Consider the following 53,404-nt stretch of genomic DNA (forward strand, 5'->3'; position numbering starts at 1 on the left):
GGCCAGGGCCAGGTCGCAGTCGCCTTCGCGGAGCAGTTCGACGGACCGCGGGGGCTCGGCCTCCTCCAGAGAGACCCGGGTGCCGGGGTGGGCGGCGCGCAGGGCGGCCAGGGCGGTGGGGACCAGGGTGGAGCTGCCGCTGGGGAAGGACACCAGCCGGACCCGGCCCGCGCGCAGCCCGGCGATGGCGGCGACCTCCTCCTCGGCGGCGGTGAGCCCCGCGAGGATGCCCGAGGCGTGCCGGACGAGGGCCTCGCCGGCCTGGGTGAGGCGCATCTCGCGCCCGGTGCGGACCAGCAGCGGGGTGCCGACCGAGGCCTCCAGGGCCTTCATCTGCTGGCTGACGGCCGGCTGGGTGCAGCCCAGCTGGCGCCCCGCGGCGGAGAAGGAGCCGGTGGTGGCGACGGCGCGCAGGACGCGGAGATGACGGGCCTCGATCACCTCTTGAGCATAAGGCAGCCTTGGGTGCGGCGCCCGATAATGCGTCGACACTTTGGGCCCGATCACTTACCGTGCGGGCATGAAGCTTCTTTCCGTCAATCTGGGCAGCCCCCGGCAGGTCTCCTACACCAGCCAGCCGCAGGGTCTGACCGGCATCGACAAGCACCCGGCCGACGGGCCCGTGCGAGTGGCGGCGCCGGGGCCCAAGGGGATCGGCGCGAGCGGGCTGGCCGGGGACGCGGTGTGCCACACGCGCCACCACGGCGGGAACGACCAGGCGGTGTACGCGTACGCCCGCGAGGACCTCGACGTGTGGGAGCGCGAACTCGGCCGGTCGTTGGCCAATGGTTGCTTCGGCGAGAACCTGACGACGGACGGTCTCGACGTCTCCGGGGCGCTGATCGGCGAACGCTGGCGGATCGGTGCCGAGGTGGTGCTGGAGGTGACCGCGGGCCGCATCCCGTGCCACACGTTCCAGGGCCATCTGGGCGAACGCGGCTGGGTCAGGAGGTTCACACGGAAGGGCGCAACGGGTGCCTACCTCCGGGTGATCCAGGCGGGCGAGATCCGGGCCGGAGACCCGGTCGAGATCGTGCACCGGCCGGACCACGGGGTGACGGCGACGATGCAGTTCCGCGCGGTCACCACCGAGCGCGAGCTGCTGCCCCGGCTGCTCGCGGCGGGCGAGGCGCTGCACACCGAGACGCTGGCGCAGGCCCGGGCGTACGTGGCGGAGCACGGGGCCTGAACTGCCGTCAGGAGGTCGGCCGGCATGGGCGAGGCGGGCAACGGAGGCCGCCGCTCCCGGTCACTACCCTTGGGCCATGACAACGTCTCTGATTACGGGATCGACCGCGGGGATCGGTGCCGCGTTCGCGCGCCGGCTGGCGGCGGACGGGCACGACCTCGTCCTGGTGGCCCGGGACACCAAGCGGCTGCGCGAGCAGGCGACGGAACTGCACGACCGGCACGGCATCGAGGTGGAGGTGCTGACCGCCGACCTGTCCGAGGACAAGGGGATCGAGGCGGTCGCCGACCGGCTCGGCGACCGGAAGAACCCGGTCGACCTGCTGATCAACAATGCCGGCTTCGGCAACAAGGGCCGCTACCTGGACGTGGCGATGGCGGACGAGCTGCGGATGCTCAAGGTGCACTGCGAGGCGGTGCTCCGGCTGACGTCGGCGGCGGCCGAGGCGATGCGCGAACGCGGCCGGGGCGGGGTGGTGAACGTCGCCTCGGTGGCCGCGTTCGTCCCGCGCGGCACGTACGGCGCGTCCAAGGCCTGGGTCGTGCAGTTCACCCAGGGCGCGGCGAAGGACCTGGCCGGCAGCGGGGTCCGGCTGATGGCGCTGTGCCCGGGATTCGTGCGCACCGAGTTCCACCAGCGGGCCGGGATGGGCACGGACAACATCCCGGGCTGGATGTGGCTGGACGCCGACAAGCTGGTCGCGGCGGCCCTGGCCGATCTCGCGCGCGGCAGGACGCTGTCCATCCCGGATCCCCGGTACAAGGCGCTGATGGGGCTGGTGAAGGTGACCCCGCGCGGGCTGCTGGGCGGGATCAGTTCCCGGACGGGGCGCAAGTACGGGCCGCAGTAGCGGCGGTGGCGCTGCCGTCCCGGTGGGAAAATGGGCGGGACGGTACCGGACCAGGGGGGCCGGAGGCGGCGCCATGACCTTCGTACAGCTCATCGAGTGCAGGACGAGCCGGCTGGACGAGATGAACCGGCTCATCGACGACTGGGTCGAGCAGACCAAGGGGAAGCGGACGGCGACGCACGCGGTGGTCGGCACGGACCGCTCCGACGCGTCGCACATCGTGGAAGTGGTGGAGTTCCCGTCCTACGAGGACGCGATGCGGAACTCGAACCTCCCGGAGACCGACCGGATCTTCCGGGAGATGGTCGCGCTGTGCGACGAGATGCCGACGTTCGTCGATCTGGACGTCGTACGGGACGAGTACCTGATGGTGCACACCGTGCGGCGGTTCTTCGAGGCGCTCGCGACCGCGGGCGAGCTGCCGCCGCTCAACGACCTGCTGGACGAGGACGTCCACGGCCACGACCCGGTGAACCCGCAGGACACCATCGGGCTGGACAACGCCCGCGCCGAGTTCCGGATGTGGCGCGGCGCCTTCGACTTCGCGTTCACGGTCGAGGACGTGATCGCCCAGGGTGAGCGGGCCTGCGCGCGGTGGACGTGGAACGCGACGCACAAGGGCGACTTCCTGGGGGTCGGGCCCACCGGCAGGCAGGTCACCATGACGGGGATGACGCTGTTCCGGTTCGCCGACAACGGCAAGATCGCCGAGATCTGGTGGCAGCACGACCAGCTGGGGCTGATGCAGCAGCTCGGCGCGCTGGACGCGTTGGAGCAGTAGACAGGGCGAAGGCCCGGCTCCCCGTCCGGGGTGCCGGGCCTTCGTTTTCAGGCGCGGGTCGCTCAGTGGGCGTGACCGTGGCTGTGGCCGTGGCCCGCGGCCTCCGGCTCCTCTTCCTTCTTCTCGACGACCAGGGTCTCGGTCGTGAGCAGCAGGGAGGCGATGGAGGCGGCGTTCTCCAGGGCGGAGCGGGTGACCTTGACCGGGTCGATGACGCCGGCCTTGACCAGGTCTCCGTACTCGCCGGTGGCGGCGTTGTAGCCCTGCCCCTTGTCCAGGTCCTTGACCTTGGACACGATGACGTAGCCCTCCTGGCCGGCGTTCTCGCCGATCCAGCGCAGCGGCTCGACCACGGCGTTGCGGACGACCGCGACACCGGTGGCCTCGTCGCCGGTCTTGTCGAGGTTGCCCTCGAGGACCTTGGAGGAGTGGACCAGGGCGGAGCCACCACCGGAGACGATGCCCTCCTCGACCGCGGCGCGGGTCGCGGAGATGGCGTCCTCCAGACGGTGCTTCTTCTCCTTCAGCTCCACCTCGGTGGCGGCGCCGACCTTGATCACGCACACGCCGCCGGCCAGCTTCGCGAGGCGCTCCTGGAGCTTCTCGCGGTCCCAGTCGGAGTCGGTGTTCTCGATCTCGGCCTTGATCTGGGCGACGCGGCCCTGCACGTCCTCGGACTTGCCGGCGCCGTCGACGATCGTGGTGTCGTCCTTGGTGACGGTGACGCGGCGGGCGGAGCCGAGCACGTCGATGCCGACCTGGTCGAGCTTGAGGCCGACCTCCTCGGAGATGACGGTGGCGCCGGTGAGGACGGCCATGTCCTGCAGCATCGCCTTGCGGCGGTCGCCGAAGCCGGGGGCCTTCACCGCGACGGCGTTGAAGGTGCCGCGGATCTTGTTGACGACCAGGGTCGACAGGGCCTCGCCCTCGAGGTCCTCGGCGATGATCAGCAGCGGCTTGGAGGAGCCGGCCTGGATGACCTTCTCCAGCAGCGGCAGCAGCTCCGTGATGGCGGAGATCTTGCCCTGGTGGATGAGGATGTACGGGTCCTCCAGGACGGCCTCCATGCGCTCCTGGTCCGTCACGAAGTACGGCGACAGGTAGCCCTTGTCGAAGGCCATGCCCTCGGTGAAGTCCAGCTCCAGACCGAAGGTGTTGGACTCCTCGACGGTGATGACACCGTCCTTGCCGACCTTGTCCATCGCCTCGGCGATCAGCTCGCCGACCTGCTGGTCCTGGGCGGACAGCGCGGCGACGGCGGCGATGTCGGACTTCTCGTCGATCGGGCGGGCCGAGGCCAGCAGGTCGTCGGAGATGGCCTTGACCGCGGCGTCGATGCCCTTCTTCAGGGCGGCCGGGGAGGCACCGGCGGCGACGTTCTTCAGACCCTCGCGGACCAGCGCCTGGGCGAGGACGGTGGCGGTGGTGGTGCCGTCACCAGCGATGTCGTTGGTCTTGGTCGCCACCTCCTTCACCAGCTGCGCGCCGAGGTTCTCGTACGGGTCCTCGATCTCCACCTCACGGGCGATCGTGACACCGTCGTTGGTGATGGTGGGGGCGCCGAACTTCTTGTCGATGACGACGTTGCGGCCCTTGGGGCCGATCGTCACCTTGACGGTGTCGGCAAGCTTGTTGACGCCGCGCTCAAGGGCGCGACGGGCGTCCTCGTCGAACTTCAGGATCTTCGCCATGGCAGCGGGAGCCCTCTCGGAAATCTGTGGGTGAAAAACGCCGCGCCCCGGGCGCCCGGCTTCTTATCGATCGCGGGGGCCAGGGGCGCAGCTTCAAGCAGAGAGTCGCTTGAGGTGATTACTTCTCGATGATCGCGAGGACGTCGCGAGCCGAGAGGACGAGGTACTCGTCGCCGTTGTACTTCACCTCGGTGCCGCCGTACTTGCTGTAGAGGACGACGTCGCCGACCTTGACGTCGAGCGGCAGACGCTCGCCGTTCTCGAACCGGCCCGGGCCCACGGCGAGGACGGCGCCCTCCTGGGGCTTCTCCTTCGCGGTGTCCGGGATGACCAGGCCAGAGGCCGTGGTCTGCTCGGCGTCCAGCGGCTGGACCACGATGCGGTCCTCGAGCGGCTTGATGGCAACCTTGGAGCTGGCGGTCGTCACGATCCGACCTCCCCCTTCGGAGATCTCACGGGGTTAACTGTCTGAGGTGGCGACCAGGTCGATCCGTCGTCGCGGGTGCCGGACCTGCCCGTCGCGTTTATCTGGCACTCTCCAGGGGGGAGTGCCAGACCTGAGACTATGACCGGGATTAGCACTCGGTCAAGCGGAGTGCCAATTGCGGTGCGGCGCGTCGGCCGCGAACGGGCGCGCGAGTGCTCCGGGCGCCCCCCGTGCCGGACCGGCCTTCAGAGGTAGTCCTCCAGGCGCCCCACCGTGAGGCCCCTCTCCTGGGCCTCCCTCAGCACCCGGACCGTGCGTTCCCGCAGGGAGGGACCCGTGGACTCGTCCGGGCCGACCAGGACGATGTCGCCGGGGCGCAGGTGGTGGGGGCCGTGGGTGTAGGTGAGGCCGGCGGGTGTGAGGGCGGCGCGCCACAGGACGAGGGCGGAGATGCCGCAGCCGGCCGCCGCGCGCCGGGTGGTGCGGTCGTAGGAGCCGTAGGGCGGGCGGAAGAGGCGCGGGGTGACGCCGAGGCGGGTGCGGAGGCGGTTCTGCTGGCCGCAGATCTCGGCGCGCTGGCCGGCGTACGGCAGTCCGGCCGGCGCCCGGTGGTCGACGGTGTGGTTCTGGATGCCGGCGCCGAGCGCGTGCAGGCGGGCGAAGTGGCCGTAGCCGGGGGCGGCGACGCTGTCGGTGAGGAACAGGGTGACCGGGAGCCGCAGGTCGCGGACCATGTCGACGAAGCGGGGGTCGCGTTCGGCGCCGTCGTCGTAGGTGAGGAAGACGACCGGGTCGCGGGTGCGGACGTGGTCGACCACCGGGGACAGGGCGGCGGCCCCCGGGTGCTCGGCGAGCGGGCGGGCCGGGTGCACCGGGGCGCGGGCGAGCGGCCGGGTCAGGCCCCAGTACCGGTAGCCGGGACCGGGCGCGGTGGCGTGCGGGTGCACCCCTTCGGCGGCCTTCTTGCCCAGGCGTTCGATGGGGTCGACGGACTGGGCGCAGCCCGCGAGGAGCAGGGCCGGGGCGAGGACCGCGGCCGGGCCCCGCAGGCGCCTCACAGGTAGTCCTCCAGGCGGGCCACGGCGTAGCCCTCGCGCGTGACCTTGTTCAGGAAGCGGCGCATGTCGTCCACCATCGTGCCGTCCCAGTCGTCCCGGCCGCGGAAGTGGGTGAGGACGATGTCGCCGGGGTGCAGGCTGCGGTCCCAGTCGCGGTACTCCCAGTGGTCGACGAAGACCTCCTCGTCCCAGATGGGCGCGTACTTGATCCCGCAGGACTTGGCGGCGCGCAGGGTGTCGCCGTTGTAGTTGCCGTACGGCGGCCGGAACACGGTGGGCGCCTTGCCGAACTGCCTCTTCATGACGGCCTGCATGCCGCAGATCTCGTCCTTCTGCTCCTCGTAGGTCAGGCCGGGCAGGTAGGGGTGGGTGAGGGTGTGGTTGTTGAGGGTCACGCCCTGGGCCTGCATCCGGCGGAAGTAGCCGTAGTCGTCCTTGACGAGGTAGTTGCTGAGGAAGGCCGAGTACGGCACCTTCAGCTCGCTCATCATGCGCAGGAAGGCCGGGTCCTTCTCGGCGCCGTCGTCGATGGTGAGGAAGACGACCCGCTGCTTGGTGGGGATCGTGGTGAAGACCGGCGGGAGGTCGTCCTCCTCCTGGCCGTCCACCTCGAAGCCGTCCCGTGGGGTGATCTCCGGCTTCTTCGCCGGCGGTGCGGGGGGCGTGAGCGGGGCGTGGTCCAGGCCCCAGCGCCGGGCGGCGGCGGCCAGCCGGGCGTGTTCGGCGGCCGCCCGGGCCCGGGGGTCCACGGCGCGGGCGGGCCCGCCGTGGCCGGTGGCGGGTTCGGGGCCGCCGGCGCAGCCGGAGAGGAGGGCGGCGGCGGCCAGGGTGAGGGCCGCGGAGCCCACGGCCGTCTTCCGGGAGGTGCTCACGGCGAGCCGCGCCCGCTTTTTGTCATTTTGTACTACTGCTCGCATGGTGCCGGATCCTCCCAGGCCCCGGCCCGCGATCCCGGTCGACACCGCCGCGTCGGGCGCACCATCCACCGACTGGCCCACAATGACCCGGTGAACGACCTCGCTCTGCTCCTCAGCCCCGAAGGCCGCGCCCTCCTCGACGAGGTGCGGGACACCGAGCCCGCGCAGGAACTGGCCGTGGCCACCCGGCTGCGCCGCGACCACCCGGCCGAGCTGGTCTCGGCCGCGCTCGGCCAGGCCCGGCTGCGGCAGCGGGCGGTGGCGAAGTTCGGGGCCGAGGACGCCGGGCGGATGTTCTTCACGCCGAACGGGGTCGAGCAGTCGACTCGGGCGAGCGTGGCGGCGTACCGGGCCGGCCGGCTGCGGGAGCTGGGCGTGACCTCCGTCGCCGACCTGTGCTGCGGGATCGGCGGGGACGCGATCGCGCTAGCGCGGGCCGGGATCCGGGTGCTGGCCGTGGACCGGGACCCGGTCACGGCGGCGGTCGCCCGGGCGAACGCCGAGGCGCTGGGGCTGGCCGGGCTGATCGAGGTACGGGAAGCCGACGTCACGGAGGTGGACACCGCCGGGTACGACGCGGTGTTCGTGGACCCGGCGCGCCGGGGCGGGCGCGGCCGGGTGTTCGACCCGGAGGCGTACTCACCGCCGCTGTCCTGGGCGGTCGGGGCGGCGCTCGCGGCACCCCGGGCCGCGCTGAAGATCGCGCCGGGCATTCCGCACGAGGTGGTCCCGGCGGCGGCCGAGGCCGAGTGGATCTCCGACGGCGGGGACGTGAAGGAGGCGGTGCTGTGGTTCGGGACCGGCGCGCCGGGCGCCGTGCGGGCCACGCTGCTGCCCGGCCCGCGCAGCCTGCTCGGCCGCGGGCTGCCCGATCCCGCGGTGCGGCCGGTGGGGCGCTACCTGTACGAGCCGGACGGTGCCGTGATCCGCGCCCACCTGGTCGCCGAGGTGGCCGAGGAGGTCGGCGGCGGGCTGCTGGACCCGACCATCGCCTACGTCACGGCCGACGAGCCGCGGCCCACGCCGTACGCCACCGGCTACGAGATCACCGACCGGCTCCCGTTCAACGTCAAGAAGCTGAAGGCCCTGCTGCGGGAGCGCGAGGTCGGCACGCTGACCGTGAAGAAGCGCGGCTCGGCGGTGGAGCCGGAGGAGCTGCGCCGCAAGGTACGGCCGCAGGGGCCGAACGCGGCCACCGTGTTCCTCACCCGGGTCGCCGGGGCGCCGACGATGCTGATCGGCCGTCCGCTGCGCTGACGCGGGCGCACTCCCCCGCCCTGCGCAGCAGCAGCTGCCGTTCCCGCTCGTTGTGGGTCAGGCCGGCCGCGCGGAGGAACTCCTCACGGGCCTCGGCGGTGCGGCCGAGGCGGGACAGCAGGTCGCCGCGGACGCTGGGCAGCAGGTGGTAGCCGCGCAACGCGGGGGCGGCGGCCAGGGCGTCCACCAGTTCCAGGCCCGCCGCGGGGCCGTCGGCCATCGACACGGCGACCGCGCGGTTCAGCTCGACCACCGGGGACGGCGCGCGGACGGCCAGCAGCCGGTACAGGGTGGCGATGGCGCGCCAGTCGGTCTCCTCGTACGTGTACGCGTGCGCGTGGCAGGCGGCGATGGCGGCCTGGAGGGTGTACGGCCCCGGCGGGCCGCTCGCGGTGGCCTCGGCGCGGTCGAGGGCACGGACCCCGCGCGCGATGAGCATGCGGTTCCAGCGGCGGCGGTTCTGGTCCTTCAGCAGCACCGGCGTGCCGTCGGGGCCGGTGCGGGCGGCGGCGCGGGAGGCCTGGAACTCCAGCAGCGCGGTCAGGCCGTGCACCTCGGGCTCCTCGGGCATCAGCGCCGACAGCACCCGGGCCAGCCGCAGCGCGTCCTCGCACAGGCCGGGGCGCAGCCAGTCGTCGCCGGCGGTGGCCGCGTACCCCTCGTTGAAGATCAGGTAGATGACGTCCAGGACGGAGCCGAGGCGGGCCTCGCGCTCCGGCCCGTACGGCACCTCGAAGGCGACGTTCTTGGCGGCCAGGGTGCGCTTGGCGCGGACGATCCTCTGGGCGACCGTCGGCTCCGGCACCAGGTAGGCACGGGCGATCTCGGCCGTGGTCAGGCCGCCGAGCAGGCGCAGGGTGAGTGCGGTGCGGGCCTGCGGCGACAGCACCGGGTGGCAGGCGGTGAAGACCAGCCGGAGCAGGTCGTCGTCGATGTCGTCCGGGTCGGCGGGTTCGTCGTACGACGGCGGGGCCGTCTCCAGGTCCCGGCCGATCTCGGCGAGTTTGCGGGCGTAGGTCTCGCGGCGCCGGATCAGGTCGACGGCCCGGTGCCGGGCCGTGGCCATCAGCCAGGCGCCGGGGTTGTCCGGCACCCCCTCCCGGGGCCACCGCTCCAGGGCGGCGACCAGGGCGTCCTGCGCCAGCTCCTCGGCGATGCCGACGTCCCGGACGATCCGGGCGACGCCGGCGATCACGCGGGGCGACTCCAGGCGGAAGACGGTCTCGATCGCGCGTGCCGCGGTGGGCTGTGATTCCACAGCCCACCATGCAACACCCTGGGCGACGGTCGGCCAAACGGGCTCAGCCCTCGGCGAGCTCCCGCAGCTCGCAGGCGAGCTGCCACTCCGGGCCGTGGATCTTCAGGAAGCGCTGGGTCCACTCCAGCGCCTCGGCCCGGTCCTTGCACTGCATGAGCGCGTAGCCGCCGACGACCTCCTTGGACTCGGTGAACGGCCCGTCGGTGACGGAGACCTGCGCGCCGTCCCAGTCCAGCCGGACGGCCTCGGCGGACGGGGTGAGCCCGGCGGTGTCGAGCAGCACACCGGCCTTGGTCATCTCCTCGATCAGCTCGCCCATCCGCTGCATCAGCTCCTCGCCGGGGCCCCCGGCGGGGCCGGCGGACTCGTCGATGCGCACGAGCGACAGGTAGCGGGGCATGGTGACTCCTTCGGTCGGGGCGGCGGGTCCGTTCCCCGCCGCTCACCCCTTGCGTCGAACGGGTAGGACCCGGATCGACACGCTCAGGGAAAAATCTCCGGGATTTTTTCCGACCCGCCGTCACCTCAGGCCGAAGCCGAACGACGCCTTCTTGTACGGCGCCCCGAGCGCCTTCCCGCCGAAGACCGCGGCCGCGTCCGTGACCAGGCCGGACGGGCGTCCGCGCAGCACCCACACCGCCCCGTTGCTGCCGTCTTCGCCGGGGGCGGCGGCGACCAGGTCGGCGTGGCCGTTGTGGTTGACGTCGAGCAACCGGACCACGTACCCGAAGGCGTCGGACGGCTCGGCGGTGCCGGGCACGCCCTTGGTGTCCTGGCCGAACGCCTGGGCGCCGGCGCCGGTGAGCCCGGAGCGGCTGCCGCGCAGCACGTCGACCACGCCCTCGTCGTTCTCGCCGGGCGCGCCGACCGCCAGGTCGTCGATGCCGTCGCCGGTGATGTCGCCGACGGCGACCGTCTGGCCGAACATGTCGGTCGTCTCCCGGCTGCCGGGGACGCCGGGCGTGTCCTGTGTGATGCGCTTCCAGGTGTCCTGGCCGCGCAGGCCGGCGGCGCCGCCGTACATCACCCAGACCGAGTTGTCGTTCTGGAACCCGGTGACGACGTCGTCGTAGCCGTCGCCGTCGAGGTCGCCGATGGCCGCCGCGCCGTCGCCGCTGCGGTAGGGGTAGGTGACGCGGGAAAGGCCGCCGGGGCCGCTCAGGTACAGCTCACTGCAGTTGTTGCCGTCGCCGCAGTAGCCGGTCAGCACCAGGTCGGCGCGGCCGTCGCCGTTGATGTCGCCGGTGTCGCCGTCGTGGACGTCGACGTACTGGAGGTGGTCGGGGTCGAGCGGGGTGCGGCCGACCGGGGTGCCGTTGCGCTTGAGCGGGCCCTTCCAGATCGCGGCGGTGCTGCCGGCCGGGTCGTCGCCCATGCCGTGGCCGCCGTGGATCACGGCGAGGTCGAGCCGTCCGTCGCCGTCGAAGTCCCCGGTCTGGTGGTTGTTGCCGCCGATCTCCGTGCCCCCGGACAGTCCGCGCGGCCCGCCCCAGACGACGACCCCGCCGGCCACGAGGTCGGCGTACCCGTCACCGTCCAGGTCGCCCTTGGCGATCTGCAGCCCGAAGTGCATTCCCTGGACGGGGTCGCCGGGGATGCCGGGGGTGGCCCGGCTGATGACCGTGCGGTGGCCGGCGGACAGGCCGTGCGGGCCGCCGTAGAGCACGGCGACGTAACCGGCCCGGGCCTGGCCGCCGACGGTGGCGTTCGGCGCGCCGACGGCCAGGTCGGCGTAGCCGTCGCCGTTGAAGTCGTCACGGACCTGGGTGGCGCTCCTGGCCGGGGCGGCGGACACGGCCGGGCCGGCGAGGCCGAGGGCGGTCAGGCCCAGGGTCAGCGGCAGTGCCCAACGGGCGTGCGAACGCGAGCGGAACAACGGAAAACCCCCTGGTGTACAGCTGTTCGGTCATCGCAGCAGACCCGTGGGTCATCCGGAAGGTTGTACGACTCAGCGCAGGGACGCCCAGAGCCGGCCCGCCTGCGGCTCGTCGGCGACGACCCGGTTGGGGTCGGAGGGTGCCGTGACGACCGGCATGGTCACCGTCCGCACCCGGTCGGCGGTCAGGCCCCGCAGGCTCCGGCCGAGGCTCGTCAGCTCGTTCAGGGAGTCCAGGCCGGTGTCGGTGGTGAGGCCGGCGGTGACGGCGTCGGCGACCTGGTACAGCTTGGCCGGGTCGGTGAGCAGGCCGGCGCCGGAGAGCCGCTCCAGCAGGTCCTTGACCAGCATCTGCTGCAGCCCTATGCGGCCCAGGTCGCTGCCGTCGCCTATGCCGTGCCGGGTGCGGGCGAGGGCCAGGGCCTGCTTGCCGTCGAGGTGGTGGGTGCCGGCCTCGAGGTGCAGGTGGCTCTGGTCGTCGTCGATGTCCTCGGTGGTGGTGACGTCGACCCCGCCGAGCGCGTCGACCAGCTTCGCGAAGCCGGAGAAGTCGATCTCCAGGTAGTGGTCCATGCGGACGCCGGTGAGCGACTCGGCCGTCTTCACCGCGCACACCGGACCGCCCACCGCGTAGGCGCTGTTGAACATGGCGCCGGACGCCGGTGCCGTGCTGCCGCCGGAGGGCAGCGGGCAGGACGGGCGGGTGACGAGGGTGTCGCGGGGGATGCTGACGACGGTGGCGTGCGTGCGGCCCGTGTCGAGGTGTACGACCATCGCGGTGTCGGACCGGGCGCCGTCGCTGTCCCCGCCGCCCAGCTCCTGGTTGGCCTTGCCGCTGCGCGAGTCCGAGCCGAGGACCAGGATGTTCAGGGAGCCGGCGGGCAGCGGGGAGGCGCTGGTGGAGGGGGTGGCCACGGCCCTGGCCGGACGGTCGTCGCCGAGTGCGCTGTTGATGTCGACGCTTCGGATGTTGCGGTTGAGATGCCAGTAGGCCCAGCCGGCCGCCGCAGCGCCCAGCACCAGGGTGCCCGCCAGGGTGAGGCCGGCGACCCGCAGGGCTGTCGGTCGCCGGCCCACTCGTCTGCCCGTGTCGTCCTGCTCCTCGTGTCGCGTCACGGCAGGAACGTAAGTCCGAATTATGAGGGGAGCGTTAGCGGAAGCCGTCCGAGTCGTTTTTCTTCGGAACTTCTCATCTCACGGCTCATCCCAGCGTGACGGCGGGTACCGGATTGCTGCCGCTCCAGGACCCGTTGAAGCCGAACGTCACCGAACCGCCGTCCGGCACCGAGCCGTTGTACGAGGCGTTGGTGCAGGAGACGGCGGCGCCGGACTGGGTGCAGGTGGCGTTCCAGGCCTGGGTGATCTGCTGGCCCGCGCCGTAGCTCCAGTCCGCCCTCCACGAGGAGAGCGAGGCACCGGAGCAGGAGATCTTCACCTGTCCGGTGAAGCCGGTGTTCCACTGGCTGGTGACGGTGTAGGCGGCGGTGCAGCCGCCGCTGCCCGGCGGCGGGGTGGTGGGGGACCCGCCCAGTGCCTCGGCGATGCCGTGGTACGCCGGTTTCGGCTGGTAGTTCTCGTCGTACGGTGTCGCGGCCCCGTAGCCCGGGAAGGTGCCCGGCACCCAGGAGTCGGAGTCGGTGAAGCCCCACACGGTGATGTTGACGCATCGGGTCACGGCCGCGCAGGCGGCCACCACGGACTTGAAGTCGGCCGCCTGCTGGGCGAGTTCGGCGCTGTCGGCCGGCAGCTGCATCCGGACGTCCAGCTCGGTGATCGCCACGTCCACGCCGAGGTCGGCGAAGCGCTGGATGTTCTGCTGGAGCGTCGAGGGCACCTGGCCGAGGATGAGATGGGCCTGGAGGCCGACGCCGTCGATCGGGACGCCCTGCTGCTTCAGGGACCTGACGAGGTTGTACAGGGCGGTGGACTTCGCGTTGACACCCTCCACGTTGTAGTCGTTGATGTACAGCTTGGCGTCCGGGTCGGCCGCGTGCGCCCAGGTCAGCGCGTTGGCGATGTAACCGGAGCCGAGGCCGTCGTACCAGAGGGTGGAGCGGTAGGTGCCGTCCTCGTTGAAGGGTTCGTTGACGACGTCCCAGGCGGCGATCTTCCCCTTGTAGCGGCCGACCTCGGTGTCGATGTGGTTCTGCAGCAGGCCGCTCAGCTGGGCGGGGGTCCGGCTGCCGTTCGTCAGCCAGCTCGGGTTCTGGCTGTGCCAGACCAGGGTGTGGCCGCGTACCTGCTGGTGGTGGGCCTGGGCGAAGGCCACGATCTGGTCGGCCTCGGTCCAGTTGAAGCTGCCCTGGGCCGGCTCGACGCTCTCCCACTTCATGGCGTTGCCGGGGGTGACGGCGCTGAACTGGGTGCCGGTGATGTCGCCGTAGCTGCCGGTGAGCCTGGAGCCGGTGACGGCGGTGCCGACGACCTTGCCCTTCGCCGCCCCGAGGTCGCGCAGCGGGGTGTCGGCGGCGTGGGCCGTACCGGCGGAGAGGGCGACGGCGGCGACGAGCGCGGCCACCACGGCGCCTGAGGAGGATCTCATGACAGGGGCCTCCGAAAGTTTCGGTTGGGAAACCGATTGACTTCGGAGCAGTGTGGGGTGACCCCCCGCCCCCGTCAATACACGAACCGCTCAAGCCGCCGCAGGCGCGTCCGTGCTGGACCGCACCACCAGACTCGTCGCCAGCTCCACCCGGGTCGCCGCCCGCTCCTCCTGCGCCCGCCCCAGCTCCAGCACCAGCCGGGCCGCGGCCTCGGCCATCTCGGTGAGCGGCTGCCGCACGGTCGTCAGCGGCGGGCCCACCCAGCGGGCCACCGGCAGGTCGTCGAAGCCGACCACGCTCAGGTCCTCCGGGATGCGCAGGCCCAGTTCGCGGGCGGCCTCGTACAGGCCGAGCGCCTGCAGGTCGTTGCCCGCGAAGACGGCGGTGGGCCGGTCCGGGCGGCGCAGCAGCTCCAGCCCCAGGCGGTAGCCGGCGTCGTGGTGGAAGTCGCCGGCCACGACGAGCGAGGGGTCGACCGGCAGTCCGGCCGTCTCCAGGGCGGCCCGGTAGCCGTCGACGCGGGCCCGGCTGCACATCATCCGGGACGGGCCGCTGATGGCGCCGATCCGGGTGTGTCCGAGTTCCACCAGGTGGCGGGTGGCGGCGAGCCCGCCCTGCCAGTTGGTGGCGCCGATGGACGGCACGTCCGGGCCCGGGTCGCCGGCCGGGTCCATCACCACGAACGGGATGGACCGGCTGGTCAGCAGCGCCCGCTGGGACTCGTCCAGCCCGGACAGCACCAGCACGACGCCGTGCGGGCGGCGGGCGGCGACCTGGTCGGCCCAGGTCCGGCCGGGGGTGAGCCGGCCGGCCGACTCCGACAGGACCACGCTCAGCCCGGCGTCCCGGGCGACGTTCTCCACGCCCCGGATGACCTCCAGCGCCCAGGCGCTCTCCAGCTCGTGGAAGACCAGGTCGATCAGGGGCGAGCGGGAGGCCTCGGCGCGCCGGCGCCGGTAGCCGTAGGCGCGCAGCAGCTCCTCGACGCGGGTGCGGGTCGCGGGAGCGACGTCGGCGCGGCCGTTGAGGACCTTCGAAACAGTCGGAGCGGAGACCCCGGCCTCCCGGGCGATCTCGGCGAGGGTCGCCGTCTGCGGTTCTGCGGGCTTCGAAGGCTTCATGCCCGCGATCGTATCCCCGCCGCACCTCTTGACGAAGGGCTTGGCTCGCCATAGGTTCCCGGAACATTCGATGTATTACTCGAAACATTCGTACCGCAACACGCGTAACCGAGCTTGCGAAGCAGAGTCGAGACGGGAGTTCCATGACCACCGCTCCTTGGCGCGACCCCGCCCTGCCCGTCGACACCCGGGTGGCCGACCTGCTGTCCCGGATGACCCTGGAGGAGAAGGCCGCCCAGCTGTACGGCGTGTGGGTGGGCGCCGCCACGGACGGCGACGGAGTCGCCCCGCTGCAGCGCGAGATGACCGCCGAGTACGACTGGGACGAGCTGATCACCCGCGGCCTCGGCCAGCTCACCCGCTCCTTCGGCACCGCCCCCGTCGACCCGGACGTGGGAGCGCGGGCGCTGGCCCGGGCGCAGCGCCGGATCGCCGCCGCGAACCGTTTCGGCATCCCGGCGGTCGCGCACGAGGAGTGCCTGGCCGGTTTCACCGCCTGGCGGGCCACCGCCTACCCGGTCCCGCTCGCCTGGGGCGCCTCCTTCGACCCGGAGCTGGTCGAGCAGGTGGGCCGGCGCATCGGCCGGGACCTGCGCGCGGCCGGGGTGCACCAGGGCCTGGCCCCCGTCCTGGACGTGGTCCGCGACCCGCGCTGGGGACGGGTCGAGGAGACGATCGGCGAGGACCCGTACCTGGTCGGCACCATCGGCACGGCCTACGTGCGGGGCCTGGAGTCGGCCGGTGTGGTCGCCACGCTCAAGCACTTCGCCGGGTACGCGTCCTCGGCGGGCGCCCGGAACCTGGCCCCGGTGCGGGCGGGGGTACGGGAGTTCGCGGACGTCACCCTGCCGCCGTTCGAGATGGCGCTGCGCGAGGGCGGCGCCCGCTCGGTGATGGCGGCCTACACGGAGACCGACGGCGTGCCGGCCTCCGCCGACCCGGGGCTGCTGACCGGGCTGCTGCGCGAGGAGTGGGGGTTCACCGGCACGGTGGTCGCCGACTACTTCGGCATCGCCTTCCTGCAGAGCCTGCACCGGGTCGCGGCGGACGAGGCGGAGGCGGCCCACCGGGCGCTGGCCGCCGGCATCGACGTGGAGCTGCCGACCGTCAAGTGCTACGGCAAGCCCCTGGTGGCGGCCGTACGGGAGGGCCGCGTCCCTCAGGCGCTGGTGGACCGCGCCGCCCGCCGCGTCCTGCTCCAGAAGTGCGAGCTGGGCCTGCTGGACGAGGACTGGCGGCCGGAGCCGGAGGGCCCGCTCGACCTTGACTCGGCGGCGAACCGGGCCCTGGCCGGGCGCCTGGCACAGGAGTCGGTGGTGCTGCTGGACAACCCCGACGGGCTGCTCCCGCTGGCCCCGGACACCCGGATCGCGGTCGTCGGCCCGCGCGCGGCCGACGCCCTCGCCATGCTCGGCTGCTACTCCTTCCCCTCCCATGTCCTCACCCACCACCCGGACACACCGCTCGGCATCGAGATCCCCACCGTGCTGGACGCCCTGCGCTCCGAACTCCCGGACGCCAAGGTCACGTTCGCGGAGGGCTGCGGGGTCGCGGACCCGGACACCGCCGGCTTCGCGGAGGCGGTGGCCCGGGCGGCCGAGGCGGACGTGTGCGTGGCGGTGCTCGGCGACCGCGCGGGCCTGTTCGGGCGCGGCACCTCGGGCGAGGGCTGCGACGCGACGGACCTGCGGCTGCCGGGCGTCCAGGCCGAGTTGCTGGACGCGCTGGTGGCCACGGGCGTCCCGGTGGTCCTGGTCCTGCTCACCGGCCGCCCCTACGCCCTGGGCCGCTGGCACGGCCGGCTGGGTGCGGTGGTGCAGGCCTTCTTCCCCGGCGAGGAGGGCGGCCCGGCGGTCGCCGGGGTGCTGTCCGGCCGGGTGAACCCCTCCGGCCGGCTCCCGGTGAGCGTCCCGCGGCTGCCCGGCGGCCAGCCCTGGACCTACCTCCAGCCGCCGCTGGGCCTGGCCGGCGAGGTCAGCAGCCTGGACCCGACCCCGCTGTACCCGTTCGGGCACGGCCGCTCGTACACCGAGTTCGCCTGGGAGGACTTCGCGGGCTCCGCGGCCGACATCGGCACGGACGGCTCGTACGACCTCTCCCTCACCGTCCGCAACACCGGCGACCGGGCGGGTACCGAGGTCGTCCAGCTCTATCTGCACGACCCGGTGGCCTCGGTGACCCGCCCGGACGTGCGCCTGATCGGCTACCAGCGCCTGGACCTGGCCCCCGGCGCCGCCCGCCGCCTCACCTTCCGCTTCCACGCCGACCTGTCGTCCTTCACGGACCGCACGGGAGCCCGGGTGGTGGAGCCCGGCGAGCTGGAACTGCGCCTCGGCGCGTCGAGCACGGAGGTACGGCACCGGGCGCGGCTGCGGCTGACCGGGCCGACGCGGGTGGTCGGGGCCGAACGGCGGCTGCGCTGCGAGGTGGTGGCGTAGAACGCCGACACCCCGCCGCCGGGAACCCGGGGGCGGGGTGTCGAGTGGAGCGCCGGGCAGGCCTTGCACCTGCATCTCCCCGCAGGAAGCGGGGCGTCTTTCCTTGGACCACCAACGCACTGCGTCCGGGTCGGTTCCCGTTTACCGGGTTCCGGCCGTTCGCTGTGTGATGATCATAGCCCAGGTGGGGGGTGCTCGCGCAACCTCAGTGGTCCGCCAGCGCCTCGAACCGCCACCGGTGCACGGCCCGGGTCACCAACTCGGGCCCGGGTTCGGGCAGTTCGGGCAGCAAGGCGTCGTACGGGGCGTCCCACCACGTGATGACCAGTACCCGGTCCTGCGGCGCGCGGAAGGTCTCGCGGCGCAACGGCTCGCCGGTGAGCGGCTGTTCCCGCACCCAGGCGAGCAGGTCCGCCCCCCGCCCCTCGGCGGCCCGGGCCTCCCACATCAGCGCGACCGTCACGAGTACAGGTTCTCCTTGCTGACCTCGTGCACATGGTCGTGGTCGGTGCCCGGGACGTGCGGGTCGGTGACCGGCAGGGAGGAGTCGGCCGACAGGTCCCAGCCGGACGCGGCCCGGCCCCGGGCGACCATCTCGGCGCCGAGCGCGGCCACCATCGCGCCGTTGTCCGTGCACAGCTTGGGGCGCGGCACGCGCAGCCGGATGCCGGCCGCCTCGCAGCGTTCCTGGGCGAGCGCGCGCAGCCGGGAGTTGGCCGCCACACCGCCGCCGATCATCAGGTGGTCCACGCCCTCGTCCTTGCAGGCGCGGACGGCCTTGCGCGTCAGCACGTCGACCACGGCCTCCTGGAAGGAGGCGGCCACATCGCGCACCGGGACCTCCTCGCCGGCCGCCCGCCTGGCCTCGATCCAGCGGGCCACCGCGGTCTTCAGGCCCGAGAAGGAGAAGTCGTACGCCGGGTCGCGCGGGCCGGTCAGGCCGCGCGGGAACGCGATCGCCTCCGGGTCGCCCTCCTTGGCGTACCGGTCGATGACCGGGCCGCCGGGGAAGCCCAGGTTCAGCACCCGGGCGATCTTGTCGAAGGCCTCGCCGGCCGCGTCGTCGATGGTCGAGCCCATCGGGCGGACGTCGGAGGTGATGTCCGACGACAGCAGCAGCGAGGAGTGGCCGCCGCTCACCAGCAGGGCCATGGTCGGCTCCGGCAGCGGGCCGTGCTCCAGCTGGTCCACGCAGATGTGGGAGGCGAGGTGGTTGACGCCGTACAGGGGCTTGCCGAGGGCGTAGGCGTACGCCTTGGCCGCCGAGACGCCGACGAGCAGGGCGCCGGCGAGGCCGGGACCGGCGGTGACCGCGATGCCGTCCAGGTCCCTGGCGCTGATCCCCGCCTCTTTCAGCGCGCGGTCGATCGTCGGGACCATCGCCTCCAGGTGCGCCCGGGAGGCCACCTCCGGTACGACACCGCCGAAGCGGGCGTGCTCGTCGACGCTGGAGGCGACGGCGTCCGCCAGCAGGGTGGTGCCGCGGACGATCCCGACGCCGGTCTCGTCGCAGGAGGTCTCGATGCCGAGGACGAGAGGTTCGTCAGTCATTGATATCGGTTCCTTGTACTGAGGCGGAGCCCGCGGCGGAGCCGCTGCCGGGTTCCGTGGTCAGGCGCATCACCAGGGCGTCCACGTTGCCCGGCTGGTAGTAGCCGCGCCGGAAGCCGATGGGGACGAAGCCGAAGCGCTCGTAGAGCTTCTGGGCGGGGAGGTTGTCGACCCGGCACTCGAGCATCACCTCGTGGCACTCGAACGCGGTCGCCGCCCGCAGCAGCTCGGTCAGCAGCCGCGCGCCGAGGCCGGTGCCCTGGTGGTCGCGGGCGACGGCGATGGTCTGGACGTCGGCCGGCTCACCGGCGGCGGCCAGGCCCGCGTACCCGACGATCCGGCCGTCGGCGGACTCGGCGACGAGGTAGCAGCGGGTGGCGCCGGTGCCCCGGGCGTGGGCCAGCTCGGACCAGAACATGCCCCGGGACCAGGCGTCCTCGGGGAACAGGTCCCGTTCCAGCTCCAGGACCGGGTCGATGTCCCACCAGCGCATCTCGCGCAGTCGGGGGGGTGCCGGCTGTGTCACTTGGGGGTGACCACCTTGTAGTTCTTGGGGACCTGGGCGTCCGGCCGGCGCAGGTACTGCGGCCGGGGCGCCGGGAGCTCCTCGCCCGCGGCCAGCTTCTGCGCGGCGAGCGAGGCGAGGGCGGCGGCGGACACGTGCTCGGGCTCGTGGGCGCTCGGGAACGTGTCCGGGTAGAGCAGCGCGCCCGCGCCGACCGCGGGCAGGCCCGCGACCTGCTCGGCGATGTCCGCCGGACGGTCGACGGCCGGGCCGGTCAGCCGGGTCCGGGAGTCGGCGTACGTGGCCCAGTAGACCTCCTTGCGGCGGGCGTCGGTCGCCACCACGAAGGGGCCCTTCTCGATGTCGGCGGCGTAGGCGAGGCCGTCCAGCGTGCACAGGCCGTACACCGGGACGCCGAGCGCGAGGCCGAAGGTGTCGGCGGTCATCAGGCCGACACGCAGGCCGGTGTAGGGGCCGGGGCCGGTGCCGACGACGATGCCGGTGACGGCGTCGAGTTTCAGCCCGGCCTCGGCGAGGACGCGGTCGACGGCCGGCAGCAGCAGCTCTCCGTGCCGGCGCGCGTCCACCTGGCTCGACGAGGCGATGACGCCGGTGCCGTCGTGCAGCGCGACGGTGACAGCGGGTGTTGCGGTATCCAGAGCGAGCAAGAGCACGCGAACAGCCTACGGCGCCCGCGGCTCGCGCATCGCCGTCCCGGACGGACGGTCACCGGCTGCTACGGTCAGTACGAAGTACGACATATGGCGCGAGTCAGACGAGGCAGAGGTGGGCGCAGGTGGCAGGGACCAGCTCGGCGATCGTGGCCGCCCTCACCGCGGCGGCTCTGGGAACCGTCGGCTTCCTCGCCTACCGGGCCCAGGCGACCGTCCCGGCGCACCCCGGCGCGGGGCCGACGGCGCACGCGACGATCGCCTCCAAGGCACCCCGGGACCGGCACCACCCGACCGCCCTGCCGAGCGGCTCCGGAACGGGTGAGCGGGTCGTGTACTCGGTGGACGACGACCGGGTCTGGCTGGTGGCCCCCGAGAACCGGGTGCAGCGCACCTTCCCGGTGCGCCCGGGCAGCGTCGACCCGCCGGCCGGCACGTACTGGGTCACCTCCCGCTCCAACGCGGCCACCGGCACCGACGGCGTGCCCATCGAGCACGTGGTGCGGTTCACCAGCGTGGACGGGGTGGCCATCGGGTTCAGCGCGGCGGTGGACGACGGCTCGGGCATGACGGCCGACGCGAGCGTGAAGACGGGCGGCATCCGGGAGAGCCGGCCGGACGGGGACGCGATGTGGAGGTTCGCGACGATCGGGGTGCGGGTCGTCGTGATCCGCTAGTCGTCGGGCGGCTGCTGCGCCGTCGTGGCCGGTCGCGCAGGGAAGACCACGGGGTGGCTCAGCCGGACAGCGTCTCCAGGCCGGCCTCGGACCAGCGTTCCCCCAGCCCGGTGACGGTCACGTGCCGTACCTCGTCCGTGGTGTCGCCGACCGCGCGGTGGATGACGACCTGGAGCCGGTCCTCGGTCAGCTCCTCGACCTTGCCCTCGCCCCACTCCACGACGATCACCGAGTCGGGCAGCGAGACGTCGAGGTCCAGGTCCTCCATCTCGTCCAGGCCGCCGGAGAGCCGGTAGGCGTCGACGTGCACCAGGGGCGGGCCGTCGCCGAGGGACGGGTGGACCCGGGCGATCACGAAGGTCGGCGAGGTGACCGCGCCGCGTACGCCGAGGCCCTCGCCGAGCCCGCGGGTCAGCGTGGTCTTGCCCGCGCCCAGCTCCCCGGAGAGCATGACCAGGTCGCCCGCGCGCAGCAGTTTGGCCAGGCGGCGGCCCAGCTCCCGCATCTGTTCCGGGGAGGTGACGGTCAGCTGGGTCTCAGCGGGGTTGTGCGGTGCTGCTGGTGCTTCCATAGCCACTTACCGTAGCTCCTGCCGGCACCGCACCCGCGCGGGTGAGCAGGTCGGCGAGGCGGTCGGTGACCGCTTCCGGGTGCTCCAGCATCACCAGGTGCCCGGCGTCCGGCACGAGGACCAGCTCGGCGTCGGGCAGCAGGTCGGCGATGGCCTCGCTGTGCTCGCTGGGCGTGACCAGATCCTGCACGCCGGCCAGCACGAGCACCGGCATGTCCCGGAAGCAGGCGAGCGCCTCGGTCTTGTCGTGGTCGGTGAAGGCCGGGTAGAACTCGGCGACCACGTCGATCGGGGTGGACTCGATCATCCGCTCGGCGAACCGCTCGACGGCCGGGTCCACGTCCCGCCCGCCGAACGAGTACCGCTTGATGATCCCGGCGAACAGGTCGGCGGTGGCCCGGCGCCCCTTCTCCACCAGCTCAGCCTGCTGTCCGAGGGCCTTCAGCACCCCGGGGAGGATCCGGCGCACCGCGTTGACGCCGGCCACCGGGAGCCCGAAGTTGACCTCGCCGAGCCGCCCGGACGACGTGCCCACGAGGGCGGTGGCGACGACCCGGTCCCGGATCAGCTCCGGGAACTCGGAGGCGAGGGCCATCACGGTCATGCCGCCCATGGAGTGGCCGACCAGGACGAGCGGCCCCTCCGGTGCGGCGGCGTCGAGGACGGCTTTGAGATCGCGGCCGAGCTGGTCGATGGTGACGGGCTCCCGGTCCCGGGTCTGGGCCACGCCCCGCCCGGACCGGCCGTGGCTGCGCTGGTCCCAGTGCACGGTCCGCACCACCCCGCGCAGGGCCGCCCGCTGGAAGTGCCAGGAGTCCTGGCTGAGGCAGTAGCCGTGGCAGAAGACGACGGTGACCGGGGCGGGCGCCTTGCGGCCGAAAAGCCTGCGCCGGCGCGGGGAGACGTTCGGTCCGGGGTCGGGCTCGACCTCGTCGACCTCGTAGTACAGCTCGGTGCCGTCGTCGGCGTACGCCTTGCCGGGAGTGCCGCGCAGGGTGCCGTAGGGGCCCGCCGAGTCCAGCGCCAGCCGTGCCTTCCTGCGCATCCCGCGGCCCACCGTCATCCGCTCGATGGCGACACCGGCCGCCGCGCCCGCGGCGAGCACGCCTATCGCGGCACCGGCGATGCCGGTCGCCCTGCGCCAGCTCCCGGCCGCCCCCGCGGCGGAGGCGGCGGCCGCCGAGGCGACGACGTCCGCCACGGCCTCCGCGCTGCTCTCGCTCACGTACCGCTCCTCTTCGCCGTACTGCAGTTCGCCTGGACGGGTGTCGCTGCGGAACGGCTACCCGACTTCTTTCCCGTTCACATGGACGCGTTCACATGGACACGCCACCACAAGGCGCTCACCCGGACGCGTTCACACGGACCCGTTCACGGATCCGTTCACACCGAACCGTTCACACCGACCTGTTCACATAGACGCGGGGAACGCGCGATCCGATGCGTGTGACGATCTCGTACGCGATCGTGCCGCAGGCCTGGGCCCAGTCCTCGGCGGTGGGCTCGCCCCGGTCACCGGGTCCGAACAGCACCGCCTCGCTGCCCGCCGGGGGCTCGTCGCCGCCCAGGTCCACCACGAACTGGTCCATGGCGACCCGCCCGGCGATCGTCCGCCACTTGCCGTCGACCAGCACCGGGCCGGTGCCCGAGGCGTGCCGCGGGACACCGTCCGCGTAACCGACCGGCACCAGGCCGAGGGTGGTCTCGCCGGGGGTGACGTAGTGGTGGCCGTAGCTGACGCCGTGGCCGCCCGGGGTGCGCTTGACGAGGGCCAGCGAGGCGCTGAGCGTCATCACCGGGCGCAGCCCGAAGTCCGCGGGGGTGCCCAGCTCCGGGCTGGGCGAGACGCCGTACACGGCGATGCCCGTGCGGACCAGGTCGAAGTGGGACTCGGGCAGGGTGAGGGTGGCCGGCGAGTTGGCGATGTGCCGCACCTCGGGCCGTACGCCCCGCTCCTCGGCGTACGCCGTCATCTCCCGGAACCGGGCGAGCTGGGCGGCGATGGACGGGTGGCCCGGCTCGTCGGCGCACGCGAAGTGCGACCACAGGCCGGTGATCCGGACCAGGCCCTCCGCCTCCGCGCGCAGGGCCGCGGCGACCAGCTCCGACCAGTCCTCCCCCGGCTGGCAGCCGTTGCGTCCGAGTCCGGTGTCGGCCTTGAGCTGCACCCGCGCGGGGCGCCCCGCCGCGCGGGCGGCCTCGACGACCTCCCGCAGGGCCCACATGCCGCTCAGCGAGACGTCGATGTCGGCCTCGATCGCCTGCCGCCAGGGGCCGCCCGGCACCCACAGCCAGCACAGGATGCGACCGGGCAGCCCGGCCGCACGCAGCGCGAGGGCCTCCTCGGCCGTGGCCGTGCCGAGCCAGGTCGCGCCCGCGGCGAGGGCCTCGCGGGCGCATGGCAGCGCGCCGTGGCCGTACGCGTCGGACTTGACGACGGCCATCACGGCGGCGCCCTGCGCCCGGGCGCGCAGGGCCCGCACATTGGCGCGCAGGGCGCCCAGATCGATCTCGGCCCGGGCGCGCAGGGCGGCGGTCGGCTCAGCTGCTGTCTCACTCATCGCGCCCCCAGTGTCTCAGAGGCCGCCGACAGCCCCCGGGCACCGCCCCATCAAGCCCGCCGGCCGCTTCGCCGGCCGGGTGGGTCAGGGCCGTACGGTGCGCCACGCGGCCGGGATGTGTGACGCGACGTCATGGGCACCCGCCGGTGCGCCGGCGGCGGCGAGGCGGCCTGCCAGCCCGTGCAGGTACGCGGCCACACTCCCCGCATCCAGCGCGCTCAGCCCCGCCGCCAGCAGGGACCCGGCGAGCCCCGACAGCACGTCCCCGCTCCCGGCCGTGGCCGCTTCGCCGGGCGGTGGGATCAGGGCCGTACGGTGCGCCACGCGGCCGGGATGTGTGACGCGACGTCATGGGCACCCGCCGGTGCGCCGGCGGCGGCGAGGCGGCCTGCCAGCCCGTGCAGGTACGCGGCCACACTCCCCGCATCCAGCGCGCTCAGCCCCGCCGCCAGCAGGGACCCGGCGAGCCCCGACAGCACGTCCCCGCTCCCGGCGGTGGCCAGCCACGGCGTTCCCGTGGCGTTGACCCGCACCGCCCCGCCCCCCGCCTCGGCGACCAGCGTCGTCGACCCCTTCAGCAGCACCGTCGCCCGGTACACCGCCGCCAGCTCCCGTACCGCCGCCAGCCGGGCGCCCTCGACCTCCTCGCGCCGCACCCCGAGCAGCGCGGCGGCCTCCCCGGCGTGCGGAGTCATGAGCGTCGGCGCCGTACGCCGCCGTACCGCGTCCCGCTCGGCCAGCCGCAGCCCGTCCGCGTCCAGCAGCACCGGCACGTCCGCCTCCAGCACCTCGGCCACGCTCCCCGCGTCGTCCCCGGCACCCGGCCCGGCCACCCAGGCCTGCACCCGCCCGGCCTTGGCGGGCCCGGCGTCGGACACGAGGATCTCCGGGAAGCGCGCGATGACCGCCGCCCCGGCCGGCCCGACGTACCGTACGGCCCCGGCCCCGCCCCGCAGCGCCCCGGACACCGCCAGCACGGCCGCCCCCGGATACCGCGCCGAACCCGCGGCGATCCCGACGACCCCCCGCCGGTACTTGTCGCTCTCCGCCGCCGGCGCCGGCAGCAGCCGCGCCACGTCGGCGTGTTGCAGCGCCTCCAGCTCGGCGTCGGCGGGCGGCGGTTCCAGCCCGATGTCGACGAGCCGCACCACCCCGGCGTACTCCCGCGCGGGATCCACCAGCAGTCCGGGCTTGTACGTGCCGAAGGTGACGGTCAGGTCGGCCCGGAGCGCGGCTCCCCGCACTTCCCCGGTGTCCGCGTCCACGCCACTGGGCAGGTCCACGGCCACCACCGCGGCCCCGGACCGTGCCACCACCCCGGCGAGCCGCTCCGCGTCCGGCCGCAGCCCGCCCTTGCCGCCGATCCCGACGATCCCGTCCACGACCAGGTCGGCGCGCAGGACCAGTTCGTCCGAGGAGTCCGCGGTGGCGACCGTGCCGCCCGCCCGCCGCAAGGCCGCAAGCCCTCCGCCGTGGGCCCGTTCGGGCGTCAGCAGCACGGCCGTCACGCCGGCGCCGCGCCGGGCCAGCCGGGCCCCCGCGTACAGGGCGTCCCCGCCGTTGTCCCCGCTGCCGACAAGCAGCACCACCCGGCTGCCGTACACCCGCCCGAGCAGTTCGGCGCAGGCGGCGGCCAGCCCGGCGGCGGCCCGCTGCATCAGCGCACCCTCCGGCAGCCGTGCCATCAACGCCCGCTCGGCCGCCCTTACCGTCTCCACGCTGTACGCAGTACGCATGGCACCGAGTCTGCCCCGGAACCCCCACCGCCCACACCCGGGCCCCGGCCCGGTCAGCCCTCGGCGATCACCACGGCCGAGGCCACGCCCGCATCGTGACTGAGCGACACATGCCAGGCCCGCACGCCCAGCTCGGCCGCCCGCGCGGCCACCGTGCCCTTCACCCTGAGCCGCGGCTGTCCGCTGTCCTCCACGTACACCTCGGCATCGGTCCACTGCAGCCCGGGCGGTGCGCCCAGCGCCTTGGCCAGCGCCTCCTTGGCGGCGAACCGGACCGCGAGCGAGGCGATCCCGCGCCGCTCCCCGCTGGGCAGCAGCAGTTCGCGCGTCAGGAACAACCGGTCGGCCAGTCCCGGCGTCCGCTCCAGGGACGCCCGGAACCGGTCGATCTCGGCGACGTCGATGCCCACCCCGATGATGCTCATGGCGAGCACCCTACGACTCCGGCGGAACGGGATCCGGCGACACCACGTCGGCGGACCGCGCTCTAGGCTTCCGGCATGCTCTCGTCGCACGCCTATCTCTCCGGCCTCTTCTCCCTGGACGGCCGCACCGCCGTGGTGACCGGCGGAAGTTCGGGTATCGGACGGGCCATCGCGGCGGCGCTGGCGCGGGCCGGGGCGAGCGTGGTGGTCGTGGCCCGCCGGCCGGAGGAACTGGCCGCCACGGTGGACGAGTTGACGGCCGACGGCTGCCGCGCGGCCTGGGTCGCCGGGGATCTGGCGTCGCGGGAGGGCGTGCGCGCGGCGGCCGAGGAGGCCGCGGCCGTCTTCGGCGAGCCCGACATCCTCGTCAACTCGGCCGGGATCAACCGCCGGCCGCCGATGGGCGAGTTGAGCGAGGACGTGTGGGACGCCACGATGGCGGTGAACCTGGAGGCGCCCTTCCTGCTGGGGCAGCGGTTCGGGCCGGGCATGGCCGAGCGGGGCTTCGGGCGGATCATCCACATCACCTCCCAGCAGGCCCACCGCGCCTTCGTGCACAGCGGCGCCTACGGCGTCTCCAAGGGCGCGCTGGAGTCCCTGGCCCGCTCCCAGGCCGAGGCCTGGTCGCCGTACGGGGTCACCTGCAACACCCTGGTGCCGGGCTTCGTGATGACCCCGCTCAACCGGCGGCTGTCGTCCGATCCGGAGCGGGTGGCGGCCCTGGCCGCGCGCACGATGATCGGCCGCAACGGACTCGCCGAGGACTTCGCGGGCGCGGCGGTGTTCCTGGCGAGCGGTGCCTCCGCCTACGTCACGGGCCAGTCGATCCACGTGGACGGCGGTTTCTCCGTGCACTGACACGGCAAGGCCTACAAGGCTCGAACGGAGTTCGCCCCCCTGCTCACTCCACCGTGACCGACTTGGCCAGGTTCCTCGGCTGGTCCACCTCGTTGCCGCGCGCCGTCGCCAGCTCGCACGCGAAGACCTGGAGCGGGACCGTCGCCACCAGCGGCTGGAGCAGCGTCGGGGTGGCCGGGATCCGGATCAGGTGGTCGGCGTACGGGACCACCGTCTCGTCGCCCTCCTCCGCGATCACGATGGTGCGCGCGCCCCGCGCCCGGATCTCCTGGATGTTGGAGACGATCTTGTCGTGGATCACCGACCGCCCGCGCGGGGACGGTACGACGACGACCACCGGCACGTCCTCCTCGATCAGCGCGATCGGGCCGTGCTTCAGCTCGCCCGCGGCGAAGCCCTCGGCGTGCATGTACGCCAGTTCCTTCAGCTTGAGCGCGCCTTCCAGGGCCACCGGGTAGCCCACGTGCCGGCCGAGGAAGAGCACGGTGTTCTTCGAGGCCAGGGTGCGCGCCAGCGCCCGTACCGGCTCCATGGTCTCCAGGACCCGCTCGACCTCCTCCGAGATCCGGGACAGGTCCTTGATCACGGCCTGGATCTCGTCGCCCCACTTGGTGCCGCGCACCTGGCCCAGGTAGAGGGCGACCAGGTAGCAGGCGACCAGCTGGGTGAGGAACGCCTTGGTCGAGGCGACCGCGACCTCGGGGCCCGCGTGCGTGTACAGCACCGCGTCGGACTCGCGGGGGATCGTCGAGCCGTTGGTGTTGCAGATCGCCAGCACCTTGGAGCCCTGCTCGCGGGCGTGCCGGAGCGCCATCAGGGTGTCCATGGTCTCGCCGGACTGGGAGATGGCGATCACCAGCGACCGCCCGTCCAGGATGGGGTCCCGGTAGCGGAACTCGCTGGCCAGCTCGACCTCGCAGGGGATCCGCGTCCAGTGCTCGATGGCGTACTTGGCGATCAGGCCGGCGTGGAAGGCCGTACCGCAGGCGACGATGACGACCTTGTCGATCTCGCGCAGTTCGGAGGGGCTGATCCGCACCTCGTCCAGGGTGAGCGAGCCGGACGGGTCGATGCGGCCGAGCAGCGTGTCGGCGACCGCCTTCGGCTGTTCGGCGATCTCCTTGAGCATGAAGTAGTCGTAGCCGCCCTTCTCGGCGGCGGAGGCGTCCCAGTCCACGTGATAGGAGCGGACCTCGGCCGGGCGGCCGTCGAAGCCCGTCACGGTGACGCCGTCCCGGCGCAGCTCCACCACCTGGTCCTGGCCCAGCTCGATCGCCGACCGCGTGTGCTCGATGAACGCGGCGACGTCGGAGGCCAGGAAGGCCTCGCCCTCTCCGACGCCCGCCACCAGCGGCGAGTTGCGGCGGGCGCCGACCACCACGTCCGGCTCGTCGGCGTGCACCGCGACCAGCGTGAACGCGCCCTCCAGCCGTCGGCACACCAGTCGCATCGCCTCGGCGAGGTCGGCGCAGGAGGAGAACTCCTCGGCGAGCAGATGGGCGACGACCTCGGTGTCCGTCTCGGAGTTCAGCTCATGGCCGCGCTCGGCCAGTTCCGCGCGCAGGAGCGCGAAGTTCTCGATGATGCCGTTGTGCACCACGGCGACCCGGCCCGCGTTGTCCAGGTGCGGGTGCGCGTTGCCGTCCGTGGGACCGCCGTGGGTGGCCCAGCGCGTGTGGCCGATGCCGGTCGAGCCGGTCGGCAGCGGCCGGTCGACCAGCTCCTTCTCCAGGTTGACCAGCTTCCCGGCCTTCTTGGCGGCGGCCAGCCCGCCGTCCGCCAGCACGGCGACACCTGCCGAGTCGTACCCCCGGTACTCCAGCCGCTTCAGCCCGGCCGTCACGACATCGAGTGCCGACTGTGACCCTACGTATCCCACGATTCCGCACATGAGCGGCAGCCTACGGTCCGACGACGATCAAAAAAGGCCTCCGGCTGCCCGAATTCGGAAATTCCCACCACCGTACGAAAGCCCTGGCGGCACCGCGGACGCCGGCGGGCCCGTGCTGCGCGCGTGACGGACCCCACCCGCCGTCCCGTTCGTACTCCGTTAACAATGGACTGTGATCTCACCGGTCTCCTCGATGCCCCGGAGCGCCCACCGGCACAGGCCGGAGGCGACTCCCTACGTCGATCTCACCCGCGCCGAGTGGAGCGCGCTGCGCGACAAGACACCACTGCCGCTCACCGCCGAGGAGGTGGAGAAGCTCCGCGGTCTCGGCGATGTCATCGACCTCGACGAGGTGCGGGACATCTACCTCCCGCTCTCCCGGCTCCTCAACCTCTACGTCGGCGCCACGGACGGCCTCAGGGGCGCGCTGAACACCTTCCTGGGCGAACAGGGCTCCCAGTCGGGCACCCCGTTCGTCATAGGGGTGGCCGGCTCCGTGGCCGTGGGCAAGTCCACGGTGGCCCGGCTGCTCCAGGCCCTGCTCTCCCGCTGGCCCGAACACCCGCGCGTGGAACTGGTCACGACGGACGGCTTCCTGCTGCCCACCCGGGAGCTGGAGGCCCGCGGCCTGATGTCGCGGAAGGGGTTCCCCGAGTCCTACGACCGCCGGGCCCTCACCCGTTTCGTCGCCGACATCAAGGCCGGCAAGGGCGAGGTGTCCGCGCCGGTCTACTCCCACCTCATCTACGACATCGTGCCGGACGAGAAGCTCACCGTCCGCCGCCCGGACATCCTGATCGTGGAGGGCCTGAACGTCCTCCAGCCCGCCCTGCCCGGCAAGGACGGCCGCACCCGGGTCGGTCTCGCCGACTACTTCGACTTCAGCGTGTACGTCGACGCGAGCACCGAGGACATCGAGCGCTGGTACCTCAGCCGCTTCGGAAAGCTGCGCCACACCGCCTTCCAGAACCCGAACTCGTACTTCCGCAAGTACACCCAGGTCTCCGAGGAGGAGGCCCTCGACTACGCCCGCACACTGTGGCGGACCATCAACAAGCCCAACCTGGTGGAGAACATCGCCCCGACCCGCGGCCGGGCCACCCTCATCCTGCGCAAGGGCCCGGACCACAAGGTGCAGCGCCTGCGGCTGCGCAAGCTGTAGCCGCCCCTGTTAGATGGGCGCCATGCTGCATCTGCGCCTGATCACCCCGGCGGAGCGGACCGACGAGGTGGTCCGTCTGATCGAGAAGACGGTCGGTACCACCCACCTCGTCGTCCTGCCGGGCGCCGCCCGCAACCCCGCCGGCGACCTCGTCCTGTGCGACGTGGCCCGCGAGGCGGGCGACGAACTCATCGCCGGGCTACGGCGGCTCGGCCTGGACGACACCGGTTCGATCGCCGTCGAGACCATCGACCTCTCGCTGTCCCGGCGCGCCGACAAGGCCGAGGCGGAGGCGCCGGGCGAGGGCGCGGACGCGGTGCTGTGGGAGGGGCTGAGAGACGCCACCCACGAGGAGTCGACGCTGTCGTTCACCTACGTGGCCTTCATCACCCTGGCCACGATGATCGCGGCCTGCGGTGTGGTGCTGGACAACGCGATCCTGATCGTGGGCGCGATGGCCGTGGGACCGGAGTTCGGGCCGCTCGCCGGCATCTGCACGGCCGTGGTCCAGCGCCACCCGCGGCTGGCGTGGCGCTCGCTGATCGCGCTGCTGGTGGGGTTCGCGGTGGCGATGGCCCTGACCTCCGCGTTCAGCCTGCTGATGGATGGGGTGGACCTGTTCAGCAAGGCGCAGTTGGAGGCCGACCGGCCGAACACCGGGTTCATCTACGCCCCGGACTGGTTCTCGTTCGTCGTGGCCGTGCTCGCCGGGATCGCCGGCACGCTGTCCCTGACCTCGTCCAAGTCGGGCGCGCTGGTGGGCGTGGCCATCTCCGTGACCACGGTCCCGGCCGCGGCCAACGCGGCAGTGGCGCTGGCCTACGGCGACACGTCCCAGACGAGCGGCTCGACGGTCCAGCTCCTGCTGAACCTGCTGGGCATCGTCCTGGCGGGAACGCTCACCCTGCTGACACAGAAGTACTTCTGGGCCAGGCAGAGGGAACGTCTCGGCTGAGGGCGCAGAGGGGAACTATCCCAGCGCGGACTTCACGGCGTCGGCCAGCCGCCCGGCGACCGCCCGCGCCTGATCGATGTCCGCGGCCTCGACCATCACCCGCACCAGCGGCTCGGTCCCGGAGGGCCGCAGCAGCACCCGCCCCGTAGCCCCCAGCTCCTGCTCCGCCTCGGCCACGGCGGCAGCGACATCCGCGGACGTCCTCACCCGGGACTTGTCCACGTCGGGAACGTTGATGAGGACCTGCGGCAGCCGCTCCATGACGGAGGCCAGCTCCCGCAGCGTACGGCCGGTCTCGGCGACCCGCGCCGCCAGCAGCAGGCCGGTCAGCGTGCCGTCCCCGGTGGTCGCGTGGTCGAGGATGATGACGTGCCCGGACTGCTCGCCGCCGAGGGCGTAGCCGTGCTCCTTCATCTCCTCCAGGACGTACCGGTCGCCGACGGCGGTCTGCACGAGCCGGATGCCCTCGCGCTCCATCGCCAGCTTGAAGCCGAGGTTGGACATCACGGTCGCGACGACGGTGCCGGAGCGCAGTGCGGAACGCTCCTGCATCGCCAGCGCGAGCACGGCGAGGATCTGGTCGCCGTCGACCTCCTCGCCGGTGTGGTCCACGGCCAGGCAGCGGTCGGCGTCACCGTCGTGCGCGATGCCGAGGTCCGCGCCGTGCTCCAGGACCGCGGCCTTGAGCTGGTCCAGGTGGGTCGAGCCGCAGCCGTCGTTGATGTTGAGGCCGTCCGGCTCGGCGCCGATCGTGACGACCTGGGCGCCGGCCCGGGCGAACGCCTCCGGCGAGACCCCCGAGGCCGCGCCGTGCGCTTCGTCCAGGACGATCTTCAGTCCGTCGAGCCGGTTGGGCAGGACCGACAGGAGGTGGGCGATGTACTGCTCGAAGCCCTCGTCGTACGACCGTACGCGGCCGACCCCGGCGCCCGTCGGCCGCTGCCAGGGCTCGCCGTGCCGGTGCGAGTCGTAGACCGCCTCGATCCGGTCCTCCAGCTCGTCGGCGAGTTTGTGGCCGCCGCGGGCGAAGAACTTGATGCCGTTGTCCGGCATGGCGTTGTGGCTGGCGGAGAGCATCACACCGAGGTCGGCGCCGAGCGCGCCGGTCAGGTGCGCCACCGCGGGCGTCGGCAGCACGCCGACGCGCAGCACGTCCACGCCCGCGCTCGCCAGGCCCGCGACCACGGCCGCCTCCAGGAACTCCCCGGACGCGCGCGGGTCCCGTCCGACCACCGCCGTCGGCTTGTGGCCCTCGAAGGTGCCCGCCTCGGCCAGCACGTGCGCCGCGGCGACGGAGAGGGCGAGCGCCATCTCGGCCGTCAGATCCGCGTTGGCGACACCGCGCACGCCGTCCGTGCCGAAGAGTCGTCCCACTTGTCCTCCCGAGGAAACATGACGAGGAAGCATGCGATCACACAAGCCTTTGAGCGTCTTGTGTCGTTATACGCCCTTGGCTCGGATAAGCGAACGCCCCGGGGGCACACGTGGCGTGCCGCCGGGGCGTTCGGAGTACGAGCAGGCAGCTCTTGATTAGCGCTTGCTGTACTGCGGAGCCTTGCGGGCCTTCTTCAGACCGGCCTTCTTACGCTCGACCGCGCGGTCGTCGCGGCGCAGGAAGCCGGCCTTCTTCAGCGGGCCGCGGTTGTTGTCGACGTCGGCCTCGTTCAGCGCACGGGCGACACCGAGACGGAGCGCACCGGCCTGACCGGAGACACCGCCACCGGCGATGCGGGCGATGACGTCGTAACGGCCCTCGAGCTCGAGCACCTTGAAGGGCTCGTTCACTTCCTGCTGGTGCACCTTGTTCGGGAAGTAGTCCTCGAGGGTGCGACCGTTGATCTTCCACTTGCCGGTGCCCGGGACGATCCGGACGCGGGCGATGGCGTTCTTGCGGCGGCCCAGGCCGGCGGCCGGCTGGGGCTCGCCGAAGCGGGAGGCCAGGGACTCCGAGGTGTACTCGCCCTCGACGGGGACCTCGGACTCGGTGGTGTAGCTGTCGATGTCAAGCTCTTCGAGCGGCTGCTCGGCAGTGGTCTCGGCCACGATGCTCCTCAGATTCTCTTCAGTCTTAGGGGGTGGCCGGACTTACTGCGCGACCTGGGTGATCTCGAACGGCACCGGCTGCTGGGCAGCGTGCGGGTGCTGGTCGCCCGAGTAGACCTTCAGCTTGGTGAGCATCTGACGGCCCAGGGTGTTCTTGGGGAGCATGCCCTTGACGGCCTTCTCGATGGCCTTCTCGGGGTTCTTCGCCAGCAGCTCGTCGTAGCGGACGGAGCGCAGACCACCCGGGTAGCCGGAGTGGCGGTACGCCATCTTCTGGGTCCGCTTGTTGCCGGACAGGTGCACCTTGTCGGCGTTGATGATGATGACGAAGTCACCAGCGTCGACGTGCGGCGCGTAGATCGGCTTGTGCTTGCCCCGGAGGAGGGTCGCAGCAGTGGTGGCGAGACGACCCAGGACAACGTCCTGAGCGTCGATGACGTGCCACTGGCGCGTCACATCGCCGGGCTTGGGGCTGTACGTACGCACGGTTCGTAGCCTTCGCTTCGAGTGAATGGTCCTAAACAAGGTCACCGAAACGATCACGACAGCCTTGACCCACGGCGGCGACGCAAACCGCGTGCGTGGGGTCGCTGGTCATCGGCCCGGTGGACCGGTGTAAGGGCCCGTCCCGTGAGAATGAGCAAGCCAATACACAACGAAGAAGTAGGTTACCGGGCGGCCCCCGGACGGGTCAAAACGAGGCAGGCCGGTAGACGGACCCCGCACCCCCCGCCCCCCGTCTAAGATGCGCCCCATGAGTTACGGGCAGGGGGGACCCCAGTCTCAGTGGGATCCCTGGAAACCGCAATCCCAGCAGCCGTGGACCAGCGCAGACGACGGGACACCGGACTGGGCCGCGCTCGCCGAGGCCTCGGAGACGCGGAACAAGCGCCGCAAGCTGCTGTTCATAGCCGGCGGCGGGCTCGCCACGGTCGCGATAGGCACCGCGGTCGCCATGGCCGTGGTCTCGGCGAACGGCGGTGATCCGCAGGCCGGGCCCAGCAACCTGCCCGCCAGCGCCTCCATCCCCGGTTCCGCCGGCGCCACGCCGTCCTTCGCGCCCACCAGCGCCCCGCCGCCGCTGGACCCCGAGGACTTCATCTCCAGCGCCAAGAAGGACACCGCCCCGCTCGGCCCGGACACGCTGTTCCCGGGCAAGCAGCTCACCATGAGCGGCACGGTGTACAAGAAGGGCCCGACGGCCGACACCCGGAGCTGTGCCACCGCCGCCGGCGGCACCCTGCCCAAGATCCTCACCGCCAACGGCTGCACCCGCCTGATGCGCACCACCTACAGCAACGGCGGCATCGCGGTCACCGTCGGCGTCGCCGTGTTCGACACCGCGGCCCAGGCCACGAAGGCCAAGACGCAGACCGACGACCGGAGCATCGTGCGCTCGCTGTTCGGCAAGGGCGTCAAGCCGTTCTGCGACGGCGCGTTCTGCCGCTCCACCCGCAACGCCTACGGCCGCTACGCCTACTTCACGATCTCCGGCTTCACCAGCGGCAAGAACGTCACCACCAAGGACACCAAGGTCTTCCGCACCGGCAACGACCTGGCCCAGTTCACCGCGAACCAGATCCACCGCCGCGGCCAGGTCCAGGCCTCGGCCGCCGCGAACCGGTAACCCGGGCTAGCGCCGCTTCAGCCGCAGCCGCAGCCGCAGCGGGATCACCGCCGACTCCAGCTGGGTGCGCAGGGTCATCTTGGACACACCCTCCGTGCGCTCGGTGAAGCGGATCGGGATCTCCACGGCCCGGTGCCCGGCCCGTACCGCCTTGTACTTCAGCTCCACCTGGAAGCTGTAGCCCGCGCTGTCCAGGGACGACAGGTCCACGTCCCGCAGGGTCGGCGCCGACCACAGGTTGAAGCCTGCGGTGATGTCCCGGATCTCGGTGCCGAGGACGGCGCGCGCGTACCGGTTGGCGAAGCGGGACAGCAGCACCCGGTGCGCGCCCCACCGCTCGTCCAGCGAGCCGCCCTCGACGTACCGGCTGCCGACGACCAGCCCGGCGCCGGAGTCCAGGGCCGCCCGGAGCATGCGGGGCACGGCCTCCACCGGGTGGCTGCCGTCGGCGTCCATCTGGACGACGTACGCGGCGCCCTCCTCCAGCGCGGCGGACATGCCGGCCGTGTACGCCCGGCCCAGCCCGTCCTTCTCGGTGCGGTGCAGCACGCTCATCCGGCGCCGCCCGGCCCGGTTGTACTTCTCGGCCAGCTCCTCGGCGATCCGCCCGGTGCCGTCCGGGCTGGAGTCGTCGACGATCTTCAGGTGGAGCCCGTCCAACGGCAGGGCGAGCACCGCCTCGGCCATGCCCGGCAGGTTCGCCGCCTCGTTGTAGGTCGGCATCACCACGGTGACCGGTATCACGTCGTGCGTCATCCTCACTGTTCCTTCCCCGCGGACGCCGGAGTGCCCGGCACGTGCTTCAGGAGGTCTTGACCCAGATGCGGTAGTGACCGGTGCCGCTGGAGTTGCGGAAGGGCAGGTCGGCGAGGAGCCGGTAGTGCGCGTTGCCCTTCAGGGCGTCCGCGACGACGGTGTCCACCCGGGGGTTGGTGAGGCCGTCCAGGACGACCAGGTCGTACTCGCCGTCACGCAGCGCCGCCCGGTAGCCGGCGTCGCCGGAGTGCTGCCGGCCCTTCTTGTCCGTGTACTCCATGGCGAAGGCGCCCTGCCACTGCCGCTGGCTGGTCTTCCCGCGCAGGTAGTAGACGGGCACCTCGGGCGTCGAGGCCATGTAGTGGCCCGTGCGGTCCACGTGGGAGTCGATGACCCGGATCATCTTCGCGGAGTCGGGCCAGACGCCGAACCGCCAGTCCGCCTGGGAGATGCCGAGGCAGAGCGTCGCCGTCCACAGCATGATGCCGAGCTGGGGGTAGCGGAAGTGGGCGCCGATCAGCCGGGTGACGCCCACGCCGGCCATCGGCGCGGCGAAGAGCAGTCCGAAGCCGACGTGCTTGAACAGCGACACCACCGTGCCCAGGTGCACCTGGTACGCGGGCGCGAGCAGCGCGGTGCCGCACAGCACCAGCCCGAGCAGCGCCCGCCGGCGCCAGCCGGGGCTGCCGAGCCGCTGGGCGAGCGGCGACTCGTTCATCCGGCTGCGCCGCACGTAGGAGAGCGCACCGCCGACGGCCGTGAGGAACATCAGCCCGCTCCACTCGGCCGACCGCTGGAGCAGGAAGGCGGCGCTGTCGGAGCCGTGGTCGCGGTCGGTGGTGGTCTGCCGCACACCGGCCAGCAGGTCGGTGCTGTACATGCCGGCCGCCAGCAGGGCGCCGATGCCGAGCGCGAGCAGCAGCATCCGCAGGAAGGCCTTGCCGCCCTTGTGCGGCCAGCCGGTGAGCAGCGCGAGCACGACGATGGTCGGCAGGTACAGCGCGGACGCGTACTTCACCCCGACGGCGAGCACGGCGACGGGCGCGGCGAGCAGCACGGCGGCCACGGGCGCCCGGTCGGTGCGTACGACGATCCAGGTGGCCAGGGCCAGCAGGAACACGGCGGCGGCGTCGTAGGTGGCGAAGTACCCCATGACGACGGTCGACTGCACCACGGCGAAGAGCGCCGCGCCGCCCAGCGCTGCCCGCTCGTTGAACAGCCGCCGGGTGAAGGAGTACAGCAGCGCGGTGGTGCCCAGCATGAAGGCCAGGCTGAGGGTGCGTGCTCCCGCGAGCCCGAAGCGGTCGTCGACGACGGCGGCGAGCACCGGGTACAGCTGCGGCGAGCCGGAGAAGTACGCCGCGTAGTTCACCGGCAGCGGGGTGCCGTTCAGCAGGTGCTGCAGCTCGGCGTGCCCGGCCGACAGGTACAGGGCCTCGTCCTGGAACGCCGTGTTGGACAGGCGCAGCGAGAGCACCGCCTGGACGGCCAGTACGAACAGCAGGACGGCCCGGCTGACCCAGGCGCGCCGCCGGCTCGCGGCCATGTCCCAGCCGACCTCGGGGGTCTCCGGAACGTGATAGCCGGGCTCCGCCGCCTCGGCCGTCTCGGCCGTCTCCGGCACGGTGTGCAGGGCGAAGGCCGGCTGGTCGGCCGGCTGCTGGTACGGATAGGTCCGGGGGTCGTAGTCGTACCCCTCGGGTGTCTCGTACCCCTGGGGGACGTCGTAGCCCTGGGGGACGTCGTAGCCCTGCGGGACGTCGTAGCCCTGCGGGACGTCGTAGCCCTGCGGCTGGCGCGGGATGTAGCCGTCGGAGTTGAACCAGCCGCCCTGCGGCTCGTCGTCGGCGTACGGGTCGTACGGCTCGGGGGTGTAGTACTGGGGGTGTGAGGTCATGACGGCTTCCGTACGTCGAAGCCGAACCGGTCGTCGGCGGCCAGGCGCTCGAACTCCTTCAGCGCCAACGGGCTGGCCTCCAGCCGCCAGTCGGCGCGCTTCTTGTGGTTGAACCAGACGAAGCCGAGCATGTCGTCGTCGGCCGCGACGCCCGCGAACAGGTTGCGGATGTCGGCGCGGCGCCGCTCGCCGGGCATGGCGGCGGTCTCCAGCAGCAGGAACGGCTTCTTGGTGAAGGTGCGGATCCGGTCGCGGGTGGGCCCGAAGACGCTGTCGAAGGCGTTGTCGGAGCCGGTGGTGAAGTAGCCGATCAGACCGACCCAGTCGACGTAGGCGTCGCCCGGGTAGTACGGCTCCAGCTTCACGTTCCGCACCGGGTTGACGATGTTGGGCGCCCAGGCCCAGATGACGTTGGTGGCGCCGGCGTCCACGAAGGTCTGGTGGATGTGCCGCCAGGCGGCCACGTACTGGGCCGGGGTCACGTCGTCCGTGCCCCACTTCTCCCAGTGGCCGTTGAACTCGTCCGCGAAGTCGATCACCACGGGCAGGTTCAGCCGGCGGACGGCGGTCGCGTACTCCTTGATGTACCGGTCGGACCTGCCCGCCGCGATGTCGGTGAGCGGGGTGTCGAAGGGCTCCCAGGACATCAGCGTCAGCGCGCCCGCGGCCCAGGCGTTGCGCACGCCGGTGGCGTCGAAGCCGTCGCCCCAGCCGGCGTAGTACTCGATCAGGTTCGGCTGCCTGCCGGTCATCCTCGTGTACGCGTCGACGCTCCGCATGGAGGTCGGGGCGCCCGGCACGGCCACGCCGTAGTACTTCTTCGCGGGCTTCAGCAGGGGCGTGACGTCGTAGGGGATGTCCCGGTCGGCGCTCGCGGAGGAGTGCGGGGCCGCCGTGCCGGTGCCGGACTCCGGCGAGCCGCCGCCGTCGTCGCCGAGGAGCGAGCAGCCGGTGAGTGCGAGGAGGCCGACGAGGGCGCCGGCCAGGGTCGCACGGACCCTGGAGAAAGGTTTCGTCGATCGCATCAGGCGGCCTCCGCCCCCGCGCGCGGCTGGACCAGGACGCGGCCGACGACCAGCGCGTAGAACAGCCCGGAGGACAGGATCAGGGCGAAGTCCGGGGCGTTCATGGTGAACGTCCGGTAGACCGCCGCGGTGACCCAGACCAGCGCCGTGCCGCCGCTCCACGCCCCCATGCCGATCCAGAAGCGCCGCGTCTTGTTCTTCTTGGCACCGGAGGAGCCGGTCGGCTGCCAGCCCATGCGGTTCTTGCGCAGGATGTCCCAGATGGCGAAGACGTGCGCCCAGCCGTACATCATGCGGGCCGCCCAGGCCTCCAGGCGGTACGGCGCCCGGTGCCACATCGGGAAGACGATCGTGGTGTAGAGGATGCTGGGCAGCACCAGGAGCAGATGCTCGGCCTTGAGCTTCTCCGGCATCATCAGCAGCAGCAGGATCGGGATGACCGGGGCCGCGAAGGTGAACAGCGCGGTGTGGATGTAGTAGAAGAACCCGGACATGTAGCACAGCCGGCTGGAGAGCCGGATCTTCGCCTGCCAGAACTTGCGGCTGCCCAGCAGGCTCATCGAGCCCGAGCACCAGCGGTACTGCTGGTTGAAGAAGGCGCCGGCGCTGTCCGGGCACACCCCCGTGGAGACGGCGACCGGCACGTAGCGCAGGTCCCAGCCGAGCCCGCGCAGGTCGAAGCCGGTGTGCACGTCCTCGGAGTGCTCGATCAGGGTGGTGCCGCCGTTGGTCTCCAGGGCCGCCCGCCGGTAGATCGCGCAGGAGCCGACGCAGATGGCGCCGTCGCTGCCCTGCCGGGACACCTGCACGGAGCGGTAGAACAGCTCCTGCACCGCGCCCGCGCCGCGCTCGATCCAGTTCTGCGAGTCGAGCACCCGGAAGTACTGCGGGGACTGGACGATGCCGATCCGCGGATCGTCGTCCATGTACGGCAGCAGTTCCTCCAGCAGGTCCGCGCGCGGAGTGAAGTCGGCGTCGAGGATGAGGATGTACTGGCCGTCGGACTGCCCGAAGCCGAAGTGCAGATTGCCGGCCTTCTTGAACCAGCCCCGGTTCTCCCGGGTGCCGTAGCGGAAGCCGAAGTCCCGGGCCATCGCCGCCAGCTCCGGGCTCGCGCCGTCGTCCAGCACGAACGGCACGCAGACCCCGGGGTACCGGTCGGCCATCGCCCGCACGTGCCGCCAGGTGTTGTGCAGCACCGCGATGGGCTCACCGCACACCGGCAGGAACACGTCGACGGTCGGGTAGACCTCGGGCCGCCAGTTCTGCACCAGCCGCCGGTGGTGGGCGATGTCGAAGTCCCGGGTGAAGCCGTTCACCCGCAGCGACACCAGGTAGTAGACGACCGTGAAGACCAGCAGCGGGGTGTAGATCCACAGCACCGGCGTGGACTGCGCCAGCTTGAACTGGCTCGTCACCAGACAGCAGAAGCTGACCAGCGAGCTGATCGTCAGGATCCACAGGTTCCGGTGCGCGTAGGAGTACTTCTCCTTGTCCGTCGGCGGGAGCGGCAGCAGCCCCAGCGCCGGGCGCCCCCCGTGCCCCGCCCGTCGCCGCCCACTGCTCCGGCGCGCCGCGCGACGCCCCCCGGTCCGCACGGGACCCACTGAAGTCATGCCGTTGTCCAACCCCGGGCCCGTACCGACCCGTCGACCCCCCAGCCAACCCGGCCACCCCCTGTCGAACGTGTGGCCGGAAGGCGCAACACTAATCGAGGGGTATGAAACGCGTAAGAGTCGACCAGGCCGGTTACGCCGGGTAAGTCCAGACATGGGGCATAAGTGCAGCGAAATGCAACGTAACTAACAGGTTTCGCAACCGGACGCACCGGGCAACGACCGCTTGTTCCGGGCCTCCTTGTTCCGCGCCGCCAGCAGCTCGTCGGCCGGATAGCCGACCTCCTCCAGGGTCAGCCCGTGCGGCCGTACGACATGCACGGCGGAGTCCCGCACCCCCGCGGCCAGCACCTTCCCGGGCCACTCCGGTCCCCGGTGCCCGTCCCCCACGAACAGCAGCGCCCCGATCAGCGAGCGCACCATGTTGTGGCAGAACGCGTCCGCCCGCACGGTCGCGGTGATGATGCCGTCGTCGCCCCGGACCAGGCTCAGCTCCTGGAGCGTGCGGATCGTGGTGGCGCCCTCGCGCTTCTTGCAGTAGGCGGCGAAGTCGTGCTCGCCGAGCAGCGCCCGGGCCGCCTCGTTCATGGCGTCCACGTCGAGCGGCCAGTCGTGCCAGAGGACGTGACCCCGCAGCAAGGGGTCCACTCCCCCGGGATTGTCGGTGACCCGGTAGGCGTACCGCCGCCAGACCGCCGAGAACCGCGCATTGAAGCCGCTCGGCGCCTCCCGCAGCGCCCAGACCCGCACGTCCCTCGGCAGCCGGCCGGCGAGCCGCTTGAGCAGCTTCTCGTGGTGCTCGCGCCAGACGCCCTCGGGCAGATCCACATGGGCCACCTGCCCGCGCGCGTGCACCCCGGCGTCGGTCCGCCCGGCGACCGTCAGCTCGTAGGTCTCCCGCGACCGGGTCACCGTCCGCAGGGCGTCCTCGATCTCCCCCTGCACGGTCCGCCTGCCGCCGGCCTGCTTGGCCCAGCCGTGGAAGCCGGTGCCGTCGTAGGACAGGTCGAGACGGAGACGGACGTGCCCGGGCTGTACTTCATCACTCACCCGCACATCCTCTCAGGTACGAAAAAGCGGGCCCGCTCCTGTGAAAGGAACGGGCCCGCAACACCCCGGAGGGCAGAACGCTTACGCGTCCTTCGACTCCTCGGCGCCGGCCTCGGCGGCCTCGGTCTGCTCGACCTTGGTCTCCTCGGCCTCCTTGACCGCACGCTTGGTGGCGGCCTCGGCCTCACCGGTCGCCTGCTGAGCAACCGTCAGCGCCTCGACCAACTCGATGACGGCCATGGGCGCGTTGTCGCCACGGCGGTTACCGATCTTGGTGATGCGGGTGTAACCACCCGGACGGTTCTCGTACCGCGGGCCGATCTCGGTGAAGAGCGTGTGGACGACGCTCTTGTCCGTGATGACCTGGAGCACCTGACGGCGGTTGTGAAGGTCGCCCTTCTTCGCCTTGGTGATCAGACGCTCGGCGTACGGCCGCAGACGGCGGGCCTTCGCCTCGGTGGTGGTGATACGGCCGTGCTCGAAGAGGCTCTTCGCCAGGTTGGCGAGGAGGAGCTTCTCGTGCGCGGCGCTGCCGCCCAGACGGGCACCCTTGGTGGGCTTCGGCATGTTCTTTCTCCTGTGTGTCTGCCCCGGCCGTGTCAGGTACCGGGGTCAGGAACCCGATGAGCGGATGCTCACCGGCAAACGACCGATCAGTACTGCTCGGTCTCCACGAAACCCGCGTCCGCGTCGTCGTCCGCACCAAAGGCGTCCGCGGCCGCGGTCGGGTCGAATCCGGGCGGGCTGTCCTTCAGGGCCAGGCCCATGCCGGCCAGCTTCGCCTTGACCTCGTCGATGGACTTCGCACCGAAGTTGCGAATGTCGAGGAGGTCGGCCTCGGAACGCGCGACCAGCTCACCCACGGAGTGGATGCCCTCACGCTTGAGGCAGTTGTACGACCGAACGGTGAGCTCCAGCTCCTCGATCGGAAGCGCCAGGTCGGCGGCAAGGGCGGCGTCCGTCGGGGACGGGCCCATGTCGATGCCCTCGGCGTCGATGTTCAGCTCGCGGGCGAGACCGAACAGCTCGACCAGCGTCTTGCCCGCGGAGGCCATGGCGTCACGCGGACGCATCGCCTGCTTGGTCTCGACGTCGACGATCAGCTTGTCGAAGTCGGTGCGCTGCTCGACACGCGTGGCCTCGACCTTGTACGTGACCTTCAGAACCGGCGAGTAGATCGAGTCGACCGGGATACGGCCGATCTCCTGGCCCACCTGCTTGTTCTGCACGGCGGAGACGTAGCCGCGACCGCGCTCGACGGTCAGCTCCATCTCCAGCTTGCCCTTGCCGTTGAGCGTGGCGAGGACGAGGTCGGGGTTGTGCACCTCGACACCGGCCGGGGGCGCGATGTCGGCGGCGGTGACCAGACCCGGGCCCTGCTTGCGCAGGTACATCACGACCGGCTCGTCGTGCTCCGAGGAGACGACCAGCTGCTTGATGTTGAGGATCAGGTCGGTGACGTCCTCCTTGACGCCCGGCACGGTGGTGAACTCGTGCAGCACGCCGTCGATCCGGATGCTGGTGACAGCAGCGCCGGGGATCGAGGAGAGGAGGGTACGGCGGAGCGAGTTGCCGAGGGTGTAGCCGAAGCCCGGCTCCAGCGGCTCGATCACGAACCGGGAGCGGAACTCGTCGACGACCTCTTCGGTCAACGAGGGACGCTGAGCGATCAGCATGTGTGGATCAGATCCTTCTTTCGTGGACGCCCGCTATTTGACGTCCGACGGAAACCGCACCTGTGAGAAGTGCGGGTACTGCAAGGGTACGGGCGATACGGCCCTTTGTACGGGGCCGTACCGCCCGGAAAACCCTGAAGCAGCCGGTGCGTCAGACGCGGCGGCGCTTCGGCGGGCGGCAGCCGTTGTGCGGGGTCGGGGTGACGTCCTGGATGGAGCCGACCTCGAGGCCCGTGGCCTGCAGGGAGCGGATCGCGGTCTCACGACCGGAACCCGGGCCCTTCACGAACACGTCGACCTTGCGCATGCCGTGCTCCTGGGCGCGGCGGGCAGCCGACTCGGCGGCCATCTGCGCGGCGAACGGCGTGGACTTCCGGGAGCCCTTGAAGCCGACGTGGCCGGCGGAGGCCCAGGAGATCACGTTGCCGGACGGGTCCGTGATGGAGACGATCGTGTTGTTGAACGTGCTCTTGATGTGCGCGTGGCCGTGAGCGACGTTCTTCTTTTCCTTGCGGCGCACCTTCTTGGCAGCGCCCTGACGTCCCTTGGGGGGCATCTACTAACTCCTACGGGAGGTGGTCGGTCCTACAGCGAAGACCGTGGACAGGTGTCCGCTGCGGACTACTTCTTGCCCGGCTTCTTCTTGCCGGCGATGGCGCGACGCGGCCCCTTGCGGGTGCGAGCGTTGGTGCTGGTGCGCTGACCGCGGACGGGCAGACCGCGACGGTGACGGAGACCCTGGTAGGTACCGATCTCGACCTTGCGGCGGATGTCGGCCTGGATCTCGCGACGGAGGTCACCCTCGGTCTTGATGTTGTTGTCGACGTACTCGCGGATCGCGACCAGCTGCTCTTCGCTCAGGTCACGAACACGAGTGTTCGGGTCGACGCCGGTCGCAGCCAGCGTCTCCTTCGAGAGGGTCCGGCCGATGCCGAACACGTAGGTGAGGGCGATCTCCACGCGCTTGTCGCGCGGGATGTCGACACCGGAAACGCGTGCCATTCAATGGCTCCTGGTGAATCTTCGGAGGTCTTCCACAGAACCGGCTCCCGGCCGCCGTACCAGGTACGAACCGGGTCCCCGGCCTCCGAACCGGGGGTGTCGAGCTGGATGGCTCGGGTTCTGCGTATGAACATATTCAGCTCGCGTCGCGCGAAACTCTGCGATAGAGGTGCAGAGGGTGATGGTCGTGCGTCAGCCCTGGCGCTGCTTGTGGCGCGGGTTCTCGCAGATGACCATGACCCGGCCGTGACGGCGGATCACCCTGCACTTGTCGCAGATCTTCTTGACGCTCGGCTTGACCTTCATGGGGTGAGGTTCTCCGGGTCAGTGCCATCGCACCGGGCGGGCCCGGGGCGCGGGCAAGATCTACTTGTACCGGTAGACGATCCGGCCACGGGTCAGGTCGTACGGAGACAGCTCCACCACGACCCGGTCGTCAGGGAGGATGCGGATGTAGTGCATACGCATCTTGCCGCTGATGTGTGCCAGGACCTGGTGGCCGTTCTGGAGCTCGACCTTGAACATGGCGTTCGGCAGAGACTCGACGACAGTGCCCTCGATCTCGATGGCACCTTGCTTCTTGGCCACGCTTCGCCCTTCGAATCGACTACCTTGATCGACTCTCCGGCGATCCCTGGGATTCCCTTGCGGGAGCATGCGGACATGCGGGTGCACGAGAGCCGACGAGTCAGTCTACGTCGGCGCACCCCGAAAGGCGAATCGAGGAAGTCTGCCCTACGGGGGAGATCGTTAAGCGAGCGGGACCCCATCCCTGACACGCCTGCGGTCACCGGGGCCACTGCCGTCGGGCGAGTGGGTCCGGCACCGATGTGATCCCGTCCGCGGTCAGGCGAGCGGGTCCGGTGCCGCCGTGATGCCGTACTCGGCGAGCTTGGCCTTGCCGCCGTCCGGGGCCGTCAGGACCAGGGGGCCCTGGTCGGTGAGGGCGACGGAGTGCTCCCAGTGGGAGGACCAGGTGCCGTCCGTCGTGATGACCGTCCAGTCGTCCGACAGGACCTCGGTGCGCGGGGTGCCGAGCGAGACCATCGGCTCGATCGCGAGGCAGAAGCCGGGCACCAGCTTGGGGCCCTTGCCGCGGCGGCGGTCGACGTAGTTCAGCAGGTGCGGGTCCATGTGCATCTCGGTGCCGATGCCGTGGCCGCCGTAGTCCTCGATGATCCCGTACCGGCCGCCGCCCGGCTTGGGCTGGCGGCGGATGTACGTCTCGATCGCCCGGGAGACGTCGACCAGGCGATTGCCCTGCTTCATGGCCGCGATGCCGGCCCACATCGACTCCTCCGTCACCCGGGAGAGCTCGATCAGCTCCGGGGAGTGGCCGGAGCCGACGAAGGCGGTGTAGGCCGCGTCGCCGTGCCAGCCGTCGACGATCGCGCCGCAGTCGATGGAGATGATGTCGCCGTCCTTGAGGACGACGTCGTCGGAGGGGATGCCGTGGACGACCACGTCGTTCACGGAGGTGCAGATGGTGGCGGGGAAGCCGCCGTAGCCCAGGAAGTTCGACTTCGCGCCGTGCTCGGCGAGGACCTTGCGGGCCACCTCGTCCAGGTCCTTGGTGGTGGCACCCGGCACCGCGGCCTCCCGCGTGGCCGCGTGGATGGCCGCTACGACCAGGCCCGCCGCCCGCATCTTCGCGATCTGCTCGGGGGTCTTGATCTGCACCATGGGGGCCTGCGCTCTCCGTCACTCACGTCGACTGGGGTACCTGTACAACAGTACGGCCGCGGCGCCCGGGCAGGCACCGCGGCCGGAAGGACCGCGAACTACTTGTTCTCGGCCTTCTCGCGCTTGAGGGCCTCAAGCGCCCGCTGCGTGATCTCGTCCACCGGGCCCAGGGAGGAGATCGTCACGACCAGGCCCTGCGCCTTGTAGTAGTCGATGATCGGCTCGGTCTGCGTGTGGTAGACCTCCAGCCGCTTGCGCACCGTCTCCTCGGAGTCGTCGTCGCGCTGGTACAGCTCGCCGCCGCAGACGTCGCAGACGCCCTCCTGCTTCGGCTTGCTGTACGTCACGTGGAAGACGTGGGAGGAGTCGTTCCGGCAGATGCGCCGGCCGGCGATGCGCTTGACGACCTCGTCCTCGGGGACCTCCAGGTCCAGGACGGCGTCCAGCGTGATGTTCTCGGTCTGCAGCAGCTCGTCCAGCGCCTCGGCCTGCGAGACGTTCCGCGGGAAGCCGTCCAGCAGGAAGCCGTTCTCCGCGTCCGGCTGCTCCATGCGGTCCTTGGCCATCGCGATGGTCACCTCGTCGGGGACGAGGTTGCCGGCGTCCATGTAGGACTTCGCGAGCCTGCCCAGCTCGGTCTGCTGGCTGATGTTGGCCCGGAACAGGTCGCCCGTGGAGATGTGCGGGATGACCAGCTTCTCTGCGAGCCGGACGGCTTGCGTTCCCTTACCGGCACCCGGCGGCCCGACGAGGACGATACGCATCAGCGGAGGAACCCTTCGTAATTGCGCTGCTGGAGCTGGCTCTCGATCTGCTTCACCGTCTCGAGGCCGACACCCACGATGATGAGGATGCTGGTCCCGCCGAACGGGAAGTTCTGGCTTGCCCCAAAGCCCACCAACGCCATTGTCGGTACGAGAGCGATCAGACCCAGATACAGCGAACCCGGCCAGGTGATCCGGTTGAGCACGTAGCTCAGGTACTCAGCGGTCGGTCGGCCAGCCCGGATGCCCGGGATGAAGCCACCATACTTCTTCATGTTGTCGGCGACTTCCTCGGGGTTGAAGGAGATCGCCACGTAGAAGAACGCGAAGAAAACGATGAGCAAGAAGTACGTAGTGATGTAAATCGGGTGGTCGCCCTTGGTGAGGTTCGCCTCGATCCAGGTCTTCCACTCCGACTTGCCCCCCGCGAACTGCGCCACCAGCGCCGGAATGTAGAGCAGCGAGGAGGCGAAGATGACGGGAATCACACCGGCCTGGTTCACCTTGAGCGGGATGTACGTGGACGTACCGCCGTAGGACCGGCGCCCGATCATGCGCTTCGCGTACTGCACCGGGATGCGGCGCTGGGCCTGCTCGACGAAGACGACGAGCGCGACCATGACCAGGCCCACCGCGATGACGGTGCCGAACTCGATCCAGCCGCCGGCCAGCGTGCCCTGCTTCTTGATGGCCCACAGCGCGGACGGGAAGGTCGCGGCGATCGAGATGAACATCAGGATCGACATGCCGTTGCCGATGCCGCGGTCGGTGACCAGCTCGCCGAGCCACATCACGACGGCGGTACCCGCGGTCATGCAGATGACCATGGTGATGGTGGTGAAGATCGCCTGGTCGGGAACGATCTGGTTCGCCACCGAGCAGGTGCCGAAGAGTGCACCGCTGCGGGCGGTGGCCACCAGGCCGGTGCCCTGAAGGATGGCCAGCGCCACGGTCAGGTAGCGCGTGTACTGGGTGATCTTGGCGGTGCCGGCCTGTCCCTCCTTCTTGAGGGCTTCCAGGCGCGGGATCACGACCGTCAGCAACTGCAGGATGATGCTGGCCGTGATGTACGGCATGATCCCGAGCGCGAAGATCGTGATCTGCAGCAGCGCTCCACCACTGAACATGTTGACCAGCCCGAAGAGGCCCTGGTTACCGGAGGCCTCCCGGACACACTGCTGCACGTTCTTGTAGTTGACGCCCGGGATCGGGATGTGGGTACCGACCCGGTAGACCACGATGATGCCCAGCGTGAACAGCAGCTTCTTGCGCAGGTCGGGCGTCCTGAACGCCCGGGCGAACGCGGTGAGCACGGTGCCTCCTGCGACCCCCGCGTATGCGCGTGAGGTGACGACTATGTGGGGTTGATGACCTGTGGAACGAGGTTACGGCATGCCAAGACAGCGCTGGATGCCAGTCGCCACAGCCTACCTATATCAGGGCGCCGTCGAAACGCCGACGGATGGCCCGGCAGCGACACGCATCTCCTCCGGCGACCCGTCATCGCCGCTGCGGCGACGAGCCTGCCGCCGACTGCGACGTCGGCGGTAGCGCCATGGACCCCGCCGCGAGCCGGATCGCCGGTTCTGGAATCTCCTACTCCGGTCACCGGATCGCGCTTTGCATCCTCGTGCGCCTGTCATCTCTTCAGATGATTCGATAATCAACCGTCTTGCACCCCTCAGCCGTAGTGTGAAGTGCACTACCGGGGCACGTACCACGGTTCGCCAGTCGGCAGCAATTCCATTTCGGATTGCCGCCGCCTTTCGGCCACCCCCTGTCACTCCTCAACGCCATAAAGGCGTTGACAGGTTCAAGGCAAGGGTCATACGATCACCGGCGACCACGACACAAAAAGGGGGAATAAATGGCGAAGGTACGTCTGGTTGCTACTGCTGCAGCCACCGCCGTTACCGGGATCGCGATGGCCATGACGTTTACGTCACCTGCCATTGCCCGTACGGGGGACGGAAAGTGCGAGAAGACCGAACTCTGCGTGTACGACTCCTACGGTGAAAAGACCGACGAGGGCTACTACGACCTCAGGGGTGGACACAAGAACTTCCACGGAATGTACTGGTTCCGTGGCGATCACGGCTACATCGGCGATGACATCAGCTCTGTCAAGGCGGGGTCGAACCCTGACTGCGAGGGCTGGACCATCTGGAAGAACGTGAACTACACGGGTTACAGCTTCCACATCGCCAAGGGTGTGAAGTTCGACTTCACGGGTGGCTACGCCTGGATGTACAACGAGGCGTCGTCCCTCTCCAAGTGGCGCTGTTGATTTCGGCTGGTGCTGAGAACCAAATGCCATGAACGAGTGCCGGTCCTTCGGGGCCGGCACTCAGCCGTCTCAGGGGGCAGCTGAAGCCGGAATGAAGAATTTCACTCAGTACAGCATGAGCACTCTTGCGCTCGCTGCAGCGCTGGTCGCCTGCTCGACAGCAGGGAACGGTACGGAGAAGCACAGTCGGCCCGAGCCCGCGAGCATCGACGGGAAGACGGGACACATCAACCGGCCGCTGGACAGATACTTCCTGTCGCCACGTGACGTTCTCCAAATCAGGAGAGCAGAAGTATCTCTGACCAATCGATGTCTGCGCGATCTTGGTTATGCAAGTCGCCCACTTCCGATGCCTCGGATGGAGCACGAGGAGTCGAATCGTTCGGAGTTCCTGGTGTTCCCTCTGTCACAGGTCAGAAAAGAAGGCTACAAAGTCACCCGCAAGGCGCCCCCGTCAGCAACCGACTGGAGTCGTCGCGCTACGCGTACACAGCGTGGAATACTGGACGGAAGCCTGGGACACTACAAAGGTAAGGCCGTCCCCAAAGGCGGCTGCTCGGCATTCGCGGCCCAGACTCTCATGAAGGGAACGAAGCCCCACCGCATTCGGATCGAGGGCATGTCGATCACCCATGATGCGAGTGCAACACCAGATGGGATCATCGACACCGTGTTGAGCGTCATGCGGTACTCCACCGCCGTGAAATCCGACAGCGATGAAAGAGTCAAGGGCGTCAAGGGGAAGTGGTCTTCCTGCATGCGGAAAGCAGGGTTTCAGTACGCATCTCCGCAGGCGGCGGCCAATGACAGTCGGTGGTCCAAAGGAAACGTGCCGACGAGGCTGGAGACATCTGTCGCGGTAGCGGACATGCAATGCAAGAAGAAAGTTCGCTACCTGGACACCCTGGTGGACGTTCAATCCGAGTACGAGCGGAACGCGATAGCAGAGCAGTCGGCGACTCTCGCTTCGCTTCAGTCAGACGCGAAGGTATGGCTGTCCAACGCCAAGGATGAAGTGAATAAACAGCCAGCGACAAAGCGCGACTGAGGTCGGCCGGTACACGCTGCACACATGAACAAGTAGAGCCGCCCCCGCGGTAACGCGGGAGCGGCTCTACTCAGGAACTAGCTCAGACGAGCTCGGTGACCGTACCGCCGGCGGCGGTGATCTTCTCCTTGGCGGAGCCGGAGACGGCGTCGACCGTCACCTGCAGCGCCACGGAGATCTCGCCCTGGCCGAGGACCTTGACGAGGCTGTTCTTGCGAACGGCACCCTTGGCCACCAGACCCTCGACGGTGACCTCGCCACCCTCGGGGTAGAGCGCGGCCAGCTTGTCGAGGTTGACGACCTGGTACTCGGTCTTGAACGGGTTCTTGAAGCCCTTCAGCTTCGGGAGGCGCATGTGCAGCGGCATCTGGCCACCCTCGAAGCGCTCCGGAACCTGGTAGCGGGCCTTGGTGCCCTTGGTACCACGACCGGCCGTCTTACCCTTCGACGCCTCACCACGACCGACACGGGTCTTGGCGGTCTTGGCGCCCGGGGCGGGACGGAGGTTGTGGATCTTGAGCGGGTTCTGCTCCGCCATGATCAGTCGACCTCCTCGACCGTCACGAGGTGGCGGACGGTGTGCACCATGCCGCGGAACTCGGGGCGGTCCTCCTTGACGACCTGCGTGTTGATGCCCTTGAGACCAAGGGAGCGCAGGGTGTCGCGGTGGTTCTGCTTGCTGCCGATGTAGGACTTGACCTGCGTGATCTTGAGCTGCGCCATGATTACGCACCCACCCCGGCACGCGCACGCAGCAGGGCCGCGGGAGCGACGTCCTCGAGCGGCAGACCACGGCGGGCCGCGATCTCCTCGGGACGCTGCAGACCCTTCAGGGCCTCCACGGTCGCGTGCACGATGTTGATGGCGTTGTCGGAGCCGAGCGACTTCGACAGCACGTCGTGGATACCGGCGCACTCGAGCACGGCACGCACCGGACCACCGGCGATAACACCGGTACCCGGGGACGCGGGCTTGAGCAGCACGACGCCGGCAGCCTTCTCACCCTGGATGGGGTGGGGGATGGTGCCCTGGATCCGGGGGACCTTGAAGAAGTGCTTCTTGGCCTCCTCAACGCCCTTGGCGATGGCGGCCGGCACCTCCTTGGCCTTGCCGTATCCGACACCCACGGTGCCGTCACCGTCGCCCACCACGACCAGCGCGGTGAAGCTGAAGCGACGACCACCCTTCACAACCTTGGCGACGCGGTTGATCGCGACGACGCGCTCGACGTACGCGGTCTTCTCGGCGGCAGCAGCGCCGCCGTCACGGCCCTTCCGGTCCCGCCGCTCGCCGCCACCGGCACCGCTTCCGCGGCGCTGGGGTCCAGCCATTGGATTACCTCTCTCTTTCCGCTAGCTACAAGCGGCTCAGAACTTGAGCCCGGCTTCGCGGGCGGCGTCCGCCAGGGCGGCGATGCGCCCGGCGTACTGGTTGCCACCACGGTCGAACACGACGGCCTCGACACCGGCGGCCTTGGCACGCTCGGCGACCAGGGCGCCGACCTGCTTGGCCTGCGCGGACTTGTCGCCCTCGCCACCGCGGATCGACGCGTCCAGGGTGGACGCCGACGCCAGGGTGTGGCCCTTCAGGTCGTCGATCACCTGCGCCACGATGTGGCGGTTGGAGCGGGTCACGACCAGACGGGGACGCTCCGCCGTACCGGAAAGGTTCTTGCGGATCCGGATGTGACGGCGCTTGATCGCGGCGCGCTTGTAGGCGTCGCCCTTGAGGATCTTCTGCCCGTATGCCATGGCTTACTTACCCGCCTTTCCGACCTTGCGGCGGATGACTTCGCCCTCGTACTTGACGCCCTTGGCCTTGTACGGGTCGGGCTTGCGCAGCTTGCGGATGTTGGCCGCAACCTCGCCGACCTTCTGCTTGTCGATGCCCTCGACCGAGAAACGGGTCGGGGTCTCCACCTTGAAGGTGATCCCCTCGGGGGCCTCGACGACGATCGGGTGGCTGTAACCGAGAGCGAACTCCAGGTTCGAACCCTTGGCGGTCACTCGGTAACCGACACCGCTGATCTCGAGCTTCTTCACGTAACCCTGGGTCACGCCGGTGATCATGTTCGCCACCAGCGTGCGGGAGAGGCCGTGCAGGGCCTTGCTCTGACGCTCGTCGTTCGGGCGCAGCACCTGGAGGGTGCCGTCCTCGCCCTTAGCGATGTCGATCGGCGCGGCAACGGTGTGGGTCAGCGAGCCCTTGGGGCCCTTGACCGAAACCGTACGGCCGTCGATGGTGACGTCCACGCCGGCGGGAACCGCGATGGGGAGCTTGCCGATGCGCGACATAGCTGTTTCCTCCGTTCCCTTCTGCTACCAGACGTAGGCGAGGACTTCCCCACCCACGCCCTTCTTGCCGGCCTGCTTGTCGGTGAGGAGCCCGTGCGACGTGGAGATGATCGCCACGCCCAGGCCGCCGAGCACCTTCGGCAGGTTGGTGGACTTCGCGTACACCCGGAGACCGGGCTTGGAGATCCGCTTGATGCCCGCGATGGAGCGCTCACGGTTGGGGCCGAACTTCAGCTCCAGGACGAGGTTCTTGCCGACCTCGGCGTCCTCGACCTTCCAGCCCGTGATGAAGCCCTCCTGCTGGAGGATCTCCGCGATGTGAGACTTGATCTTGGAGTGCGGCATCGACACCGAGTCGTGGTACGCCGAGTTCGCGTTCCGCAGACGCGTCAGCATGTCTGCGATCGGATCAGTCATGGTCATGAATTGGCCTGTGGCCTTTCTCGCCGGGGTTTCCTATATGCGCCATCCCTCTCCCCGTACATGGACGGGACGGGTGCGGCGCGGGGACCTACGGCGTAGTAAGCAATTACTAGCGGACGCTGTCCGCGGGCGTTCAGGGCGGCAGAGGCCCAACCCTCCTAGCCTAAGCCATGAGGGCGGGAGCCCCTGCCGTCCCGGTTGCTTACCGAGAGGTCCAGGAATCCCTAAAAGTGGGGATTACCAGGAGCTCTTGGTCACGCCCGGCAGCTCGCCACGGTGAGCCATCTCACGAAGGCACACGCGGCAGAGGCCGAACTTGCGGTAAACGGAGTGCGGACGACCGCAGCGCTGGCAGCGGGTGTAGCCACGCACACCGAACTTGGGCTTGCGAGCAGCCTTCGCGATGAGAGCCTTCTTCGCCATCTCGCTCACGCCTCCTTGAACGGGAAGCCGAGGTGACGGAGAAGGGCACGGCCCTCTTCGTCGTTGGTCGCCGTGGTCACCACGGTGATGTCCATACCCCGGACGCGGTCGATCTTGTCCTGGTCGATCTCGTGGAACATGACCTGCTCCGTGAGACCGAAGGTGTAGTTGCCACGGCCGTCGAACTGCTTGGGGGACAGGCCGCGGAAGTCGCGGATGCGCGGGAGCGCGAGCGACAGGGTGCGGTCCAGGAACTCCCACATGCGGTCGCCACGGAGCGTGACGTGGGCACCGATCGGCTGGCCCTCACGCAGCTTGAACTGCGCGATGGACTTGCGGGCCTTGGTGACGGCCGGCTTCTGACCGGTGATGGTGGTCAGGTCGCGGATCGCGCCCTCGATCAGCTTCGAGTCACGGGCGGCGTCGCCGACACCCATGTTGACCACGATCTTGACGAGGCCGGGAACCTGCATGACGTTCTCGTACTTGAACTCGTCACGCAGCTTGCCCGCGATCTCCTCGCGGTACTTCTGCTTCAGACGCGGAGTGGTGGTGGTAGCCATCAGATGTCCTCACCCGTCCGCTTGGCAACGCGGATCTTGTTGCCCTCTTCGTCGAAGCGGTAGCCGACACGCGTGACGACCTTCTGACCGTCCTTCTCCACGACCAGCTGAACGTTGGACACGTGGATGGGGGCCTCGGTCGTCACGATGCCGCCGGCCTGGGAACCGCTGGCGGTCGGACCGGCCTTGGTGTGCTTCTTGACCCGGTTGACACCCTCGACCAGGACACGGTCCTCGCGGGGGTAGGCCGCGATGACC

59 protein-coding genes and 1 pseudogene (2 of these 60 cut by a window edge) are annotated in these 53,404 nt (G+C 70.7%); 12 read left to right on the plus strand and 48 right to left on the minus strand.

All coding sequences use genetic code 11. From position 1 onward, the window contains the following. A protein-coding gene (locus ACIP4Y_RS16410; protein WP_401393367.1) for a LysR family transcriptional regulator crosses the window boundary here: on the minus strand, positions 1-441 show its beginning. 468 nt of this gene lie to the left of the window's left edge; the window shows 441 of its 909 coding nt (coding positions 1-441); the start codon lies at positions 439-441; its stop codon lies off the left edge, out of view. 79 nt (positions 442-520) lie between these two features. Between ACIP4Y_RS16410 and ACIP4Y_RS16415 the strand changes: the two genes are divergently transcribed. From ACIP4Y_RS16415 to ACIP4Y_RS16425, 3 genes are all read left to right on the plus strand, one after another. Continuing rightward, positions 521-1,189, plus strand: a complete 669-nt coding sequence (locus ACIP4Y_RS16415) for an MOSC domain-containing protein (protein WP_401393370.1) — start codon at positions 521-523, stop codon at positions 1,187-1,189. Positions 1,190-1,265: 76 nt separating this feature from the next. After that, positions 1,266-2,039, plus strand: a complete 774-nt coding sequence (locus ACIP4Y_RS16420; RefSeq protein WP_401393373.1) for an SDR family NAD(P)-dependent oxidoreductase — start codon at positions 1,266-1,268, stop codon at positions 2,037-2,039. Between the two features lie 73 nt (positions 2,040-2,112). Then, positions 2,113-2,820: an ester cyclase gene (locus ACIP4Y_RS16425; RefSeq protein ID WP_401393376.1), complete on the plus strand. Its 708-nt coding sequence runs from the start codon at positions 2,113-2,115 to the stop codon at positions 2,818-2,820. 62 nt (positions 2,821-2,882) lie between these two features. On the opposite strand, the gene groL is transcribed toward ACIP4Y_RS16425, so the two are convergent. The 4 genes from groL to ACIP4Y_RS16445 all read right to left on the minus strand — a co-directional run bounded on the left by groL (position 2,883) and on the right by ACIP4Y_RS16445 (position 6,913). After that, positions 2,883-4,511 (minus strand): chaperonin GroEL, encoded by a 1,629-nt coding sequence (gene groL / locus ACIP4Y_RS16430; RefSeq protein ID WP_358645292.1) that lies wholly within the window; start codon positions 4,509-4,511, stop codon positions 2,883-2,885. A 118-nt stretch (positions 4,512-4,629) separates the two neighbouring features. After that, positions 4,630-4,938, minus strand: coding sequence for a co-chaperone GroES (gene groES, locus ACIP4Y_RS16435; RefSeq protein WP_004955293.1), 309 nt, complete (start codon positions 4,936-4,938; stop codon positions 4,630-4,632). 245 nt (positions 4,939-5,183) lie between these two features. Beyond that, a complete protein-coding gene (locus ACIP4Y_RS16440) occupies positions 5,184-5,996 on the minus strand; it encodes a polysaccharide deacetylase family protein (protein WP_401393380.1) in 813 nt (270 codons plus the stop codon). Beyond that, positions 5,993-6,913, minus strand: coding sequence for a polysaccharide deacetylase family protein (locus ACIP4Y_RS16445; RefSeq protein WP_401393383.1), 921 nt, complete (start codon positions 6,911-6,913; stop codon positions 5,993-5,995). Before ACIP4Y_RS16445 ends, ACIP4Y_RS16440 begins: the two co-directional genes overlap by 4 nt. Before the next feature lie 90 nt (positions 6,914-7,003). Between ACIP4Y_RS16445 and ACIP4Y_RS16450 the strand changes: the two genes are divergently transcribed. Further along, on the plus strand, positions 7,004-8,170 hold the full coding sequence (locus ACIP4Y_RS16450) for a methyltransferase domain-containing protein (protein ID WP_401393386.1): 1,167 nt from the start codon (positions 7,004-7,006) through the stop codon (positions 8,168-8,170). On the opposite strand, the gene ACIP4Y_RS16455 is transcribed toward ACIP4Y_RS16450, so the two are convergent. The 6 genes from ACIP4Y_RS16455 to ACIP4Y_RS16480 all read right to left on the minus strand — a co-directional run bounded on the left by ACIP4Y_RS16455 (position 8,118) and on the right by ACIP4Y_RS16480 (position 14,968). After that, positions 8,118-9,428: an RNA polymerase sigma factor gene (locus tag ACIP4Y_RS16455; protein WP_401393389.1), complete on the minus strand. Its 1,311-nt coding sequence runs from the start codon at positions 9,426-9,428 to the stop codon at positions 8,118-8,120. The genes ACIP4Y_RS16450 and ACIP4Y_RS16455 overlap by 53 nt on opposite strands. Positions 9,429-9,471: 43 nt before the next feature. Beyond that, on the minus strand, positions 9,472-9,828 hold the full coding sequence (locus tag ACIP4Y_RS16460) for a YciI family protein (protein WP_401393392.1): 357 nt from the start codon (positions 9,826-9,828) through the stop codon (positions 9,472-9,474). A 120-nt stretch (positions 9,829-9,948) separates the two neighbouring features. Next, positions 9,949-11,304, minus strand: coding sequence for an FG-GAP-like repeat-containing protein (locus ACIP4Y_RS16465; protein ID WP_401393395.1), 1,356 nt, complete (start codon positions 11,302-11,304; stop codon positions 9,949-9,951). A 72-nt stretch (positions 11,305-11,376) separates the two neighbouring features. Further along, on the minus strand, positions 11,377-12,420 hold the full coding sequence (locus ACIP4Y_RS16470; RefSeq protein WP_401393398.1) for an LCP family protein: 1,044 nt from the start codon (positions 12,418-12,420) through the stop codon (positions 11,377-11,379). An 85-nt stretch (positions 12,421-12,505) separates the two neighbouring features. After that, positions 12,506-13,846 carry an endo-1,4-beta-xylanase gene (locus tag ACIP4Y_RS16475; RefSeq protein WP_401393401.1) on the minus strand — a complete coding sequence of 447 codons (1,341 nt, stop codon included), beginning with the start codon at positions 13,844-13,846 and terminating at the stop codon, positions 12,506-12,508. A 90-nt stretch (positions 13,847-13,936) separates the two neighbouring features. Continuing rightward, entirely contained in the window at positions 13,937-14,968 is a 1,032-nt protein-coding gene (locus tag ACIP4Y_RS16480) for a LacI family DNA-binding transcriptional regulator (protein WP_358645275.1), read from the minus strand. A 143-nt stretch (positions 14,969-15,111) separates the two neighbouring features. Here ACIP4Y_RS16480 and ACIP4Y_RS16485 point away from each other — a divergent pair, with 143 nt between their 5' ends. After that, the gene (locus tag ACIP4Y_RS16485) at positions 15,112-17,406 is read left to right on the plus strand and encodes a glycoside hydrolase family 3 N-terminal domain-containing protein (protein WP_401393406.1); all 2,295 of its coding nucleotides are present in this window, start codon (positions 15,112-15,114) and stop codon (positions 17,404-17,406) included. Positions 17,407-17,611: 205 nt separating this feature from the next. Here the strand turns inward: ACIP4Y_RS16485 and ACIP4Y_RS16490 are convergent, their stop codons facing one another. The 4 genes from ACIP4Y_RS16490 to tsaB are packed head-to-tail and all read right to left on the minus strand — an operon-like array spanning position 17,612 to position 20,136. Continuing rightward, the gene (locus ACIP4Y_RS16490; protein WP_401393409.1) at positions 17,612-17,869 is read right to left on the minus strand and encodes a hypothetical protein; all 258 of its coding nucleotides are present in this window, start codon (positions 17,867-17,869) and stop codon (positions 17,612-17,614) included. Continuing rightward, the gene (gene tsaD, locus ACIP4Y_RS16495; protein WP_401393412.1) at positions 17,866-18,957 is read right to left on the minus strand and encodes a tRNA (adenosine(37)-N6)-threonylcarbamoyltransferase complex transferase subunit TsaD; all 1,092 of its coding nucleotides are present in this window, start codon (positions 18,955-18,957) and stop codon (positions 17,866-17,868) included. The genes ACIP4Y_RS16490 and tsaD overlap by 4 nt, the downstream gene beginning before the upstream one ends. Continuing rightward, complete coding sequence (gene rimI, locus ACIP4Y_RS16500; RefSeq protein WP_358645324.1) at positions 18,950-19,450, minus strand: ribosomal protein S18-alanine N-acetyltransferase; 501 nt, start codon at positions 19,448-19,450, stop codon at positions 18,950-18,952. Before rimI ends, tsaD begins: the two co-directional genes overlap by 8 nt. Before the next feature lie 29 nt (positions 19,451-19,479). Then, the gene (gene tsaB / locus ACIP4Y_RS16505) at positions 19,480-20,136 is read right to left on the minus strand and encodes a tRNA (adenosine(37)-N6)-threonylcarbamoyltransferase complex dimerization subunit type 1 TsaB (protein WP_401393415.1); all 657 of its coding nucleotides are present in this window, start codon (positions 20,134-20,136) and stop codon (positions 19,480-19,482) included. A gap of 122 nt (positions 20,137-20,258) precedes the next feature. Between tsaB and ACIP4Y_RS16510 the strand changes: the two genes are divergently transcribed. Continuing rightward, positions 20,259-20,810: a hypothetical protein gene (locus ACIP4Y_RS16510; protein ID WP_401393418.1), complete on the plus strand. Its 552-nt coding sequence runs from the start codon at positions 20,259-20,261 to the stop codon at positions 20,808-20,810. 58 nt (positions 20,811-20,868) lie between these two features. Here ACIP4Y_RS16510 and tsaE read toward each other — a convergent pair whose 3' ends face one another. The 6 genes and pseudogenes from tsaE to ACIP4Y_RS16540 form a co-directional block, all read right to left on the minus strand. Further along, a complete protein-coding gene (gene tsaE, locus ACIP4Y_RS16515; protein WP_401393421.1) occupies positions 20,869-21,381 on the minus strand; it encodes a tRNA (adenosine(37)-N6)-threonylcarbamoyltransferase complex ATPase subunit type 1 TsaE in 513 nt (170 codons plus the stop codon). Continuing rightward, positions 21,347-22,606, minus strand: coding sequence for an alpha/beta fold hydrolase (locus ACIP4Y_RS16520; RefSeq protein WP_401393424.1), 1,260 nt, complete (start codon positions 22,604-22,606; stop codon positions 21,347-21,349). The genes tsaE and ACIP4Y_RS16520 overlap by 35 nt, the downstream gene beginning before the upstream one ends. A 172-nt stretch (positions 22,607-22,778) precedes the next feature. Next, complete coding sequence (alr, locus tag ACIP4Y_RS16525; protein WP_358645260.1) at positions 22,779-23,942, minus strand: alanine racemase; 1,164 nt, start codon at positions 23,940-23,942, stop codon at positions 22,779-22,781. 84 nt (positions 23,943-24,026) lie between these two features. Further along, positions 24,027-24,224 (minus strand): annotated as a pseudogene (locus tag ACIP4Y_RS16530) (NAD(P)H-hydrate dehydratase); the annotation flags it as partial. Between the two features lie 20 nt (positions 24,225-24,244). Continuing rightward, a complete protein-coding gene (locus tag ACIP4Y_RS16535) occupies positions 24,245-25,678 on the minus strand; it encodes an NAD(P)H-hydrate dehydratase (RefSeq protein WP_401393427.1) in 1,434 nt (477 codons plus the stop codon). Positions 25,679-25,731: 53 nt separating this feature from the next. Beyond that, positions 25,732-26,103: a holo-ACP synthase gene (locus ACIP4Y_RS16540; protein ID WP_358645254.1), complete on the minus strand. Its 372-nt coding sequence runs from the start codon at positions 26,101-26,103 to the stop codon at positions 25,732-25,734. A gap of 75 nt (positions 26,104-26,178) precedes the next feature. On the opposite strand from ACIP4Y_RS16540, the gene ACIP4Y_RS16545 reads away from it, so the two are divergent. Further along, positions 26,179-26,961, plus strand: coding sequence for an SDR family NAD(P)-dependent oxidoreductase (locus tag ACIP4Y_RS16545; protein WP_401393431.1), 783 nt, complete (start codon positions 26,179-26,181; stop codon positions 26,959-26,961). Between the two features lie 43 nt (positions 26,962-27,004). Here ACIP4Y_RS16545 and glmS read toward each other — a convergent pair whose 3' ends face one another. Beyond that, positions 27,005-28,852: a glutamine--fructose-6-phosphate transaminase (isomerizing) gene (gene glmS / locus ACIP4Y_RS16550; RefSeq protein ID WP_358645252.1), complete on the minus strand. Its 1,848-nt coding sequence runs from the start codon at positions 28,850-28,852 to the stop codon at positions 27,005-27,007. A 193-nt stretch (positions 28,853-29,045) separates the two neighbouring features. Here glmS and coaA point away from each other — a divergent pair, with 193 nt between their 5' ends. Continuing rightward, positions 29,046-30,014 carry a type I pantothenate kinase gene (gene coaA, locus ACIP4Y_RS16555; protein ID WP_401393953.1) on the plus strand — a complete coding sequence of 323 codons (969 nt, stop codon included), beginning with the start codon at positions 29,046-29,048 and terminating at the stop codon, positions 30,012-30,014. A gap of 22 nt (positions 30,015-30,036) precedes the next feature. Beyond that, positions 30,037-30,969, plus strand: a complete 933-nt coding sequence (locus ACIP4Y_RS16560) for a DUF389 domain-containing protein (protein ID WP_401393435.1) — start codon at positions 30,037-30,039, stop codon at positions 30,967-30,969. Between the two features lie 15 nt (positions 30,970-30,984). Here the strand turns inward: ACIP4Y_RS16560 and glmM are convergent, their stop codons facing one another. From glmM to rplM, 3 genes are all read right to left on the minus strand, one after another. After that, positions 30,985-32,343, minus strand: a complete 1,359-nt coding sequence (gene glmM, locus ACIP4Y_RS16565; RefSeq protein WP_401393438.1) for a phosphoglucosamine mutase — start codon at positions 32,341-32,343, stop codon at positions 30,985-30,987. Between the two features lie 156 nt (positions 32,344-32,499). Then, on the minus strand, positions 32,500-33,012 hold the full coding sequence (gene rpsI, locus ACIP4Y_RS16570) for a 30S ribosomal protein S9 (protein ID WP_003998795.1): 513 nt from the start codon (positions 33,010-33,012) through the stop codon (positions 32,500-32,502). A gap of 42 nt (positions 33,013-33,054) precedes the next feature. Further along, complete coding sequence (rplM, locus tag ACIP4Y_RS16575) at positions 33,055-33,498, minus strand: 50S ribosomal protein L13 (protein ID WP_189978663.1); 444 nt, start codon at positions 33,496-33,498, stop codon at positions 33,055-33,057. 268 nt (positions 33,499-33,766) lie between these two features. On the opposite strand from rplM, the gene ACIP4Y_RS16580 reads away from it, so the two are divergent. Next, the gene (locus ACIP4Y_RS16580; RefSeq protein ID WP_401393443.1) at positions 33,767-34,639 is read left to right on the plus strand and encodes a hypothetical protein; all 873 of its coding nucleotides are present in this window, start codon (positions 33,767-33,769) and stop codon (positions 34,637-34,639) included. Between the two features lie 6 nt (positions 34,640-34,645). Here ACIP4Y_RS16580 and ACIP4Y_RS16585 read toward each other — a convergent pair whose 3' ends face one another. The 14 genes from ACIP4Y_RS16585 to secY form a co-directional block, all read right to left on the minus strand. Beyond that, a complete protein-coding gene (locus ACIP4Y_RS16585; RefSeq protein ID WP_401393446.1) occupies positions 34,646-35,395 on the minus strand; it encodes a polyprenol monophosphomannose synthase in 750 nt (249 codons plus the stop codon). 46 nt (positions 35,396-35,441) lie between these two features. Continuing rightward, the gene (locus ACIP4Y_RS16590) at positions 35,442-37,292 is read right to left on the minus strand and encodes a glycosyltransferase family 39 protein (protein ID WP_401393449.1); all 1,851 of its coding nucleotides are present in this window, start codon (positions 37,290-37,292) and stop codon (positions 35,442-35,444) included. Continuing rightward, positions 37,289-38,317, minus strand: coding sequence for a glycoside hydrolase family 26 protein (locus tag ACIP4Y_RS16595; protein ID WP_401393452.1), 1,029 nt, complete (start codon positions 38,315-38,317; stop codon positions 37,289-37,291). Before ACIP4Y_RS16595 ends, ACIP4Y_RS16590 begins: the two co-directional genes overlap by 4 nt. After that, the gene (locus tag ACIP4Y_RS16600; protein WP_401393956.1) at positions 38,317-39,735 is read right to left on the minus strand and encodes a glycosyltransferase family 2 protein; all 1,419 of its coding nucleotides are present in this window, start codon (positions 39,733-39,735) and stop codon (positions 38,317-38,319) included. The genes ACIP4Y_RS16595 and ACIP4Y_RS16600 overlap by 1 nt, the downstream gene beginning before the upstream one ends. 384 nt (positions 39,736-40,119) lie before the next feature. Continuing rightward, entirely contained in the window at positions 40,120-40,983 is an 864-nt protein-coding gene (gene truA, locus ACIP4Y_RS16605) for a tRNA pseudouridine(38-40) synthase TruA (RefSeq protein WP_358645236.1), read from the minus strand. 81 nt (positions 40,984-41,064) lie between these two features. Further along, entirely contained in the window at positions 41,065-41,550 is a 486-nt protein-coding gene (rplQ, locus tag ACIP4Y_RS16610; protein WP_401393456.1) for a 50S ribosomal protein L17, read from the minus strand. A gap of 86 nt (positions 41,551-41,636) precedes the next feature. Beyond that, positions 41,637-42,659, minus strand: a complete 1,023-nt coding sequence (locus tag ACIP4Y_RS16615; protein WP_003966937.1) for a DNA-directed RNA polymerase subunit alpha — start codon at positions 42,657-42,659, stop codon at positions 41,637-41,639. 151 nt (positions 42,660-42,810) lie between these two features. Further along, on the minus strand, positions 42,811-43,215 hold the full coding sequence (gene rpsK, locus ACIP4Y_RS16620) for a 30S ribosomal protein S11 (protein ID WP_003956432.1): 405 nt from the start codon (positions 43,213-43,215) through the stop codon (positions 42,811-42,813). Between the two features lie 65 nt (positions 43,216-43,280). Then, on the minus strand, positions 43,281-43,661 hold the full coding sequence (rpsM, locus tag ACIP4Y_RS16625) for a 30S ribosomal protein S13 (protein WP_014674386.1): 381 nt from the start codon (positions 43,659-43,661) through the stop codon (positions 43,281-43,283). Between the two features lie 192 nt (positions 43,662-43,853). Then, entirely contained in the window at positions 43,854-43,967 is a 114-nt protein-coding gene (gene rpmJ / locus ACIP4Y_RS16630) for a 50S ribosomal protein L36 (RefSeq protein WP_003998809.1), read from the minus strand. 60 nt (positions 43,968-44,027) lie between these two features. Beyond that, complete coding sequence (gene infA / locus ACIP4Y_RS16635) at positions 44,028-44,249, minus strand: translation initiation factor IF-1 (protein ID WP_003948620.1); 222 nt, start codon at positions 44,247-44,249, stop codon at positions 44,028-44,030. A 258-nt stretch (positions 44,250-44,507) separates the two neighbouring features. Further along, entirely contained in the window at positions 44,508-45,344 is an 837-nt protein-coding gene (gene map, locus ACIP4Y_RS16640; RefSeq protein ID WP_401393461.1) for a type I methionyl aminopeptidase, read from the minus strand. A gap of 98 nt (positions 45,345-45,442) precedes the next feature. Further along, a complete protein-coding gene (locus tag ACIP4Y_RS16645) occupies positions 45,443-46,108 on the minus strand; it encodes an adenylate kinase (RefSeq protein WP_401393464.1) in 666 nt (221 codons plus the stop codon). Beyond that, the gene (gene secY, locus ACIP4Y_RS16650) at positions 46,108-47,421 is read right to left on the minus strand and encodes a preprotein translocase subunit SecY (protein ID WP_401393467.1); all 1,314 of its coding nucleotides are present in this window, start codon (positions 47,419-47,421) and stop codon (positions 46,108-46,110) included. Before secY ends, ACIP4Y_RS16645 begins: the two co-directional genes overlap by 1 nt. Before the next feature lie 554 nt (positions 47,422-47,975). Between secY and ACIP4Y_RS16655 the strand changes: the two genes are divergently transcribed. Beyond that, positions 47,976-48,395, plus strand: coding sequence for a hypothetical protein (locus tag ACIP4Y_RS16655; protein WP_401393470.1), 420 nt, complete (start codon positions 47,976-47,978; stop codon positions 48,393-48,395). A 358-nt stretch (positions 48,396-48,753) separates the two neighbouring features. Further along, positions 48,754-49,443 (plus strand): hypothetical protein, encoded by a 690-nt coding sequence (locus ACIP4Y_RS16660; protein ID WP_401393473.1) that lies wholly within the window; start codon positions 48,754-48,756, stop codon positions 49,441-49,443. 82 nt (positions 49,444-49,525) lie between these two features. On the opposite strand, the gene rplO is transcribed toward ACIP4Y_RS16660, so the two are convergent. The 9 genes from rplO to rplX all read right to left on the minus strand — a co-directional run. Further along, entirely contained in the window at positions 49,526-49,981 is a 456-nt protein-coding gene (rplO, locus tag ACIP4Y_RS16665) for a 50S ribosomal protein L15 (RefSeq protein ID WP_014674382.1), read from the minus strand. 2 nt (positions 49,982-49,983) lie between these two features. Further along, positions 49,984-50,166 (minus strand): 50S ribosomal protein L30, encoded by a 183-nt coding sequence (gene rpmD, locus ACIP4Y_RS16670; RefSeq protein WP_003974250.1) that lies wholly within the window; start codon positions 50,164-50,166, stop codon positions 49,984-49,986. A 2-nt stretch (positions 50,167-50,168) separates the two neighbouring features. After that, entirely contained in the window at positions 50,169-50,774 is a 606-nt protein-coding gene (gene rpsE, locus ACIP4Y_RS16675) for a 30S ribosomal protein S5 (protein WP_014674381.1), read from the minus strand. A gap of 36 nt (positions 50,775-50,810) precedes the next feature. Then, positions 50,811-51,194, minus strand: coding sequence for a 50S ribosomal protein L18 (gene rplR, locus ACIP4Y_RS16680; RefSeq protein WP_358646922.1), 384 nt, complete (start codon positions 51,192-51,194; stop codon positions 50,811-50,813). A gap of 3 nt (positions 51,195-51,197) precedes the next feature. Continuing rightward, complete coding sequence (rplF, locus tag ACIP4Y_RS16685) at positions 51,198-51,737, minus strand: 50S ribosomal protein L6 (protein ID WP_030345438.1); 540 nt, start codon at positions 51,735-51,737, stop codon at positions 51,198-51,200. Between the two features lie 24 nt (positions 51,738-51,761). Continuing rightward, on the minus strand, positions 51,762-52,160 hold the full coding sequence (rpsH, locus tag ACIP4Y_RS16690; RefSeq protein ID WP_014674378.1) for a 30S ribosomal protein S8: 399 nt from the start codon (positions 52,158-52,160) through the stop codon (positions 51,762-51,764). Positions 52,161-52,397: 237 nt separating this feature from the next. Next, positions 52,398-52,583, minus strand: coding sequence for a type Z 30S ribosomal protein S14 (locus tag ACIP4Y_RS16695; protein ID WP_003948630.1), 186 nt, complete (start codon positions 52,581-52,583; stop codon positions 52,398-52,400). Between the two features lie 5 nt (positions 52,584-52,588). Next, positions 52,589-53,146, minus strand: a complete 558-nt coding sequence (gene rplE / locus ACIP4Y_RS16700) for a 50S ribosomal protein L5 (RefSeq protein ID WP_030345436.1) — start codon at positions 53,144-53,146, stop codon at positions 52,589-52,591. After that, positions 53,146-53,404, minus strand: the 3' portion of a protein-coding gene (gene rplX, locus ACIP4Y_RS16705; protein ID WP_030345434.1) for a 50S ribosomal protein L24. The gene runs 65 nt beyond the window's last position; only the last 259 of its 324 coding nucleotides appear in the window; the start codon falls outside the window, past its right edge — the gene reads right to left on this strand; the stop codon is at positions 53,146-53,148. The genes rplE and rplX overlap by 1 nt, the downstream gene beginning before the upstream one ends.

The sequence above is a fragment of the Streptomyces sp. NPDC088810 genome (genome assembly GCF_044750305.1).
Classification (GTDB): domain Bacteria; phylum Actinomycetota; class Actinomycetes; order Streptomycetales; family Streptomycetaceae; genus Streptomyces.

Excerpts from the sequence above, each read along its gene's own strand:
- ACIP4Y_RS16415 (WP_401393370.1), top strand. The coding sequence starts at position 521 with ATGAAGCTTCTTTCCGTCAATCTGGGCAGCCCCCGGCAGGTCTCCTAC.
- ACIP4Y_RS16420 (WP_401393373.1), top strand. The coding sequence starts at position 1,266 with ATGACAACGTCTCTGATTACGGGATCGACCGCGGGGATCGGTGCCGCG.
- ACIP4Y_RS16425 (WP_401393376.1), top strand. The coding sequence starts at position 2,113 with ATGACCTTCGTACAGCTCATCGAGTGCAGGACGAGCCGGCTGGACGAG.
- groL (WP_358645292.1), bottom strand. The coding sequence starts at position 4,511 with ATGGCGAAGATCCTGAAGTTCGACGAGGACGCCCGTCGCGCCCTTGAG.
- ACIP4Y_RS16445 (WP_401393383.1), bottom strand. The coding sequence starts at position 6,913 with ATGCGAGCAGTAGTACAAAATGACAAAAAGCGGGCGCGGCTCGCCGTG.
- ACIP4Y_RS16460 (WP_401393392.1), bottom strand. The coding sequence starts at position 9,828 with ATGCCCCGCTACCTGTCGCTCGTGCGCATCGACGAGTCCGCCGGCCCC.
- ACIP4Y_RS16475 (WP_401393401.1), bottom strand. The coding sequence starts at position 13,846 with ATGAGATCCTCCTCAGGCGCCGTGGTGGCCGCGCTCGTCGCCGCCGTC.
- ACIP4Y_RS16480 (WP_358645275.1), bottom strand. The coding sequence starts at position 14,968 with ATGAAGCCTTCGAAGCCCGCAGAACCGCAGACGGCGACCCTCGCCGAG.
- ACIP4Y_RS16485 (WP_401393406.1), top strand. The coding sequence starts at position 15,112 with ATGACCACCGCTCCTTGGCGCGACCCCGCCCTGCCCGTCGACACCCGG.
- tsaD (WP_401393412.1), bottom strand. The coding sequence starts at position 18,957 with ATGACTGACGAACCTCTCGTCCTCGGCATCGAGACCTCCTGCGACGAG.
- rimI (WP_358645324.1), bottom strand. The coding sequence starts at position 19,450 with ATGCGCTGGTGGGACATCGACCCGGTCCTGGAGCTGGAACGGGACCTG.
- tsaE (WP_401393421.1), bottom strand. The coding sequence starts at position 21,381 with ATGGAAGCACCAGCAGCACCGCACAACCCCGCTGAGACCCAGCTGACC.
- alr (WP_358645260.1), bottom strand. The coding sequence starts at position 23,942 with ATGAGTGAGACAGCAGCTGAGCCGACCGCCGCCCTGCGCGCCCGGGCC.
- ACIP4Y_RS16535 (WP_401393427.1), bottom strand. The coding sequence starts at position 25,678 with ATGCGTACTGCGTACAGCGTGGAGACGGTAAGGGCGGCCGAGCGGGCG.
- ACIP4Y_RS16540 (WP_358645254.1), bottom strand. The coding sequence starts at position 26,103 with ATGAGCATCATCGGGGTGGGCATCGACGTCGCCGAGATCGACCGGTTC.
- ACIP4Y_RS16545 (WP_401393431.1), top strand. The coding sequence starts at position 26,179 with ATGCTCTCGTCGCACGCCTATCTCTCCGGCCTCTTCTCCCTGGACGGC.
- glmS (WP_358645252.1), bottom strand. The coding sequence starts at position 28,852 with ATGTGCGGAATCGTGGGATACGTAGGGTCACAGTCGGCACTCGATGTC.
- coaA (WP_401393953.1), top strand. The coding sequence starts at position 29,046 with ATGCCCCGGAGCGCCCACCGGCACAGGCCGGAGGCGACTCCCTACGTC.
- ACIP4Y_RS16560 (WP_401393435.1), top strand. The coding sequence starts at position 30,037 with ATGCTGCATCTGCGCCTGATCACCCCGGCGGAGCGGACCGACGAGGTG.
- ACIP4Y_RS16580 (WP_401393443.1), top strand. The coding sequence starts at position 33,767 with ATGAGTTACGGGCAGGGGGGACCCCAGTCTCAGTGGGATCCCTGGAAA.
- ACIP4Y_RS16585 (WP_401393446.1), bottom strand. The coding sequence starts at position 35,395 with ATGACGCACGACGTGATACCGGTCACCGTGGTGATGCCGACCTACAAC.
- ACIP4Y_RS16590 (WP_401393449.1), bottom strand. The coding sequence starts at position 37,292 with ATGACCTCACACCCCCAGTACTACACCCCCGAGCCGTACGACCCGTAC.
- ACIP4Y_RS16595 (WP_401393452.1), bottom strand. The coding sequence starts at position 38,317 with ATGCGATCGACGAAACCTTTCTCCAGGGTCCGTGCGACCCTGGCCGGC.
- rplQ (WP_401393456.1), bottom strand. The coding sequence starts at position 41,550 with ATGCCGAAGCCCACCAAGGGTGCCCGTCTGGGCGGCAGCGCCGCGCAC.
- ACIP4Y_RS16615 (WP_003966937.1), bottom strand. The coding sequence starts at position 42,659 with ATGCTGATCGCTCAGCGTCCCTCGTTGACCGAAGAGGTCGTCGACGAG.
- rpsK (WP_003956432.1), bottom strand. The coding sequence starts at position 43,215 with ATGCCCCCCAAGGGACGTCAGGGCGCTGCCAAGAAGGTGCGCCGCAAG.
- rpsM (WP_014674386.1), bottom strand. The coding sequence starts at position 43,661 with ATGGCACGCGTTTCCGGTGTCGACATCCCGCGCGACAAGCGCGTGGAG.
- rpmJ (WP_003998809.1), bottom strand. The coding sequence starts at position 43,967 with ATGAAGGTCAAGCCGAGCGTCAAGAAGATCTGCGACAAGTGCAGGGTG.
- map (WP_401393461.1), bottom strand. The coding sequence starts at position 45,344 with ATGGTGCAGATCAAGACCCCCGAGCAGATCGCGAAGATGCGGGCGGCG.
- ACIP4Y_RS16645 (WP_401393464.1), bottom strand. The coding sequence starts at position 46,108 with ATGCGTATCGTCCTCGTCGGGCCGCCGGGTGCCGGTAAGGGAACGCAA.
- ACIP4Y_RS16655 (WP_401393470.1), top strand. The coding sequence starts at position 47,976 with ATGGCGAAGGTACGTCTGGTTGCTACTGCTGCAGCCACCGCCGTTACC.
- ACIP4Y_RS16660 (WP_401393473.1), top strand. The coding sequence starts at position 48,754 with ATGGAGCACGAGGAGTCGAATCGTTCGGAGTTCCTGGTGTTCCCTCTG.
- rplO (WP_014674382.1), bottom strand. The coding sequence starts at position 49,981 with ATGGCGGAGCAGAACCCGCTCAAGATCCACAACCTCCGTCCCGCCCCG.
- rpmD (WP_003974250.1), bottom strand. The coding sequence starts at position 50,166 with ATGGCGCAGCTCAAGATCACGCAGGTCAAGTCCTACATCGGCAGCAAG.
- rpsE (WP_014674381.1), bottom strand. The coding sequence starts at position 50,774 with ATGGCTGGACCCCAGCGCCGCGGAAGCGGTGCCGGTGGCGGCGAGCGG.
- rplR (WP_358646922.1), bottom strand. The coding sequence starts at position 51,194 with ATGGCATACGGGCAGAAGATCCTCAAGGGCGACGCCTACAAGCGCGCC.
- rplF (WP_030345438.1), bottom strand. The coding sequence starts at position 51,737 with ATGTCGCGCATCGGCAAGCTCCCCATCGCGGTTCCCGCCGGCGTGGAC.
- rpsH (WP_014674378.1), bottom strand. The coding sequence starts at position 52,160 with ATGACCATGACTGATCCGATCGCAGACATGCTGACGCGTCTGCGGAAC.
- ACIP4Y_RS16695 (WP_003948630.1), bottom strand. The coding sequence starts at position 52,583 with ATGGCGAAGAAGGCTCTCATCGCGAAGGCTGCTCGCAAGCCCAAGTTC.
- rplE (WP_030345436.1), bottom strand. The coding sequence starts at position 53,146 with ATGGCTACCACCACCACTCCGCGTCTGAAGCAGAAGTACCGCGAGGAG.